The organism is Rhizobium sp. LjRoot30 (assembly GCF_964253915.1).
Classification (GTDB): Bacteria; Pseudomonadota; Alphaproteobacteria; order Rhizobiales; family Rhizobiaceae; genus Metarhizobium.
The window spans coordinates 1-55,166 of the sequence record NZ_CAXUSG020000017.1; the positions used below are offsets into that span (position 1 = coordinate 1).

The 55,166-nt window shown below is 62.9% G+C and carries 56 protein-coding genes (1 of these 56 running past the window's edge); 41 read left to right on the forward strand and 15 right to left on the reverse strand.

What is annotated here, in order from left to right:
- Window positions 1-241 precede the first annotated feature (241 nt).
- Window positions 242-412, forward strand: coding sequence for a hypothetical protein (locus ACSQ3I_RS24225; protein WP_436003218.1), 171 nt, complete (start codon window positions 242-244; stop codon window positions 410-412).
- Window positions 413-532: 120 nt separating this feature from the next.
- Here the strand turns inward: ACSQ3I_RS24225 and ACSQ3I_RS24230 are convergent, their stop codons facing one another.
- The 3 genes from ACSQ3I_RS24230 to ACSQ3I_RS24240 form a co-directional block, all read right to left on the reverse strand.
- Window positions 533-1,081 (reverse strand): DUF1254 domain-containing protein, encoded by a 549-nt coding sequence (locus tag ACSQ3I_RS24230; RefSeq protein WP_436003220.1) that lies wholly within the window; start codon window positions 1,079-1,081, stop codon window positions 533-535.
- A complete protein-coding gene (locus ACSQ3I_RS24235; protein ID WP_436003222.1) occupies window positions 1,074-1,664 on the reverse strand; it encodes a DUF1214 domain-containing protein in 591 nt (196 codons plus the stop codon). The genes ACSQ3I_RS24230 and ACSQ3I_RS24235 overlap by 8 nt, the downstream gene beginning before the upstream one ends.
- A gap of 296 nt (window positions 1,665-1,960) precedes the next feature.
- Window positions 1,961-4,114 carry a transglycosylase domain-containing protein gene (locus tag ACSQ3I_RS24240; protein WP_436003224.1) on the reverse strand — a complete coding sequence of 718 codons (2,154 nt, stop codon included), beginning with the start codon at window positions 4,112-4,114 and terminating at the stop codon, window positions 1,961-1,963.
- Between the two features lie 194 nt (window positions 4,115-4,308).
- Here ACSQ3I_RS24240 and ACSQ3I_RS24245 point away from each other — a divergent pair, with 194 nt between their 5' ends.
- From ACSQ3I_RS24245 to ACSQ3I_RS24260, 4 genes are all read left to right on the forward strand, one after another.
- Complete coding sequence (locus ACSQ3I_RS24245; RefSeq protein WP_436003226.1) at window positions 4,309-4,776, forward strand: YcgN family cysteine cluster protein; 468 nt, start codon at window positions 4,309-4,311, stop codon at window positions 4,774-4,776.
- Window positions 4,773-5,396, forward strand: coding sequence for a LysE family translocator (locus ACSQ3I_RS24250; RefSeq protein ID WP_436003228.1), 624 nt, complete (start codon window positions 4,773-4,775; stop codon window positions 5,394-5,396). The genes ACSQ3I_RS24245 and ACSQ3I_RS24250 overlap by 4 nt, the downstream gene beginning before the upstream one ends.
- Window positions 5,397-5,545: 149 nt before the next feature.
- On the forward strand, window positions 5,546-6,139 hold the full coding sequence (locus tag ACSQ3I_RS24255; protein WP_436003230.1) for a hypothetical protein: 594 nt from the start codon (window positions 5,546-5,548) through the stop codon (window positions 6,137-6,139).
- A complete protein-coding gene (locus ACSQ3I_RS24260) occupies window positions 6,123-7,637 on the forward strand; it encodes a DNA-packaging protein (RefSeq protein WP_436003232.1) in 1,515 nt (504 codons plus the stop codon). The genes ACSQ3I_RS24255 and ACSQ3I_RS24260 overlap by 17 nt, the downstream gene beginning before the upstream one ends.
- 13 nt (window positions 7,638-7,650) lie before the next feature.
- Here ACSQ3I_RS24260 and ACSQ3I_RS24265 read toward each other — a convergent pair whose 3' ends face one another.
- Window positions 7,651-7,773: a hypothetical protein gene (locus tag ACSQ3I_RS24265; protein WP_280954505.1), complete on the reverse strand. Its 123-nt coding sequence runs from the start codon at window positions 7,771-7,773 to the stop codon at window positions 7,651-7,653.
- A 264-nt stretch (window positions 7,774-8,037) separates the two neighbouring features.
- Between ACSQ3I_RS24265 and ACSQ3I_RS24270 the strand changes: the two genes are divergently transcribed.
- The 11 genes from ACSQ3I_RS24270 (at window position 8,038) to ACSQ3I_RS24320 (ending at window position 14,922) form a co-directional block, all read left to right on the forward strand.
- Window positions 8,038-8,661, forward strand: coding sequence for a hypothetical protein (locus tag ACSQ3I_RS24270; protein ID WP_436003372.1), 624 nt, complete (start codon window positions 8,038-8,040; stop codon window positions 8,659-8,661).
- 88 nt (window positions 8,662-8,749) lie between these two features.
- Window positions 8,750-9,061, forward strand: coding sequence for a Dabb family protein (locus ACSQ3I_RS24275; RefSeq protein WP_109456693.1), 312 nt, complete (start codon window positions 8,750-8,752; stop codon window positions 9,059-9,061).
- A gap of 85 nt (window positions 9,062-9,146) precedes the next feature.
- Complete coding sequence (locus ACSQ3I_RS24280; RefSeq protein WP_436003234.1) at window positions 9,147-10,301, forward strand: phage portal protein; 1,155 nt, start codon at window positions 9,147-9,149, stop codon at window positions 10,299-10,301.
- A 51-nt stretch (window positions 10,302-10,352) separates the two neighbouring features.
- Window positions 10,353-10,613: a CopG family ribbon-helix-helix protein gene (locus tag ACSQ3I_RS24285; protein ID WP_436003236.1), complete on the forward strand. Its 261-nt coding sequence runs from the start codon at window positions 10,353-10,355 to the stop codon at window positions 10,611-10,613.
- The gene (locus tag ACSQ3I_RS24290; protein ID WP_436003238.1) at window positions 10,610-10,918 is read left to right on the forward strand and encodes a type II toxin-antitoxin system RelE/ParE family toxin; all 309 of its coding nucleotides are present in this window, start codon (window positions 10,610-10,612) and stop codon (window positions 10,916-10,918) included. Before ACSQ3I_RS24285 ends, ACSQ3I_RS24290 begins: the two co-directional genes overlap by 4 nt.
- Before the next feature lie 215 nt (window positions 10,919-11,133).
- Complete coding sequence (locus tag ACSQ3I_RS24295; RefSeq protein ID WP_436003240.1) at window positions 11,134-11,454, forward strand: DUF6107 family protein; 321 nt, start codon at window positions 11,134-11,136, stop codon at window positions 11,452-11,454.
- Window positions 11,455-11,530: 76 nt separating this feature from the next.
- Window positions 11,531-12,094, forward strand: a complete 564-nt coding sequence (locus ACSQ3I_RS24300; protein ID WP_436003242.1) for an HK97 family phage prohead protease — start codon at window positions 11,531-11,533, stop codon at window positions 12,092-12,094.
- 20 nt (window positions 12,095-12,114) lie between these two features.
- Window positions 12,115-13,368 (forward strand): phage major capsid protein, encoded by a 1,254-nt coding sequence (locus ACSQ3I_RS24305; protein ID WP_436003244.1) that lies wholly within the window; start codon window positions 12,115-12,117, stop codon window positions 13,366-13,368.
- A 251-nt stretch (window positions 13,369-13,619) separates the two neighbouring features.
- Window positions 13,620-14,189 carry a head-tail connector protein gene (locus ACSQ3I_RS24310; RefSeq protein WP_436003246.1) on the forward strand — a complete coding sequence of 190 codons (570 nt, stop codon included), beginning with the start codon at window positions 13,620-13,622 and terminating at the stop codon, window positions 14,187-14,189.
- Window positions 14,190-14,191: 2 nt separating this feature from the next.
- Complete coding sequence (locus tag ACSQ3I_RS24315) at window positions 14,192-14,527, forward strand: phage head closure protein (protein WP_436003248.1); 336 nt, start codon at window positions 14,192-14,194, stop codon at window positions 14,525-14,527.
- Window positions 14,524-14,922 (forward strand): DUF3168 domain-containing protein, encoded by a 399-nt coding sequence (locus ACSQ3I_RS24320; RefSeq protein ID WP_436003250.1) that lies wholly within the window; start codon window positions 14,524-14,526, stop codon window positions 14,920-14,922. The genes ACSQ3I_RS24315 and ACSQ3I_RS24320 overlap by 4 nt, the downstream gene beginning before the upstream one ends.
- Before the next feature lie 3 nt (window positions 14,923-14,925).
- Here the strand turns inward: ACSQ3I_RS24320 and ACSQ3I_RS24325 are convergent, their stop codons facing one another.
- The gene (locus tag ACSQ3I_RS24325) at window positions 14,926-16,125 is read right to left on the reverse strand and encodes an MFS transporter (RefSeq protein ID WP_436003252.1); all 1,200 of its coding nucleotides are present in this window, start codon (window positions 16,123-16,125) and stop codon (window positions 14,926-14,928) included.
- A 117-nt stretch (window positions 16,126-16,242) separates the two neighbouring features.
- On the opposite strand from ACSQ3I_RS24325, the gene ACSQ3I_RS24330 reads away from it, so the two are divergent.
- The 21 genes from ACSQ3I_RS24330 (at window position 16,243) to ACSQ3I_RS24430 (ending at window position 38,475) form a co-directional block, all read left to right on the forward strand.
- Window positions 16,243-16,650, forward strand: coding sequence for a phage major tail protein, TP901-1 family (locus ACSQ3I_RS24330; RefSeq protein ID WP_436003374.1), 408 nt, complete (start codon window positions 16,243-16,245; stop codon window positions 16,648-16,650).
- Complete coding sequence (locus ACSQ3I_RS24335; protein ID WP_436003254.1) at window positions 16,650-17,021, forward strand: gene transfer agent family protein; 372 nt, start codon at window positions 16,650-16,652, stop codon at window positions 17,019-17,021. Before ACSQ3I_RS24330 ends, ACSQ3I_RS24335 begins: the two co-directional genes overlap by 1 nt.
- Window positions 17,018-17,260: a rcc01693 family protein gene (locus ACSQ3I_RS24340; protein WP_436003256.1), complete on the forward strand. Its 243-nt coding sequence runs from the start codon at window positions 17,018-17,020 to the stop codon at window positions 17,258-17,260. Before ACSQ3I_RS24335 ends, ACSQ3I_RS24340 begins: the two co-directional genes overlap by 4 nt.
- Window positions 17,247-17,828 (forward strand): phage tail tape measure protein, encoded by a 582-nt coding sequence (locus ACSQ3I_RS24345; protein WP_436003258.1) that lies wholly within the window; start codon window positions 17,247-17,249, stop codon window positions 17,826-17,828. The genes ACSQ3I_RS24340 and ACSQ3I_RS24345 overlap by 14 nt, the downstream gene beginning before the upstream one ends.
- A 258-nt stretch (window positions 17,829-18,086) precedes the next feature.
- Window positions 18,087-18,716, forward strand: a complete 630-nt coding sequence (locus ACSQ3I_RS24350) for a phage distal tail protein, Rcc01695 family (RefSeq protein WP_436003260.1) — start codon at window positions 18,087-18,089, stop codon at window positions 18,714-18,716.
- Window positions 18,713-19,603: a DUF2163 domain-containing protein gene (locus tag ACSQ3I_RS24355; RefSeq protein WP_436003262.1), complete on the forward strand. Its 891-nt coding sequence runs from the start codon at window positions 18,713-18,715 to the stop codon at window positions 19,601-19,603. Before ACSQ3I_RS24350 ends, ACSQ3I_RS24355 begins: the two co-directional genes overlap by 4 nt.
- Window positions 19,600-20,043, forward strand: a complete 444-nt coding sequence (locus ACSQ3I_RS24360) for an NlpC/P60 family protein (protein WP_436003264.1) — start codon at window positions 19,600-19,602, stop codon at window positions 20,041-20,043. Before ACSQ3I_RS24355 ends, ACSQ3I_RS24360 begins: the two co-directional genes overlap by 4 nt.
- A gap of 134 nt (window positions 20,044-20,177) precedes the next feature.
- The gene (locus ACSQ3I_RS24365; RefSeq protein ID WP_436003266.1) at window positions 20,178-24,026 is read left to right on the forward strand and encodes a baseplate multidomain protein megatron; all 3,849 of its coding nucleotides are present in this window, start codon (window positions 20,178-20,180) and stop codon (window positions 24,024-24,026) included.
- An 18-nt stretch (window positions 24,027-24,044) separates the two neighbouring features.
- A complete protein-coding gene (locus tag ACSQ3I_RS24370) occupies window positions 24,045-24,257 on the forward strand; it encodes a hypothetical protein (RefSeq protein WP_436003268.1) in 213 nt (70 codons plus the stop codon).
- A gap of 117 nt (window positions 24,258-24,374) precedes the next feature.
- Entirely contained in the window at window positions 24,375-24,623 is a 249-nt protein-coding gene (locus ACSQ3I_RS24375; protein ID WP_436003270.1) for a hypothetical protein, read from the forward strand.
- A 58-nt stretch (window positions 24,624-24,681) separates the two neighbouring features.
- Window positions 24,682-25,353: a response regulator transcription factor gene (locus ACSQ3I_RS24380; RefSeq protein ID WP_436003272.1), complete on the forward strand. Its 672-nt coding sequence runs from the start codon at window positions 24,682-24,684 to the stop codon at window positions 25,351-25,353.
- Window positions 25,354-25,382: 29 nt separating this feature from the next.
- Window positions 25,383-26,789: a sensor histidine kinase gene (locus tag ACSQ3I_RS24385; RefSeq protein ID WP_436003376.1), complete on the forward strand. Its 1,407-nt coding sequence runs from the start codon at window positions 25,383-25,385 to the stop codon at window positions 26,787-26,789.
- Window positions 26,790-26,903: 114 nt separating this feature from the next.
- Window positions 26,904-27,335: a hypothetical protein gene (locus tag ACSQ3I_RS24390; RefSeq protein ID WP_436003274.1), complete on the forward strand. Its 432-nt coding sequence runs from the start codon at window positions 26,904-26,906 to the stop codon at window positions 27,333-27,335.
- Between the two features lie 115 nt (window positions 27,336-27,450).
- On the forward strand, window positions 27,451-28,599 hold the full coding sequence (gene ccmI, locus ACSQ3I_RS24395; RefSeq protein ID WP_436003276.1) for a c-type cytochrome biogenesis protein CcmI: 1,149 nt from the start codon (window positions 27,451-27,453) through the stop codon (window positions 28,597-28,599).
- A complete protein-coding gene (gene ccmE / locus ACSQ3I_RS24400) occupies window positions 28,596-29,045 on the forward strand; it encodes a cytochrome c maturation protein CcmE (RefSeq protein WP_436003278.1) in 450 nt (149 codons plus the stop codon). Before ccmI ends, ccmE begins: the two co-directional genes overlap by 4 nt.
- Window positions 29,042-31,030 (forward strand): heme lyase CcmF/NrfE family subunit, encoded by a 1,989-nt coding sequence (locus ACSQ3I_RS24405; RefSeq protein ID WP_436003280.1) that lies wholly within the window; start codon window positions 29,042-29,044, stop codon window positions 31,028-31,030. The genes ccmE and ACSQ3I_RS24405 overlap by 4 nt, the downstream gene beginning before the upstream one ends.
- Window positions 31,027-31,500, forward strand: coding sequence for a cytochrome c-type biogenesis protein (locus ACSQ3I_RS24410; protein ID WP_436003282.1), 474 nt, complete (start codon window positions 31,027-31,029; stop codon window positions 31,498-31,500). The genes ACSQ3I_RS24405 and ACSQ3I_RS24410 overlap by 4 nt, the downstream gene beginning before the upstream one ends.
- Before the next feature lie 136 nt (window positions 31,501-31,636).
- Entirely contained in the window at window positions 31,637-33,190 is a 1,554-nt protein-coding gene (locus tag ACSQ3I_RS24415) for a Do family serine endopeptidase (protein WP_436003284.1), read from the forward strand.
- A 157-nt stretch (window positions 33,191-33,347) separates the two neighbouring features.
- The gene (locus ACSQ3I_RS24420; RefSeq protein WP_436003378.1) at window positions 33,348-34,037 is read left to right on the forward strand and encodes a response regulator transcription factor; all 690 of its coding nucleotides are present in this window, start codon (window positions 33,348-33,350) and stop codon (window positions 34,035-34,037) included.
- 19 nt (window positions 34,038-34,056) lie between these two features.
- Window positions 34,057-35,469 (forward strand): ATP-binding protein, encoded by a 1,413-nt coding sequence (locus tag ACSQ3I_RS24425; protein WP_436003286.1) that lies wholly within the window; start codon window positions 34,057-34,059, stop codon window positions 35,467-35,469.
- Window positions 35,470-35,514: 45 nt separating this feature from the next.
- Complete coding sequence (locus ACSQ3I_RS24430; protein WP_436003288.1) at window positions 35,515-38,475, forward strand: bifunctional [glutamine synthetase] adenylyltransferase/[glutamine synthetase]-adenylyl-L-tyrosine phosphorylase; 2,961 nt, start codon at window positions 35,515-35,517, stop codon at window positions 38,473-38,475.
- 6 nt (window positions 38,476-38,481) lie between these two features.
- Here the strand turns inward: ACSQ3I_RS24430 and ACSQ3I_RS24435 are convergent, their stop codons facing one another.
- Window positions 38,482-40,800: a PAS domain-containing sensor histidine kinase gene (locus ACSQ3I_RS24435; RefSeq protein ID WP_436003290.1), complete on the reverse strand. Its 2,319-nt coding sequence runs from the start codon at window positions 40,798-40,800 to the stop codon at window positions 38,482-38,484.
- 156 nt (window positions 40,801-40,956) lie between these two features.
- Entirely contained in the window at window positions 40,957-43,605 is a 2,649-nt protein-coding gene (gene pepN / locus ACSQ3I_RS24440; RefSeq protein WP_436003292.1) for an aminopeptidase N, read from the reverse strand.
- A 332-nt stretch (window positions 43,606-43,937) separates the two neighbouring features.
- On the opposite strand from pepN, the gene ACSQ3I_RS24445 reads away from it, so the two are divergent.
- Entirely contained in the window at window positions 43,938-44,867 is a 930-nt protein-coding gene (locus ACSQ3I_RS24445) for a DMT family transporter (RefSeq protein ID WP_436003294.1), read from the forward strand.
- A gap of 19 nt (window positions 44,868-44,886) precedes the next feature.
- Here ACSQ3I_RS24445 and ACSQ3I_RS24450 read toward each other — a convergent pair whose 3' ends face one another.
- The gene (locus tag ACSQ3I_RS24450) at window positions 44,887-45,930 is read right to left on the reverse strand and encodes a CPBP family glutamic-type intramembrane protease (protein ID WP_436003296.1); all 1,044 of its coding nucleotides are present in this window, start codon (window positions 45,928-45,930) and stop codon (window positions 44,887-44,889) included.
- 111 nt (window positions 45,931-46,041) lie between these two features.
- Window positions 46,042-47,283, reverse strand: coding sequence for an MFS transporter (locus tag ACSQ3I_RS24455; RefSeq protein WP_436003298.1), 1,242 nt, complete (start codon window positions 47,281-47,283; stop codon window positions 46,042-46,044).
- 205 nt (window positions 47,284-47,488) lie between these two features.
- Between ACSQ3I_RS24455 and ACSQ3I_RS24460 the strand changes: the two genes are divergently transcribed.
- The gene (locus tag ACSQ3I_RS24460) at window positions 47,489-48,424 is read left to right on the forward strand and encodes a hypothetical protein (RefSeq protein WP_436003300.1); all 936 of its coding nucleotides are present in this window, start codon (window positions 47,489-47,491) and stop codon (window positions 48,422-48,424) included.
- Window positions 48,425-48,643: 219 nt separating this feature from the next.
- Here ACSQ3I_RS24460 and ACSQ3I_RS24465 read toward each other — a convergent pair whose 3' ends face one another.
- The 4 genes from ACSQ3I_RS24465 to ACSQ3I_RS24480 all read right to left on the reverse strand — a co-directional run bounded on the left by ACSQ3I_RS24465 (window position 48,644) and on the right by ACSQ3I_RS24480 (window position 52,236).
- Entirely contained in the window at window positions 48,644-48,826 is a 183-nt protein-coding gene (locus tag ACSQ3I_RS24465; protein WP_436003302.1) for a hypothetical protein, read from the reverse strand.
- 139 nt (window positions 48,827-48,965) lie between these two features.
- Window positions 48,966-49,859, reverse strand: a complete 894-nt coding sequence (locus ACSQ3I_RS24470) for a uracil-DNA glycosylase (protein WP_436003304.1) — start codon at window positions 49,857-49,859, stop codon at window positions 48,966-48,968.
- A 64-nt stretch (window positions 49,860-49,923) separates the two neighbouring features.
- Complete coding sequence (locus tag ACSQ3I_RS24475) at window positions 49,924-51,207, reverse strand: Hsp70 family protein (RefSeq protein ID WP_436003306.1); 1,284 nt, start codon at window positions 51,205-51,207, stop codon at window positions 49,924-49,926.
- A 129-nt stretch (window positions 51,208-51,336) separates the two neighbouring features.
- Window positions 51,337-52,236 (reverse strand): LysR family transcriptional regulator, encoded by a 900-nt coding sequence (locus ACSQ3I_RS24480; RefSeq protein WP_436003308.1) that lies wholly within the window; start codon window positions 52,234-52,236, stop codon window positions 51,337-51,339.
- 103 nt (window positions 52,237-52,339) lie between these two features.
- On the opposite strand from ACSQ3I_RS24480, the gene blaOXA reads away from it, so the two are divergent.
- Together blaOXA and ACSQ3I_RS24490 are read left to right on the forward strand one after the other, a co-directional pair.
- Entirely contained in the window at window positions 52,340-53,158 is an 819-nt protein-coding gene (blaOXA, locus tag ACSQ3I_RS24485) for a class D beta-lactamase (RefSeq protein WP_436003310.1), read from the forward strand.
- 205 nt (window positions 53,159-53,363) lie between these two features.
- A complete protein-coding gene (locus tag ACSQ3I_RS24490; protein ID WP_436003312.1) occupies window positions 53,364-53,684 on the forward strand; it encodes a hypothetical protein in 321 nt (106 codons plus the stop codon).
- 56 nt (window positions 53,685-53,740) lie between these two features.
- Here ACSQ3I_RS24490 and ACSQ3I_RS24495 read toward each other — a convergent pair whose 3' ends face one another.
- Entirely contained in the window at window positions 53,741-54,529 is a 789-nt protein-coding gene (locus ACSQ3I_RS24495; RefSeq protein WP_436003314.1) for an SDR family oxidoreductase, read from the reverse strand.
- Window positions 54,530-54,555: 26 nt separating this feature from the next.
- Window positions 54,556-55,166 carry the final stretch of an FAD-binding oxidoreductase gene (locus tag ACSQ3I_RS24500; protein WP_436003316.1) on the reverse strand. It continues 787 nt past the right edge of the window, so 611 of the gene's 1,398 nt are visible here — the last part of the coding sequence; its start codon lies off the right edge, out of view; the stop codon is at window positions 54,556-54,558.

A 55,166-nucleotide genomic window follows, 5' to 3' on the forward strand; every position in this document is an offset into this window, starting at 1 on the left:
AAGGCTTCGTTAACCGGCCGCATAGATCAATGGTATTGCAAGCGACAGGCATCGGTCCGCGAACCTGTCCCGTGCGAAACAGCAGATCCGCCGCGTTCATGAGAAAACATGAGCAGACCGGATGTGTGAGAAAGGTGCTGATGGCTTCGGGATTTGCCGGAGATGCACTGGCCCGCTTAAGGGCAGGGTGAAATCTATACCCTCTTCATCCGTCTCAGACTTCGAACCTTTGGAGATGAGAATGGCAGATGTAGTACGCATATGGGACAGGCTCGAACGCCTGCCGCGACAACCGCAGACGAAAAAATTCGACGCGCAGATCCTGCTGTTTACCGGTGTCCGGTATGAGCGTCGCGATTTCGCCGTCACCACGCCGGACGCAAAGAGCGCACAACCGGTGAACCAGCACTGAGGTCGTGCCGGCGCATGCCGGTGGCGACGGGGCATTTCCGTTTTCTGCTGAATACGGCAAGGCTCTGACTGTTCTGAAATTCCGGACGCAAAACCGCTCCGCACTTTTGCTGGAATTGCTCTAGCGGCCGGTGAAATCCTGGCAGCTTGCCTCTTGCAGGAAGGCCTGGGCGGCCTGATCGAAGCTCTTGCGCGGTGCGAGCGTGCGCACCACGGCGTAACCGTCCGGTCTCGACATTTCGACCAGGATCGATTGTGCCAATTGCTCCGGCAGCGCCTTGCGCAGCGCCGTGAGCTGGATCGGCGAGGCGATGACGACATCCAGCCCGCCGCCGACCGACGTCCGGTCGTTCATGCTGAAAATCTCGTTCGAGGCACTGTCGAAGATGGCGAGCGACCAGAAGGGTACGCTGCCGCGCGCCTGGAGCCTGAGCGGTACGGTGTCGACATCGAAGCTGCAGACCGCGACATGCATGAACGGATCGGCGACCGACAGGCCGGCCTTGTCCGGCTGCGCCGCGAGCAGGTGGAAACGATTGAGGTCCCCGCGCGCCAAAATGCGCGTATAGGCATCGAGGCCGGTGAAATGCGGCAGAGACAGGATGATGATCAGGTGCAGCAGCACTGCGCCCACCAATCCGACGACGATGGCGAGCAGGATCTTAAGCATCGCCGCATCCGAGCAGGCTGACCCGGGGCATGGACAGGTCGATGAGGCCGGAGCTGCCGGCGGTCGGTGTGTCGAGCAGCGTCAGCGTCAGGCGGAAAGGCACGTTGCCGGAGGGCAGCGGCAGCCAGTTTCCGGCCTGCGCCCTGGCGGAGACGGTGATCGTAAAACTGCTGTCGGTTTCGCGCACCACCGTCCAGGAATTCAGGCCGGCGGGCAGTTCGGGGTTGACGCCAAAAGGCTGGCCGGCGGTATTGCCGGCATAAAGCGTCCACAGGCGCGCATGCGGCGTCTGGCCGGACACGGCATAGCTGCAGCCGCTGACAAGCCTGCCGCCGACATCGTCCACAGACGCGGTGAAGGCGAGGCCCTCGGCATTGCCGTAGAGAAGGTTGCCGGCGCGGGCGCGGTGGGATTTGGCGTAGGGATCGGCCGCATCCGTTTGTGCATCCGGAAAGGCTTCCCACGCGCCAAGCCGGATCGCCCCGAAGCCGGTCGTCACGTTCAGCGCGTAAAGCGTTGAAACGATGCCGCCGCCGAAAGCAATGCTGAGTGCGAGCGCAATGAGGAGGGGAACCCGGAACACGTCTATGGCAAGCCTTTGATCACATGGGTTCGAGGGTTAGCATTGATTCTGCCGGGGGGAAATGGGCAGGGTGTGCCAGAATGGGGCTTTCGCATATGGCGCGACGTCGCCTCTTCCCCCTTCTCCCCTTGGGGAGAAGGTGCCGGCAGGCGGATGAGGGGGCGAGACACGGCGAAACCTTCACTTGTGGCACCCCCTCATCCCGCTGCCGCGACCTTCTCCCCGGGGGGAGAAGGGGGCAGGCGGCGCCCTCTCGTTACAGGACGGTATCGGCGGCGCTTGCGCCGGCCGTCGCCTCACTCGGCGCTTGCCACCTTCTGGATGCCGAGCGGCGGGGCCTTTTTCAGCTTGTCGCCGACGTCGCGCAGCAGGCGGGTGACGTCGATGGAGAGCGAGCGGGGGCGGATGAGCGGTGGCAGGCCGGTTTCGGAGCCTTTTTCGGTGGTTTTCGCCACCAGGGCCGGGCCGACATGGTCGCCGCTCGGGAAGGGGTTTTCGATGCCGGGAATGGCTTTCAGTTCGATGCCCTGGTGGGCGTAGTCCATCAGTCGCTTGAAGGTCATCGCCGGCAGCGAGCCGCCGGTCATGTTGTTCGTCGAGGTATAATCGTCGTTGCCGAACCAGACGGCGCAGGTGTAGTTGCCGGTAAAGCCGACGAACCAGGCGTCGCGATAGGCCTGTGTCGTGCCGGTCTTGCCGGCGGTGACGATGCCGCCGTCGAGCGCCGCCTTGCGGGCGGTGCCGGAAACCGGGATCTGCGCCAGCATGTAGTTCATCGATGCGGTGGCCTGCTCCGACAGGACGCGGCGCGGCGCCGGCTCGTCGCGGTCGAAATCGTAGAGGATGCGGCCGTCATAGCTGATGATCTGGCTGAGGCCGTGGCGGCGCGATTGCAGGCCGCCGGCGGGGAAGACGGAGTAGCCGGTCGCCTGGTCGAGCACGGTGAGTTCGGATGTACCGAGCGGAATGGTCTTGTCGGATCGGATCGGTGTTTCGACGCCGAAATCCTTGGTGGTCTTGACGATGGTGTCGATGCCGAGCACGTCCTTGGCAAGCCGGACGGGGACGGTGTTGATCGATTTCGCCAGCGCTACCGCCAGGGTGACCCGGCCGGCATAGGAGCGGCCGTAATTCTGCGGCGACCAGCCGCGCCAGGAGATCGGTCCGTCCGAGACGACCGTCTGCGGCGTCATGCCTTTTTCCATCGCCGCCGCGTAGGTATAGACCTTGAAGGAGGAGCCCGGCTGGCGTAGCGCCTTGGTGGCGCGGTTGAACTGGCTTTCGCCATAGTCGCGGCCGCCGACCATGGCGCGCACGGCGCCGCCGTTCTCGATCATGACGAGGGCGCCCTGCTTGACGCGGTAGGGTTCGCCGAACTCGCGCAGGCTGGTCTCGACCGAATCTTCCGCCGCCTTCTGTAAGCCCATGTCGATGGTGGTGCGCACCACGAGGGAATGTTCGGGGAAGCGGGTGGACAGACGCTGCACCTCGTCGAAGGCCCAGTCGAGGAAGAAATCCGGTGCCTCGATCTCGTTGCGGTCGATGACGGTGGCCGGGTTGCGGCGGGCGGCGATCACCTGGCCTTCGGTCATCATGCCGCTCTGCACCAGGTTGCTCAGGACCTCGTTGGCGCGGGCGCGGGCGGCCGGCAGGTTGACGTGCGGGGCGTATTTCGCCGGTGCCTTGAACAGGCCGGCGAGGATGGCCGCTTCGGCGAGATCGACCTCGGTAATCGATTTGCCGAAATAGAACTGCGCCGCCGCTGCCGCGCCAAAAGTGCCGCCGCCCATATAGGCGCGGTCGAGATAGGTGCGCAGGATTTCCGTCTTGGAGAGGTTGGCTTCCAGCCACAGGGCGAGGAAGGCCTCCTTGATCTTGCGCTCGAGCGAACGTTCGTTGGTGAGGAACAGGTTCTTGGCAAGCTGCTGCGTCAGGGTCGAGCCGCCCTGCACGACGCCGCCGGCGCGGGCATTCTCGCTCATGGCGCGGGCGAGACCGAAGAAATCGATGCCGAAATGATCGAAGAAACGGCGGTCCTCGGTGGCCAGCACCGCCTTGACGAAATAGTCCGGCAGGTCGGCGACGGCGACGGAATCCTCGTGGATGATGCCGCGGTGGCCGATGACGTTGCCGTAACGATCGAGGAAGGTGACGGCGAAATCGCCGTGGTTGCGCCAGTCGTCCTTGGTTTCCTCGAAGGCGGGCTGGGCAAGCGTCAGCATCACCACGGCGCCGGCGGTGCCGAGGGTGGCGGCCTCGCCGACGATTTCGAACACCGCTCGTTTCCAGCCGCGGACGCGAAAACGGCGGAAGAAGATGGTGACGTCTTCCCAGATCTCGGCAAAGCGGAAACCGGCGTTCCAGACGGTCGAATCGATCCAGGAATCGATGCGCAACAGGAGATGGCGCTTCCTGCGGGGGCGGTTTTCGGGGGAGAAAGGGTCCTGCACCTGAATTCAAATTCCCGCTGAATGGCGCTTCAGCCTTGACGTGGCCACATCGAGCCGCCAGAGCATGAAGCCGTACCGATACGCTCGTTTGGTTAAAGAACCGATATGGGGCAATTTTTGGTCGATTTGCTGGAAAAGAACAAGGCGGTGCCGGCGGAATTTCAAACCGCGGTCGACCGGTATGGAAAGATACGATGACGGACGGCGAGCCCTTCTGGAAAAACAAGAGCCTGGACCAGATGAACCAGGCGGAATGGGAAAGCCTCTGCGACGGCTGCGGGCTCTGTTGTCTCAACAAGCTGGAGGACTGGGACACCGGCGAAGTGGTGTTCACCTCGGTTGCCTGCCGGCTGCTCGACGGCGAGAGCTGTCGGTGCTCGGACTACCCGAACCGCCAGGCGACTGTGCCTGATTGCATCCAGCTGACGCCGAAAAGCGTGCGCGAGATCACCTGGCTGCCGCCGACCTGCGGCTACCGGCTGGTGCGCGACGGCGAGGACCTCTACTGGTGGCACCCGCTGGTGTCGGGCGATCCGGAGACGGTGCACCAGGCGGGCATTTCCGCCCAGGGGCGGACGGTGAGCGAAGACGAGGTGGATGTCGAGGATTTCGAGGATTATGTCGTCGAATGGCCGCTGACGGTGGGTGAGGGTCGGGGATGATCGAGGGGCTGCCGCCCGAGCTCTGGGCCTTCGTGCTGGCATCCTTTCTCATCGAACTGACGCCGGGGCCGAACATGACCTGGCTGGCGATGCTGGCCGTCGTGGAAGGGCGACTGCGGGGGTATGCCGCCGTTGCCGGCATCGGCTTGGGGCTGGGATTACTGGGGGCGGCTGCCGCCATCGGCCTTGCCGAACTGGTGCAGGCGTCCGCCGTGCTATACCAGACGCTGCGCTGGGCGGGCGTCGCCTTTCTGCTCTACCTTGCTTATGACGGGTGGCGCGGGGAGCCGGCAGTCGGGCCGCAGGATCTTACGGTCAATCTGCGCCGCGCCTTTCTGCGCGGGCTGACGACCAATCTGCTCAATCCCAAGGCGGCGATCTTCTACATCGCCGTGCTGCCGACCTTCGTCGCCCCCGGGCCGCCGCCGGGTGGGCAGATCGCGACGCTGACGGCGGCCTATGTCGTGGTCGCGACGCTGGTGCATGCCGCCATCGTCACCCTGTGCGGCACCTTCACCAGCCTTGTCGACAAGGGTGGGCGTGAGACGATGGTGCGACGGGTGCTTTCCATCTGTCTGGCGCTGGTGGCGCTGTGGTTTGCCTGGACGACGGCAAAATGAGAAAATAGGAAAATAATCCTTGACGCCGTGACGGTGGTTTGATAGGGTTCAGGCATAGTCGGAAAGTTGCGGCCGGATGGGGCGCAGCGGACCGGGAACGAAGCGGCGGCGCGAAAGCGCGGGCCGCTTTTTTGTTGCGGGTGGGTGGCATGGCGACGGTTGCGGAATTCGATGCCGGTCTGTTCGGGGCCTGGGCGGCGGTGGCGGTTTATGACGGCCGGTCGGCGGCGGAGCGCGAGGCGGGCGACAGCCTGCAGGCGGCGGCGCAGCGGGTGGTTCTGGAGGTGAAATCGCGCGAGGATGTCGGCGAAGACCTGCGGCTGCTGCTCAACGACATGACCCGCGAGATGCGGGCGCAGTTCGATTATTTTCGCGAGCTTCGCGGTGCTGCCGAACGGCTGACGGACGGTGCGGCCGACGAGGCGGCGGCGAAGGCGGCGCGGGCGGATGTCAAGGCAGCGACGGATGCGATGTCGCTGATCGTGCGCACGCTGGAAAAGATCGATGCGCTGCAGCGGCAGCTTGCGCAGGATCGGGCGATGGAGGCGGAGCGCCATGTCGATGCGGCCGGGCTGGCGGATGCCAGGACTTATTTCCTGTCTCTCATCGACAGCCGCGCCGCCGAGGAAGCCGGACGGCGTTTTGAACAGTTCAAGCGCGACTGGCTTGCAGCGCGTGCTCCGCCCGGAACCATTGACCGCGGCGGGCAACCGCAAGAGCCGGCGGATGCTGGAGGCGGTTGAGCGTCGGGCTGGCGAGGCGTTGCAACGGCATGCGGGCGAGATGGCGGTGATCGGCGACAGACGCAAGGTTTTGAAGCCGCTGGCCACGGCTGCCGCAACGGCGGTTTTGGCTGGACGGCAGGTGATGGCAGAGACGGAGCGCGAGAACCTGGTGCAGGACGATCGTTCGGCAGTCGGTGCTTTGTTGGAAATGCCGGGTGACGGGCTGGAGGGGCATGGCGGTCGGGCCGGTCCCGGGTTTCCCGCCGTGCTTTCCGGCTTCCGGCCCGACCTTGCTCTCCAGCTGTCGCATGAATGGTGTTTTCAGGGGCGCCGCGAGCAGCAGGCGCCGGGAGGCGACTGGCGCAATTGGCTGATCCTTGGCGGACGCGGTTCCGGCAAGACGCGGGCAGGGGCCGAATGGGTGCATGGGTTGGCGACGGGCCATCCCCTGGCGGGTGAATTGCGGATTGCGCTGGTGGCGGAAACGCTGGGCGATGCCCGCGAGGTGATGATCGACGGGGTTTCCGGCATCTGCCGGATTGCGCGGCGGCTGCGGCCGGCCTTTGAGGCGTCGCGGCGGCGGCTCGTCTGGCCGAACGGGGCGATGGCGCAGATTTTTTCTTCCGAGGACCCGGAGAGCTTGCGTGGGCCGCAATTTCATTTCGCCTGGTGCGATGAACTGGCCAAGTGGAAATACGGGCAGGAAACCTGGGACATGCTGCAGTTCGGCCTCAGGCTCGGCGACCGGCCGCGGCAGCTGATCACCACCACGCCGCGGCCGGTGCCGCTGTTGAAGGCGCTGATGGGCGATGCCGAGACGGTGCTGACGCGGATGAGCACGCTTGCCAACCGCGACAACCTGGCGCCGGGTTTCATGCAGGCGCTGGAAAGCCGTTATGGCGGCACACGGCTCGGGCGGCAGGAACTCGACGGGGAACTGATCGAGGACCGCGAGGACGGCTTGTGGAAACGCGAGGCGATCGAGGCGGTGACCATCCGGTTTGCCGGGATGTTGCGGCGCATCGTCGTGGCGGTGGACCCGCCGGCTTCGGCAGGGCCGCAGTCCTGCTGCGGTATCGTTGTGGCCGGCCTCGACGCTTCCGGGCGGGCGGTGGTGCTGGCGGATTGTTCGGTGGAGGGGGCGAGCCCGGCGGGCTGGGCGCAGGCGGTGGTGAAGGCCTATCGCCGTTTTGATGCCGACCGGGTGGTCGCGGAAATTAACCAAGGCGGCGACATGGTGGCGGCGATGCTGAAAAGCATCGATGCCGGCCTGCCGGTGACATCCGTGCGGGCGACGCGCGGCAAATTTTTGCGGGCGGAGCCGGTTGCGGCACTCTATGAGCAGGGGCGGGTTGCCCATGCCGGGCGGTTTTCGGCGCTCGAGGACCAGATGTGCGATTTCGGTCCGGAAGGGCTATCTTCGGGACGTTCGCCTGACCGGCTGGATGCTTTGGTCTGGGCGTTGACGGCCTTGATGCTGGAAGGACAGGGCGAGCCACGGGTTCGCCCTGTTTGAGGACAGAAGGAAATCAGCGATTGCCGGTCGGCTGGGGCGCATTGTCGCGCATCTGCCGCCATTCGGATTCGAGACGGTCGAGCACATGCTGCGGGATTGGCTGCGGGGCCTTGCTGATCGGGGCGGGGGTCTGCATGATTTCTGATCTCCTCGTGGGCAAAAGAGCATTTCCGCTTTCTCCAAATCGCGAAAATGCTCCATTGTTTTCACGCAATTCCGGATACAAAACCGCTGCGCAGTTTTGCTGGAATTGCATTGGCGCGGTAACAACGCCGGCTGCGGCTCTTGGTTCCACAGGGTTCACGAAAAGTAAATTACCCCTCTAACTGGTTAAAACGATTTAGTTTTCTAAAATCGATTGAATTTCACAGAAGCTTTGGCGGCCCTGGCAAGGAGGGGTATCAGGATGGCGATCGACCGGCGTTTTTTCTTCGATAAAGTTCGTGCAGCACCGTTTGGCGGAGCGCTGAAACAGCCGCAGGTGGACGGCATGACGGCGATTCTCGACCGGTGGGAACGGACCATGGCGGCGGACGACGAGCGCTGGCTCGCCTATGTGCTGGCGACGGTTTATCACGAGACGGCGCGGACGATGCAGCCGGTGCGCGAGACGCTGGCCGACAGCGATGGAAAGGCGGTGGCGATCCTGGAGGATGCTTTTGCCAAGGGGCGGCTTTCCTGGGTGAAGACGCCTTACTGGCGGCCGGACGAGGACGGCAAGAGCTGGCTGGGGCGCGGTTTCGTGCAGCTGACCCATCGGCGGAACTATGCGGCGATGGCAGAAATCACCGGTATCGACCTGGTGGCCGCGCCGGAGCGGGCGATGGAGATGGAGGCGGCGCTGACCATCCTGTTCGAAGGCATGCGGCGTGGCTCCTTCACCGGGCACAAGCTTGCGGATTATTTCAACACGGCGACGGAAGACTGGGCCGGGGCGCGCAGAATCGTCAACGGCATGGACCGGGCGGAGCAGATCGGCGGCTACGGCACCCTGTTCTACACGGCGTTGCGTGGTGATCGATGATACGCGACCGGGCATGAGGCAGTGCGACGCGTTGAACGACGGGCGCGGGCATGGTAACCGCGGCGCATCACATCGCAAGGAGCCTGCCATGATCCGTCACATCGTCTTCTTCACCGCTCGCAGCGACGAAGACCGCGCGGCGATAGAGGCGGGGCTTTCCCTGCTGACGGTCATTCCGCATGCGCTGACGCTGGAGGTCGGCACCAATGTGAAGAAGGACCAGCTCGGCAACGAGGTGGACTTCGTCGTCTACGGCGAGTTCGCCGACGAGGCGGCGCTGGCGGCCTACAAGGCGCATCCCAACTACCAGATTTCCATCGACCGGGTGCGGCCGATCCGCGAACTGCGCATGGCGGCGGATTACGACGCCGACAAGGCGGTGCGGCGGGTGATTGGTTGATGGTCTTTCGTCGCTGAGCGGCAATACAGGCTCGCTTTCGGGCGGTTTGTGCCAATAGACGTTTAACCGAACGGGATATCCGAACATGAACATCCGATCTTTCCTGCCGTGGCGGCGCCCGGCGGGCCGTGAGCGCGTGGGTGAAAGCAAGGCGACGGCATTGGCGGCGTTTGCGGCCGAGGGGCGGGCGCAGTGGACGGGGCGGTCTTATGGCGCCTTGGCGCGTGAGGGGTTCATGAAGAACCCTGTGGCGCATCGGGCGGTGCGGATGATCGCCGAGGCGGCGGCGGCCGTGCCGTGGTTGTTGTATGAGGGCGAGGCGGAGGTCTTGGGGCATCCGATGCGCGATCTCGTCGCCAGGCCGAACGGGCGGATGGGCGGGCCGGATTTTTTCGAGGCGCTGTATGGGCACCTGCTTTTGTCCGGCAATGCCTATGTGGCGCCTTCGGTGGTGGGGGAGGCGGTGCGGGAACTGCATCTGCTGCGGCCGGACCGGGTGAGCCTTGTCGAAGGGGTGGATGGCTGGCCGGTCGCTTATGATTACCGGGCAGGCGGGCGGGGGCGGCGGTTTGCCGTCGATGGCGATGGGGTGTCGCTGCTGCACCTGAAATTGTTTCATCCGCTCGACGATCATCTCGGTTTTCCGCCGCTGGCGGCGGCGCAGGTGGCGCTCGACCTGCACAATGCGGCAGCAACCTGGAACAAGGCGCTGCTCGACAACTCCGCCCGGCCTTCCGGGGCGCTGGTCTACCAGCCGAAGGAGGGCGGCAATCTTTCCGCCGACCAATATGAGCGGCTGAAGCTGGAGCTGGAGGAGGGATATACCGGCGCGGTACGCGCCGGGCGGCCGATGCTGCTGGAAGGTGGGCTCGACTGGAAATCGATGGGGCTTTCGCCGAAGGACATGGATTTCATCGAGGCGCGCAACGGCGCGGCCCGCGATATCGCGCTCGCCTTCGGGGTGCCGCCGATGTTGCTCGGCATTCCGGGCGACAATACTTATGCCAACTACCAGGAGGCCAACCGGGCTTTTTATCGGTTGACGGTGTTGCCGCTGATCCAGCGCACGGCGGCGAGTTTTTCCGGATGGCTGGCGCCGGTCTTTGGGGATGGTCTGCGTTTCGAGCCGGATCTCGACCGGATCGCCGGGCTTGCGGTGGAGCGCGATGCGCTGTGGAGCCGCATCGGGGCGGCGGCGTTCTTGACCGAGGAGGAGAAGCGGCAGGCGGTGGGATATTGAGGTAGCGCGCAATTTGTAATACGGTGTATTACAAAGATGGAGTGCCCAAAAATGTCCAAGCCTGTTCTTTCCGATCCGATCACCCTGCGGCTGCCGGTGGATATTCTCGCCGATATCGAGACGATTGCCGAGGCGAGCGAGCGGACGCGCAGCTGGGTGATCGTGCGGGCGTTGAAGTATTATCTGATGGCGGAGGGGGCCGAAGTTCTGAGTATCCGGCGTGGTCAGGAGGACATCGAAGCTGGCCGCAGCATGGATGCGGAGGACCTAATAGCCGAGCTTGTCGATCGCGACCGTGAGGACGCTGCTTGAAAAAGGTTCGCATTTCGGATGAGGCGGTACGCTATATCCGAAAGGAGAAGGATTATCTTGTGCTGCTCAATCCTCGTGCTTCCCTGGCTTTTACAATTCAGGTACGCAAGGCGCTCCGGCTGCTGGCCGAACATCCGTTTGCCGGCTCCACCGTCGCTCCAGTAAAGGGTGTGCGACGACTGGTTTCGGCGCCCTATCATTTTGACTATGTCGTTGAAGGCGATACGGTTTTTATCGTCTCCGTGCTGCATGCGCGGCAGGGACCTGCGGAGTTGGAGAAGGATGACGACGACAGCTTTGACTAAGCTGTTGTCTGGACAGCCCCCAAGGTGGGCTATAGCCGGAATCGGAATGTGAAGCCGCTCACTCAACCTGTGAAGTCGATGACTCAACCTTTGAAGATTTTGCCGCAAGGGATTCGGAAGATTCCGAAAAACGGTATTCTTCAAGTGGTTTGAGAAGACGCCGGGCCTCTCCTGGAGGCGGGATTTCCATCACTCTATCCGAAAGTGCTTAACAAATGGCTGAGTTCGGGAACGATCCGGGGCTCTGGGCGGCGCGGGCCGTCGGGGCGTCCGCCGGGGCGGCGGTGTCGCTTGTCTATCTGCTGCCGAAAAGCCGGCGGGAGGCTGCGGGGCGGTTCTTTACCGGGCTGGCCTGCGGGATGATCTTCGGCGGGCCGGCGGGTGTCTGGCTTGCCGACCGGCTGGAGGTGGCGACAAGCCTCTCGGCTTTCGAGACGATGCTGGCAGGTTCGGCGGCGGCCAGCCTGATGGCCTGGTGGGCACTCGGCATTCTGGCACGCTTGGCGGAACGCTACGGCGCGCCGCGGGAGCCGTAAGGCAACCCCGCCTGACGTGAGGCCCGCCGGCGCGAAGCTGGCCGGCGAAAAATTTCCGATCATTCAGGAGACTTCCATGAGGAACGTTTTTCGCGGGCCGCGACCCGTGACGACCCGTTTTGCCAATCTGGCGCTGAAAGGCGTCAGCGGCGACGGGGTCTTTTCCGGTTATGCCAGCATCTTCGGCGAGATCGATCTCGGTAAGGATGCGATCGAGCGCGGAGCTTTTGCCCGTTCGCTCGTCGAGCGCGGCGCCAAGGGGGTGCGCATGCTGTTCCAGCATGATCCTGCCGAGCCGATCGGCACGTGGACTGTCATCCGCGAGGATACGCGCGGGCTTTATGTCGAGGGGATGCTGTCAGGCGGTGTGGCGCGTGCCCGCGAGGTGCACCAGCTGATGAAGAACGGCGCGCTCGACGGGCTGTCGATCGGCTTCCAGACGGTGAAGGCGCGCACCGATGCCAAGACTGGCGTGCGCCGCATTCTCGAAGCCGATCTCTGGGAAATCTCGGTCGTCACCTTTCCGATGCTGCCATCGGCGCGGGTGTCGAACGTGAAGAATGCGCGGTGGTTCCGCGACAAGGAAACGGAACTCGTCCGCAGCATGCGGCGGGCGGCCCGGATGATGTTCAACATTTAACGCAAGACAAGGATGGGTTCATGACCGACATGGCAAAGACCGCGGCGCCGGAAATCAAGGCGGTGCCCGAAAACCTCGACGCCGCCTTCGACGATTTCATGGAGGCGTTCGAGGCCTTCAAGGATGTCAACGACCGGCGTCTCGACGAGATCGAGCGCAAGCTGACCGCCGACGTGGTGACGCGCGACAAGATGGACCGCATCAACCGCGCCATGGACGAGCAGAAGAAAGCGCTCGACCAACTGGTGCTGAAAAAGGCGCGGCCGGCGCTGGGGCGTCCGGACGGTCATGGGCCGGAGGCGGCCGAACACAAGGCGGCCTTCGATGCCTATATCCGCCGCGGCGACGAAGCAGGCTTGCGCGAACTGGAGGCCAAGGCCTTTTCCGCCGGCACGGGTGCGGATGGCGGATATCTGGTGCCGCCGGAAACCGATACGGAGATCGGCCGCAGGCTTTCCGTTGCCTCGCCGATCCGGTCGCTGGCGACGGTGCGGCAGGTCTCTGGCGCGGTGCTGAAGAAGCCGTTCTCGCTGACCGGGCTGACGTCGGGCTGGGTGGCGGAGACGGCCTCGCGGCCGCAGACGGCGACGCCGCAGCTTTCCGAACTCTCCTTCCCGACCATGGAGCTTTACGCCATGCCGGCGGCGACGCAGGCGCTGCTCGACGATGCGGCGGTCGATATCGAGGCGTGGATTTCGGGCGAAGTGGACATTGTCTTCGCCGAGCAGGAGGGCACGGCCTTTACCACCGGCGACGGCACCAACAAGCCGAAGGGTATCCTGTCCTATACGACGGTTGCCGAGGCGAGCTGGAGCTGGGGCAATATTGGTTACATCGCCTCCGGTGCGGCGGGTGCTTTCAAATCCACCGGGCCGTCCGATGCGCTGATCGATACGATCTATGCGGTGAAGGCGGGGCATCGGCAGAACGCCCACTTCTTGATGAACCGCAAGACGCAGGGCGAGATCCGCAAGTTCAAGGATGCCGACGGCAACTATCTGTGGCGCCCGCCGGCATCGGCCGGTCAGCCTGCGTCGCTGATGGGCTTTCCCATCGCTGAGGCCGAGGACATGCCGGATATCGGGGCGAATTCGTTCTCGATCGCTTTCGGCGATTTCCGCGCGGGGTATCTGGTCGTCGATCGGACCGGGGTGCGGGTGTTGCGCGATCCTTATTCAGCAAAACCCTATGTACTGTTCTACACCACCAAGCGCGTCGGCGGCGGGGTGCAGAATTTCGAGGCGATCAAGCTGGTGAAGTTTGCGGTGAGCTGAGGCGGGGCCTGACCTCGCCTCAGCCCTGCCAGGCGCGCAGCGGCAGATATGAAATAAGAGGTTGCCATTTGCTTCCTTCTCCCCGGCGGGGAGAAGGTCGCGGCAGCGGGATGAGGGGGGGCACGAGGGAAGGCCCTGCCGTGCCTCGCCCCCTCATCCGACCCTTCGGGCCACCTTCTCCCCGCGGGGGAGAAGGGGAGAGGCGATGTTGCGCATGCCTCGGAAAATCATCTCGTCGATTGGAGATATCTATGACCTATGCCCTGATTGCTCCGCCGCTGGCGGAGCCGGTGACGCTTGCTGAGGTCAAGGCGCATCTGCGTCTTGATGGCGATGACGAGGACGGGTTGCTGGCAGCGCTGGTTAAAGTGGCGCGCGAGCATCTGGAGCGTTGCACCGGGCTTTTGATGCTGAGCCAGACATGGCGGCTTTATCTTGACGCGTGGCCGGCCTGCGGGGTGATTCAGATTGCCAGGGGGCCGGTGCAATCGATTGAAACCGTTGTGGTTTATGACGAGGGTGGCGCTACGGTGGATGTGCCGCTCGACGGGCATGTGCTGGATGGCGGGGGGCGGCCGGCGCGGCTTTTGTTGAATCAGTTTGTGAAGACGGCGCGGGCGGTGAACGGCATCGAGATCGATTTCGTTGCCGGTTTCGGCGATGCGGCGGTGGCGGTGCCGGATACGTTGCGGCGGGCGATGCTGCTGCATGTGGCGCATATGTTTGCCTATCGCGGCGTGGTGCCGCCGGATAACCAGCCGGCTTCGGTGCCGGCGGGGTATGATTTGCTGGTGGCGCCTTATCTGCTGCGGAGGCTTTGACCATGCCGGTGAGTTTTCTCGATCCGGGTCAATTTTCGGCACGGCTGGAACTGGAGGCGCCGGTGACGGTGGCCGATGGTCAAGGCGGTGCGGAGGTGAGTTATCAGGGCGTGGCTGCCTTCTGGGCGTTGATCGAACCAGCAGGCCATGTGGTGCGCGAGGCGGCGGGTGCAGAAACGGCGACGTTGACGCATCGCGTCTGGATGCGTTTTCGCACAGGTGTGGCGGCGGGTATGCGGCTTCGCAAGGGAGCGCGGTTTTTTGCCGTCAGGGCGGTGATCGATCCCGACGAGACGCGGCGTTATCTCGTCTGTCATTGCGAGGAGGAAGGATTATGACGGCGGCCAATGCCTTGCTGCAGGCGGTGACGGCGCGGCTTCTGGGGGATGCGGATCTGGTGGAGCTGATCGGTGCGGATGGCATTCATGACCGGCTGCTGACGCGTATTCCGATGCCCTATGTGGTGATCGCCGGCTTGCAGAGCGATGATTTTTCCACCTCGACGGAGGCCGGCGAAGAGCATCTGCTGACCTTGGAGATCTGGTCGTCGGGACAGGGGCAGCGGGAGGCGCAGGTGATTGCCGGCCACGTGCACCGGCTGTTGCATGATGCGGCGCTTTCGCTTGTCGGGGCGGTGCTGGTGAGCCTGCTGCACCGTTCGACGCGGGCGCGGCGGGTGCAGAAAACCCGGGCGCATGGGGTCGAGATGGTGTTTCGGGCGGTCACCGAATGAGGGTCACGCCTTGCGGCCGCGGATGAAAATGGCGAGCAGGATCACGAAGAACAGCGAGAGCGCCGCGAGCAGCGAGGCGGTGACGAGCAAAGTGGACAGGCCGGCGCGGTCGAGGATGCTGGTGAAGATCACCGGGGCGGCGGCGCTGGCCAGATTCTGCGGCAGCGACAGGCGGGCGGATTGCAGGCCGAAATCGCGCGGGCTGAATACGGCGAGCGGCAGCAGCGCGCGGGCGACGGTGACGACGCCGGAGCCGAAACCGTAGAGCACCACGAAGGCAAGTAACATGGAGCCGGAGCCATTGGCGACCAGTAGCAGCATGAAACTTGTCAGGATGAGGCCGATGCCGAGGGTGGCGCTGATCAGCGGGCTGCCGCGGGGGCCGAGCAGCATGTCGACGAAGCGGGCGGATATGCCCATGACGCCCCGCAACGAGCCGAGTTGCAGGGCGAGCGCGGGTGCCGCGCCCGAAAGGGCAAAGATATGCAAGAGCGACGGCGACAGGCCGTAGGTGACCAGGGTGGCGAGCATGGTCGAGGCGGCGATCAGCGAGAAGGCGTAGATCCGGCCGCGGGGTGTCAGCACCAGCGGGGCACGCTCGGTGGTTTCCGTGCGCTCAGTGGAAACGACCGGACGCGGCAGGGCGAAAAGATGCAGCGGCAGGCACACCAGCAGATGCACCGATGCCGTCAGCACGAAGGTGGACCGCCAGCCGATCAGCGATTGCAACCAGTCGAGCAGTGGCCAGAACGTCGCGCTCGACAGGCCGGTGAACAGCATGAGGATGGCGATGACGCGGCCGGAACGCAGGCCTTCGCGTTCGACGACGGCGGTGTAGGCCGGCGCCGAAAGCCCGAGTGCGCCGCCGAGGCCGATGACGCACCAGGCGGCGATGTAGAGAACCAGGCCGTGCGACGCTGCGAGCAGCAGCAGGCCGGCGGCAAACACCACGGAGCCGGCGGCCAGCACTTTTGAGGCGCCGTAGCGATCGAGCAGGCGGCCGGTCTTCGGGCCGGCGAGCGCGCTGATCAGCATCATGATCGACAGGCCGAGAAAGACGACTTCGTTGGCCAGGCCAAGTTCGGGGGCGATGACGCGGCCGAGTACGCCGAGCATGTCGAAGGTCGTGCCCCAGCCGACAAGCTGGGTGACGGCGAGGACGGCGACGGTTTGGGCCGCGCGGCGGGTTTCGGGTTTCGACATCGGGGAGCGGTTCGCGGAGGGCTGACCGGCGCTCCTAGCATGGATTGGCGGTTTGGGGGAATGCGCGGCCGGGCGATTTGCCTGTGCTGCGGTGGGAATTTGCGCAAGGAGCGGATGATGGTGGCACAGAAGGGCAAGGACCTGCTTTTGAAGGTCCACAACGGCAGCGGTTATGTGACGGTTGCCGGACTGCGGTCGAAGCGGCTGGGTTTTAATGCGGAGACGGTCGATATCACCGATGCGGAAAGCGCCGGGCGCTGGCGGGAACTGCTGGCCGGGGCGGGTGTGCAGCGCGCCGCGCTTTCCGGTGGCGGGATTTTCAAGGACCAGGCGTCCGATGCGGTGGTGCGGACGGCATTTTTCGATGGGACGATCCTGACCTGGCAGGTGGTCATTCCCGATTTCGGCACCGTGACCGGGCCGTTCCAGATCGCCGCATTGGAATATGCCGGGCAGCACAATGGCGAGGTGCAGTTCGAATTGGCGCTGGAATCGGCCGGCGCGCTCGCTTTCGGGGTGGCTTGATGATGGGGCGCGGCACGGACGGGCGAGCGAACCGCCATCGCGGCGAAGTCGAGGCGGTCATCGATGGGGAGCGGCGGATTCTCTGCCTGACGCTGGGGGCGCTGGCGGAGCTGGAGACCGCATTTGCCGCCGACGATCTCGGGGCGCTTGGGGCGCGGTTTGCCAATGGGCGGCTCAGGGCGGCGGACATGATCCGCATTATCGGGGCGGGTCTACGTGGTGGCGGCAACGTGTTTTCGGACGAGGACGTGGCAGGGGCCGGCATCGAGGGGGGCATCACCGGTTCGGCGACCATTGTTCGTGATCTGTTGGCGGCGACGTTTTTGGGAAGCGAGGGTGGTACGCGCCCTCCGGTGCCGCAGCAGGCGTGAGCGCGGGTGCGGCGGCGCGTCCCTTTCCCTGGGACGAGGCGCTGCATGCAGGGTTTTGCCTGTTGCGGCTGGAGCCGCGGGTTTTCTGGACGATGACGCCGCGCGAATTCCATGCCGCCCTCGGCGGCTTGCGGGGGCGTGGGCAGGGGCTGCGGCGGGAAACGCTTGAGGCGTTGATGGAGGCGTTTCCGGATGGTGACGGGGCAGGAAGCGAGAGGCGGGATCATGGAAGAGGATGAAGACACCCTGGCCGGCATGACGGAGCAGGCGGCGGCGCTCAAAGAGGTGCTGACCGATCTCGAAGGGCGGTCGCGGGCCTTCGGCTCGGTGTTGACGGGCGCCTTGCGTTCGGCGGCAAGCGGTAGCCGTAGCTTGGAAGATGTGCTGCGCACGGTGGGCACGCGGCTTGCCGATATCGCGCTTTCCGTCGGCATGAAGCCACTGGAAGGGTTGATCGGGCAGGCGGTGGGCGGGCTGGCGGGACAGCTGGGTTCGGTTTTCGCTTTTGCCGATGGCGGCGTGCCGGGGCGGGTGACGGCGTTTGCCGATGGCGGGGTGGTGGCGGAGCCGACCTACTTTGCCATGGGCGGCGGACGCGGGCTGATGGGCGAGGCAGGCGCCGAGGCGATCCTGCCGCTGAAGCGCGGCAGCGATGGCGCTTTGGGCGTGGCGATGCAGGGCGGGGCTGGGGCGCCGCAGGTGGTGTTCAACGTGACGACGCCGGATGCGGCGAGCTTTCGCAAGAGTGAGGGGCAGCTTTCGGCGATGCTGGCGCGGACGGTGGGGCGCGGGCAGCGGGGGCTTTGAGGGGTGGGTGAGCAGGGCGGGATGAAGGGGGCCGCCTGCCTCCTTTTCCCTATGGGGAGGAGGTCGTGGCAGCAGGATGAGGGGGTGCCACGAGGGAAAGTTCTGCCGTGTTTCACCCCCTCATCCGACCCTTCGGGCCACCTTCTCCCCGCCGGGGAGAAGGGGAAACGGCACGCTTGCCGTTTCTTGTCCGATCGCCCTCAGGGCGGGCGACATGTTTTCGGGCGCGGGCGGCTGGTTTTGAACAAGGAGACGGCCATGGGGTTTCATGAGGTGCGATTTCCGTTGCGGCTGTCGCTGACGACCGGCGGCGGGCCGGTGCGGCGGACCGATATCGTCAATCTTTCCAACGGGCGCGAGAGCCGCAATCGTCGATGGCGGGAGGCACGGCGTAGTTATGATGCCGGTTCGGGGGTGCGCTCGATTGCCGATCTCTATGAGGTGCTGGCTTTTTTCGAGGCGCGGGGCGGGGAGTTGAACGGGTTCCGTTTTCGCGATCCGTTCGACCATGGTTCGGCGCCGCCGGGAATGACGCTGGATGCGTTGGACCAGGTGATCGGCACGGGGGACGGGGCCACAGTGGTCTTCCAGCTTGCCAAGACTTATGGCGATGCCGGCGGGGCCTTTCGCCGGGTGATCACCAAGCCGGTGGCTGGCAGTGTGCTGGTTGCGGTCGATGGTGTGGCGGCGGGTGGTGTGAGTTGCGATTATACGACCGGGGCCGTGAGTTTTGCGCCGGGCAGCGTGCCGGCGAGCGGAGCGGTGGTGACGGCGGGGTTTTCCTTCGATGTGCCGGTGCGGTTTGCCACCGACCGGATCGATATCAATCTGCAGGCTTTTGATGCCGGCCGGATCCCGACCATTCCGCTGATCGAGGTGATGCCATGAGGGCGATTCCGGCGGGATTGAAGGCGCATCTCGACAGTGAGACGACAACCGTTTGCCACGCCTGGCGGGTGACGCGGCGCGACGGGACGGTGCTTGGTTTTACCGAGCATGATCACGATCTCGTTTTTGCAGATACGCTGTTTGCTGCGGCAACGGGGTTTGCCGCCAGCGAGACGCAGCAGGCTGCCGGGCTTTCGGCCGAGGCAAGCGATGTTTCGGGCGGTTTTTCCAGCGCGGCCATTCGCGAGGAAGACCTGATCGACGGGCGCTACGACGGGGCGCGGGTGGAGGTTTTCCTCGTCAACTGGGCGACGCCGGCGGAGCACATGCTTTTGAGGGTGCAGGAGATCGGGGAGGTGACGCGTACGGCGGGGGATTTTCGCGCCGAGTTGCGCAGTTTCACCCACCGGCTCGGGCGTGACCAGGGGCGGCTCTTCGGGCGGCGCTGCGACGCAACGTTGGGGGACGGACGCTGCGGCGTGAACCTTGCCTTGAGTCAGTACCGCGGCACCGGGGAAATCCTGGCGGTGGTGGATGCCACGCATCTGCGTGTCAGCGGGCTTTCCGAGTTTGCCGCGGGCTTTTTTCGCTATGGGGTGCTGACATTTGCGAGCGGCAGGCATGCCGGGATCTCCGTCGATATCGATGGGCATGCGATCGAGGGAAGCGCGGTGGAGCTGGTGCTCTGGTTGCCGATGGCGCGGTTGCCGGAGGTGGGGGATACGTTTGCCATCGTTGCCGGCTGCGACAAGGCGTTTTCGACCTGCAGGATGAAGTTTTCGAACAGCCTCAATTTCCAGGGGTTTCCGCATATTCCGGGGTCCGACTTTGCCTATTCTTATGCGGATGGCGAGACGGTGCATGACGGGCGGGCGTTGTTCGAATGACGGCCGGGATAGGGAAGCGGGTGGTCGCCTTGGCCGAAGAATGGGTCGGCACGCCCTATCGGCACCAGGCGTCTCTGAAGGGTGTCGGCTGCGATTGCCTTGGGTTGATCCGCGGTATCTGGCGGGAAATTTACGGCTGCGAGCCGGAGGCGCCGCCGGCCTATGCGCCGGATTGGGCCGAGCGTGGCGGCGAGGAGCGGCTGCTATCCGCGGCAGGGCGGCATTTTCTGTCGGTGGTTTCGATGGATGCGGCCTTGCCGGGGGATGTGCTGGTGTTCCGCTGGCGGACAGGCTGTGCGGCGAAACATGTCGGCATCCTGTGCAGGGGCGGGCGGTTCACCCATGCCTATGAGCAGGCGGCGGTGATCCGTTCGCCGCTGGTGCCGGCGTGGCGGCGGAAGGTGGTGGCGGTGTTCCGGTTTCCAGCGGTGGGTGGATGAGGTGGGAAGGATGAGCGGTAAGGTTTTTCCGCGTGGCCCCCTCATCCGGCCCTTCGGGCCACCTTCTCCCCGAGGGGAGAAGGGGAAAGCGGCGGCTTTCGCCGGGTGATTTCGAAAAAAATGCGGGGTGGGTGATGGCGACGATCTTGTTTCAGGCGGCGGGTGCGGCTTTGGGCGGGGTGTTCGGGCCGGTGGGTGCGATCATCGGCCGGGCGGCGGGGGCGCTGGCGGGCAATGTTGTCGACCGGGCGCTGATCAACGGGACGCGGACGATTTCGGGGGCGCGATTGTCGACGGCGCGGATTCCCGGCGCCGATGACGGCACGGCGATCAATCGGCTCTATGGCACGGCGCGGATCGGCGGCACGCTGATCTGGGCGACGCGCTTCGAAGAGGACGTGACCGTCGAGCGGGCAGGCGGCAAGGCGAGCGGGCCGAAGGTCGAGACGTTCAGCTACTTTGGCAATCTGGCCGTGGGGTTGTGTGAGGGGCCGATTGCGGGGGTGCGGCGGGTCTGGGCCGATGGGCGGGAGATCGACCTGACGCAGGTCGAGATGCGTGTCTATCCGGGAACGGCGACGCAGATGCCCGATCCGCTGATCGAGGCGAAACAGGGTGCGGGCAAGGCGCCGGCCTATCGTGGGCTCGCTTATGTGGTTTTCGAGCGGTTGCCGCTCGACGATTTCGGCAATCGCATTCCGCTCTTGCAATTCGAGGTGTTGCGCACTGTCGGGCGGCTGGAGGCGCAGGTGCGGGCGGTGACCGTCATTCCCGGTTCGACGGAACATGGCTACAGCACCGTGCCAGTGACGGAAAAGACCGGAGAAGGCAGTGCGCGGATCATGAACCGGCATGTGCTGTCGCAGGGCACCGACTGGGCGGCATCTATCGACGAGCTGACGGCGGTTTGCCCGAACCTCGAGAGCGTGGCGCTAGTGGTTTCGTGGTTCGGCACGGATCTGCGGGCCGGCGAGTGCCGGATCGTGCCCGGTGTCGAGACGCTGGGGCGCGAGGAGGAGAGCGTGCCGTGGGTGGTCTCGGGCATTGCGCGGGCGGATGCGCATTTGATCAGCACCAGCAATGGCGGTCCGGCCTATGGCGGTACGCCGAACGATGCCGGCGTGGTGGCGGCTATCGCCGACCTCAAGGCGAGGGGGCTGAAGGTGTTTCTTTATCCTTTCCTGATGATGGATGTGCCTGTTGGCAACGGACTGCCGGACCCGCACGGGGGGGCGGAGCAGGCGGTCTATCCCTGGCGCGGGCGGATCACCTGCCATCCGGGACCGGGGCAAACCGGCAGTCCCGATAGGACGGCGGCGGCGCGGACGGCGATCGACGGGTTTTGCGGCGCGGCTGCAGCCGGGGACTTTGTCGTCGACGGTACGACGGTGACCTATGCAGGCGAAGAGGACGAGGGATATCGGCGGCTGGTGCTGCATTATGCCCATCTGGCTGCTGCTGCCGGTGGTGTCGACGGTTTCATCATCGGCTCCGAGTTGCGGGGGTTGACGCAACTGCGCGACGAGACGGGCGCCTTTCCTTTTGTCGGAAAACTGGTGGATATTGCCGCTGCGGTTCGCGGGATGCTGGGGGCAGAGACCAGGATTACCTATGGCGCCGACTGGAGCGAATATTTCGGCTATCATCCGCAGGATGGATCGGGCGACGTCTATTTCCATCTCGATCCGCTGTGGGCGTCGCCCGATATCGATGCGGTGGGCATCGACAATTACATGCCGCTCTCCGACTGGCGTGACGAGGATCTTTCGGCGGACAATCCGGATGGGTTCCTGACGCCGGACGATCATGCCGGGATGATGGCGGCGGTTGCCGGTGGCGAGGGGTTCGACTGGTATTATGCCAGCGATGCGGACCGCCGGGCGCGGCTGCGTTCGCCGATCACCGACGGGCTGGCCGGCAAGCCCTGGGTTTTCCGTTACAAGGATATCGAGAACTGGTGGTCGCGGCGGCATCACGAGCGTATCGGCGGGGCGGAGCTTGCCGCGCCGACAGCGTGGACGGCGAAGATGAAGCCGATCTGGTTTACCGAACTCGGCTGCCCGGCGATCGACAAGGGGGCGAACCAGCCGAACGTCTTCGTCGATCCGAAATCGTCGGAATCGGCGGCGCCCTACTTTTCCAATCGCACGCGGGCCGACAGCATGCAGCGGCGGTTTCTCGAAGCGCATCACGATTGGTGGTGCGGGCCGGCGGCGCCGGATGACATGGTCGATCCGGCGCATATGTTTCTGTGGACCTGGGATGCGCGGCCGTTTCCGGCCTTTCCGAAGGATCTCAGGGTCTGGAGCGACGGGCCGAACTGGCAGACCGGGCACTGGCTGACCGGCCGGCTCGGGGCCGGGACGCTGGCTGACGTGATTGCGGCGATCCTTCGGGATCACGGTTTTGTGGACTTCGATGTTTCGGAGGTGAGTGGTGACCTGCCGGGATACGTGCAGGGCGAGATCATTTCGGCGCGGGGGCTGCTGGAGCCGCTGCTTTCCGTCTTTCAGGTGGATGCGGTCGAGGATGGGGCGGTTCTGCGTTTTCGTTCCCGCGCCCGGGCGAGCCGGCCGGCTTCGCCGCGGAGCGTGCTGGCTGATTTCGACGGCGAGCCATTGTGGGTGGAAGAGCGCGGCCATGATAGCGATTATGCCGGCGAGGCGATCGTCGGGTTCTACAATCCGTTCCTCGACTATGAGCAGGCGAGCGCGCGTTCGCGGCGGGTCGCGGCCAGCAACGACCGGGTGCTGCGTTACGATCTTGCGGCGGTGCTGCCGGAGGAGACGGCGCTGATCGGGGCGGAAGGCCTGTTGCGGGATCATCTGGTGTCGCGGCGGTCGGTGATGCTGTCGCTGCCGCCGTTCGATCTGGACGTGCAGCCGGGTGATGTGATTTCGCTGCCGGACGGGCCGGAGGGGAGTTTTCTTGTATCGAGGATTACCGATGGCGCAGCGCGGCGGATCGAGGCGCGGGCTGTTTCGCCCGCCGCCGGTATCCGTCCGCCGGCCATGAGCGAGGTGCCGGTGCCGGACGACGGTGCTGCAGCCGCCTTTGCGCCGGTGGTAATGCTGATGGATTTGCCGCGTTACGAGAGTGGTGTCGAGGCAGGTTTTGCCCGTGGCGCGGTGCTGACGCGGCCCTTTCGGCGCACGGCGCTGTCCTCCTCCTCGACGCTGGAGGGGTATCGGTTGCGGACGGTCTTCGAGCGGCCGGCGCGGATCGGTACGCTTGCTCACCCCATGATGCCGGGCGTTTGCGGGCGTTTCGACCGGGTGAATGCCGTCGTGGTCGATCTGGCTTATGGCGGGCTGGAATCTCGGCCGGTGGCGGCGGTGCTCAATGGGGAGAATCGGCTGGCGGTATCCTGCTCAAACGGCGTCTGGGAAATCGTCGGATTTTGCCATGCGGAAGAAGTATCGGCCGGCCGGTGGCGGCTGACGAATTTGCTGCGCGGCCTGGCGGGGAGCGAGGATGCGATGGCGGCGGGTGCTGTGATCGGTGCGCGTGCGATCGTACTCGATGCGGCGGTGAAGCCGGTCGGGTTGACGGCTGATGAGGCGGGGTTGGCGCTCAACTGGATCGTCGAGCCGCTCGGCGCGGCGGCCGGGGCGGTTGCACCGGTTTCTTTCTCCGGCGGAATGCGGGCGGAAACGCCTCTGGCGCCGGTGCATCTGCGGGCTTTGCGGATGGCGGACGGCGATGTGCGGTTCGGCTGGGTGCGGTGCGGGCGGATCGACGCCGACGACTGGCAGGCGGTTGATATCCCTCTCGACGAACCGGAGGAGCGCTACCGGCTGGAAATCCTCTCCGGCGGCACGGTGGTGCGCCAGGTGGAGACGACGGCTGCGGCCTATCTCTACGGCGCTGCGACGGAGATGGGGGATTTCGGTACTGCGCAGTCCGGCTTTTCCATCCGTGTCCGGCAGATGGGGCGCAAGGTGGCGCAGGGACTGGCGGCAACGGCCTATGTTTCACTTTAAATTGAAGGAGAAAACGGCATGACGGATCTGAAGGAATGGTATCGTTCGAAGGCGGTGTGGGGTGCGCTGGTCGCCATTTTCGCGTCCTTGACACAGTTTCTTGGTATCGAGCTTGGGGCCGAGGACCAGCAGGCGCTGGCCGATACGCTGGTGACGCTGGCGGGCGCCGTGGGTGGTCTGCTGGCGCTGTACGGGCGGCTTTCGGCGCGCAATGTGATCGGCAAGCGTTGAGGCCTGGCGGGCGTCTTGGTAAAACTCCGGTTAAGGCGAGGCGCCCATTCATTTGCCATTCAGGCGGGTTGCGTTAAGTATATAGCCTAGAGTGCGTTTATTGATGGAAGTATGAGGATGGCATCTCCGGCGATCTTGGCGACCTTGGTGGCCGGCCTGACGGTTTCCGCTCCGGGCGTGGACGGGCGCAACCAACTCGTGCTGTCCGACGGGGATTGCTCCGCCGCCGCCGCCCAGGTGGTTGCCGAAACCGGCGGTCAATTGCTTTCCGCACAGCCTTCCGGCGATTCCTGCGTGATTACCGTGCTTGTTCAGGGCAATGGTAGCGAGCGGCCGCGCAAGGTCCGCGTCAAGGTGCCGATGTAGGCGCCGCCGGCATCGCGACCGGACATTCAATCGCAAGCAACAGGGGATAGACGGCACGATGCGCATTCTGGTGGTCGAGGACGACATCAATCTCAATCGGCAGCTTTCGGATGCGCTGAAGGAAGCCGGTTACGTCGTCGACCAGGCGTTCGACGGCGAGGAAGGCCACTATCTCGGCGATGCCGAACCTTATGATGCGGTTATCCTCGATATCGGCTTGCCGGAGATGGACGGCATCACCGTGCTCGAAAAGTGGCGGGCGAACCGCAAGACGATGCCGGTGTTGATCCTGACGGCCCGCGACCGCTGGAGCGACAAGGTGGCCGGCATCGATGCCGGGGCGGACGATTATGTCGCCAAGCCGTTTCATGTCGAGGAAGTCCTGGCGCGCATCCGGGCTTTGATTCGCCGGGCTGCGGGGCATGCTTCGTCGGAAATCGTCTGCGGGCCGGTGCGGCTGGATACCAAGAGTTCGAAGGCGAGTGTCAATGGCGTGCAGCTGAAACTGACCTCGCACGAATTCCGGCTCTTGTCCTATCTCATGCATCACATGGGTGAGGTCGTGTCGCGCACGGAACTGGTCGAGCATATGTACGATCAGGATTTCGACCGTGATTCCAACACCATCGAGGTTTTCGTCGGGCGGCTGCGCAAGAAGATGGGCGTCGACATGATCGAGACGGTGCGCGGACTCGGCTATCGCATGCATGCGCCGGAAAGCGCCAAGTAAACCTCTCGCGAGAAGGGGCCTTTGCCTTGATGTCTTTCGGCCCGAAATCGCTGACTGCCCGCGTGTTGCTTCTGGCGACGCTATGGTCGGCGGCGGCGCTTGTCGCCATTGCGGTGGTCATTTCGACACTCTATCGGGAGAGTGCCGACCGCGGTTTCCAGGATTTGTTGCGGGCACAGCTCTACAACGTCATCAACTCGATCTCCATCGGTGAAAACAGTACGATCGCCGGCAATCCGGCGTTGGGTGACCTGCGTTTCTCCCAGCCGAAAAGCGGATGGTACTGGATCGTCGAGCCGCTGGGGACGTTTTCGGCCGGGCCGCTGGTGTCGTCGTCGCTCGGCCTGTCCAATCTGGCGGTGCCTTCGGTGGCCGATGTGCCGTTCGATACCAACTATGAGCGCTTCTACGTGCTCGACGACGGCAGCGGCAACAAGATCCAGGTGGCAGAGACGGAAGTGGTGCTCGACCAGGAGGGGCGCGCGGCACGGTTTCGTGTCAGCGGTAACCTGGCGGTGGTCGAGACCGACGTGCGGGCTTTTTCCAACAGCCTTTATCTGGCGCTGGCGGTGTTCGGCGTCGGCAGTCTGATCGTCAATGCTCTGGCCATTCTTTACGGTTTGAAGCCGCTCGATCATGCGCGCGGCGCGTTGGAAAAGATCCGGGCCGGCGAGGCGGAGAGGCTGCGGGGCGACTTTCCGCGGGAAATCCAGCCGCTGGCGAGCGAAATCAATGCGCTGATCGATAGCAACCAGCGTATCGTCGAGCGGGCGCGCATGCAGGTCGGCAACCTCGCGCATTCGTTGAAGACGCCGATTGCGGTGCTGCTCAACGAATCACGGTTGCTGGAAAAGCAGCAGGGCGAACTGGTACGCAACCAGGCCGAGGTGATGCAGGGGCAGGTGCAGTCCTACCTCAACCGCGCCCGCATTGCCGCGCAGCGTGATTCGGTGCTGTCGCGCACCGAGGCTGAGCCGGCTTTGGAGCGGTTGCTGCGCGTCATGCGCCGACTGAACGGCGAGAAGGAATTCGAGCTTTCCATCCTGCCCGCCAATCTGGTTTTTGCGATGGAACAGCAGGATGTCGAGGAAACCGTCGGCAATCTGCTTGAGAATGCGGCGCGATTTGCCGAACAACGCGTCAAAGTGTCGGTCGCGCCAGCGCCGGCCGATATCCGCGGCGGCGATCCCTTGCGCCGCTCCTGGCTGGAACTGGTGGTGGAGGACGACGGCCCAGGGCTCGATGCCGACCAGATCCGGGAAGCGATGAAACGCGGCAGGCGACTCGATGAAAGCAAGCCGGGCACCGGCCTCGGCCTTTCGATCGTTCGCGAGATTACATCCGAGTATCAGGGCCTTTTCGATCTCTCCCGCGGCGAACAGGGCGGGCTTAAAGCGCGATTGATCCTGCCCGGTGTGGTAAAGGAGGTTGCATGAGGGGGCCGAGGATGTCAAAAATAGCTAACGGCCATAATGATGCCCCACGGAACTCTCACTGGTGCGAGGACGTAATAATTGACGAATGCCTCTGGCAAAAACTGGTTTGATTCCATGTATTTTTATGCCCGCCGCCTGACCATTCCGGCCGTCCTGTCGCTGAGCGCCCTGATGGCAGGCTGCAGCACCACCGGCAGCACCTCGTCGGGAGGGTTGTTGTCTTCGAACAGGTCGTCGACGTCCGCGCCCTACATTTCGGCCCTGCAGGGCGGTATCGTCAGCCGCAGCGGTGTCGAGATCGGCAGCGCCGACCGCCAGCGCGCGCTCGAAGCCGAATACCGGGCGCTGGAAGCGGCTCCTGGCGGGCAGCCGGTTGCCTGGAGCGGGCGCGGTATCAGCGGTCAGGTGGTTGCGGCGGCACCCTATCAAGTGGGATCGCAGAACTGCCGCCAGTACACGCACACGGTGACCGTAGGCGGCACGCAGTCGGTGGCGCGTGGTGCGGCGTGCCGCAACACCAACGGCAGCTGGTCGCCGCTGACCTGACGGAATCGGCATTGATTTGCGTCAAGTCTGGCGGTCTTGCGGCTAAAAGCCTCAAAACACAGTTGTGAGCCGTTTGACTGTTGGAATATCGGGCTGCTTGACGTAATTGGTCGCTATGTTGTTCTGGATCATCGTGGCTATACTGACGGCGGCCGTCGCCATTGTCCTGCTCCTGCCGCTGCTGCGCGGGGCAAGGGACAGAATATCCGATCGCGCCGGCGAGGCTGCAGTCTATCGCGACCAATTGAAAGAGCTGGAGCGCGACCAGGCGCAAGGCCTGATTTCCGCGGATGAAGCCGAATATGCCAGGGCCGAGGTCGGACGGCGCCTGATCGCCGTCAGTTCCGATGCGGAGAAGCAGGTCGGGCAGGGCTCCGGACTCAGGCGCGTGCGGCTGGCGGAACTCGTCGTCATCGTGACGCTGCCCGCCGTCGGGCTCTGTCTTTACTCCATAACCGGCAGCCCGGAGCTGCCGTCGCAGCCGCTCGAGGCGCGGCTTGCCAATCCCGGCGACGATATGGGCATCCTCGTCACCAAGGCGGAACGTCATCTGGCGCAGAATCCGGATGATGGCGCAGGCTGGGATCTCTTGGCGCCGATCTATTATCGCAGCCTCCGTCTCGGCGATGCCGAACTCGCCTATCGCAATGCCATCCGACTGCTCGGCGGCAATGCCGAACGCTGGAACGGCCTCGGCGAAACGCTGATCGCTGCGTCTGACGGCATCGTCACCGACGCTGCGCGGGCTGCCTTCGAAGAGGCGCTGAAGCTCGACAGCGGTAATTTCCGCACGAAATTTTATCTGGCGCTGGCGCTGGAACAGACCGGCAAGCAGACGGAAGCCAAGGTGGCTTTCGAGACGCTGGCGAAAGAATCGCCTGCGGATGCGCCTTGGATCCCGCTCGTCAACGAACATATCGCCAAGAACGGCGGCGCGCCGCTGGCGACTGCCGGTGCCGAAAAACCTCTCGGCAACCCGACCGCAGAGGATGTGGCTGCGGCCGAAAACCTTGAGGCGGGCGACCGCCAGCAGATGATCGAGGGCATGGTGGCGAGCCTCGATGCCAAATTGCAGGAAGATCCTAAAAATTTCGAAGGATGGATGCGGCTGATCCGTTCCTATGGCGTGCTCAAGCAGCCGGAAAAGGCGGCGGACGCGCTGAAGCGTGGCCTCGCGGTGTTTCCGGCCGATAGCGCGGAGGGCAAGCAGTTGCTGGCCCTGGCGCAAAGCATGGGCCTCGCGACGGAGGGTAACGAGCAATGACCCGGAAACAGAAACGGCTGGCGATCATCGGCGGCGGCATGAGCTTCATCCTGGCGGCGGCGCTGCTGGTGATGTTCGCCTTCGGCCAGTCCATCGCCTATTTCTACATGCCGGCGGATCTTGTGAAGACGCAGGTGCCGCCGGAAACGCGCATCCGGCTGGGTGGCCTCGTCGAGAAGGGTTCTGTAGCGCGCGGCGACGGATCGACGGTGAGTTTTACCGTGACCGACAACGAAAATACCGTCAAGGTGACTTATACGGGCATTCTTCCGGATCTTTTCCGCGAGGGGCAGGGCGTTGTCACCGAGGGCAAGTTCGTCGCCGGCAGCGAGGTGTTCGTCGCCGACAGCGTGCTTGCGAAGCATGACGAGAATTACATGCCGAAAGAGGTTGCCGATCGCCTGAAGGAACAGGGCGTCTGGGAGGGGCAGGAGCAGACCCAATGAGTGTCGAGCTTGGTCATTACGCACTGGTGCTGGCGCTTGCCACGGCGATCGTCCTGTCCATACTGCCGATCTGGGGGGCGTGGCGCGGCGACCGGCCGATGATGGAACTGGCAACGTCGGGTTCGCTGGCATTGTTCGGCCTCGTTGCATTCTCCTTCGCCGTGCTGACGCAGGCGCATCTGACATCGGACTTTTCGGTGAAGAATGTCTGGGAGAATTCCCATTCGCTGGTACCGTTCATCTTCAAGTTTTCCGGCGTCTGGGGCAACCACGAAGGCTCGATGCTGCTATGGCTGTTGATTCTGGTGTTTTTCAGCGCGCTGGTGGCGCTGTTCGGCCGAAACCTGCCGGATACGCTGCGGGCCAACGTGTTGGGGGTGCAAGCCTGGGTCACCACGGCCTTCACGCTGTTCATCCTTTTGACCTCCAATCCTTTTGCCCGGCTAAGCCCAGCGCCGCCGGAGGGACAGGACCTCAATCCGGTGTTGCAGGATGTCGGTCTCGCCATTCATCCGCCGCTGCTCTATCTCGGCTATGTCGGCTTTTCCGTCTGCTTCTCCTTTGCCATCGCGGCGTTGATGGAAGGTCGTATCGACGCCGCCTGGGCGCGCTGGGTGCGACCATGGACGCTGGCGGCATGGACCTTCCTGACGGCGGGCATCGCCATGGGGTCCTACTGGGCCTATTACGAACTCGGCTGGGGTGGCTGGTGGTTCTGGGATCCGGTCGAGAATGCGTCTTTCATGCCGTGGCTTGCCGGCACTGCGCTGCTGCATTCCGCCATCGTCATGGAGAAGCGCGAAGCCTTGAAGATCTGGACGATCCTGCTGGCGATCCTGACGTTTTCGCTGTCGCTGCTGGGGACGTTCCTGGTTCGCTCCGGGGTGCTGACCTCGGTGCATGCTTTTGCTACCGATCCGAGTCGCGGTATCTTTATCCTCTGTATTCTCGTGCTGTTCATCGGCGGGGCGTTGGCGCTGTTTGCCTTCCGTGCGCCGCAGCTCAATTCCGGTGGCCTGTTCGCGCCGATCTCGCGCGAGGGCGCGCTGGTGCTGAACAACCTGATCCTGACGGTGTCGACGGCGACGGTGCTGATCGGTACGCTTTATCCACTGCTGCTGGAATCGCTGACGGGGGAGAAGATCTCGGTCGGTCCGCCCTTCTTCAACATGACCTTCGGGCTGCTGATGATCCCGCTGCTGCTGGCCGTGCCGTTCGGACCGCTATTGGCATGGAAGCGCGGTGATCTTCTCGGCGTGCTGCAGCGGCTGTATGTGGCGGCGGGTCTGGCCTTTTCCGTGGCGCTGGTTTTTTATTACGTCGAGAACGGCGGCCCGGTGATGGCGGTGCTGGGTCTCGCGGCCGGGCTTTTCCTGGTGTTCGGCGCGGTGACGGATCTCTGGATGCGCGCCGGTGTCGGCAAGCTGGCGACGGGTGTGGCCTGGCGCCGGCTGATGGGCCTGCCGCGATCGGCCTTTGGTACGGCGCTTGCCCATATGGGGCTCGGTATCACCGTGCTTGGCATCGTGGCCGTGACGACGTTCGAGACCGAACATGTGGTGGAGATGAAGCCGGGCATGACGGCAGAGGCGGGCGGTTACACGCTTGCTTTCGACGGGATGCGTTCGGCGGTCGGGCCGAACTATACCGAGGATCGCGGGCATTTCACCGTCAGCCGTGGTGGCGCGACGGTTGCCGATGTCTGGTCGTCGAAGCGGCTTTACACCGCGCGGCGCATGCCGACGACGGAGGCGGGCATCCTGACTTTCGGGCTGAGCCAGCTTTATGTATCCCTGGGTGATCCGATGACGGATGGCGGCATTGTCGTCCGCATCTGGTGGAAGCCCTATATTCTCTGCATCTGGGGTGGTGCGCTGGTGATGATGTTCGGCGGTTTCGTATCGCTGAGCGACAGGCGGCTGCGTGTCGGCGCGCCGAGCCGGCGGGCGAAGCCGGTCAAGGCGGCGCTGGAGGCGGGCGAGTGAGGGCTGTTCTTCTCAGCCTGCGGCGGGCGTTTGTGGTTGTCCTGCTGTTTCTTGCTGCTGCTCCGGCCTTTGCGGTCAATCCGGACGAGATTATTGCCGATCCGGCGCTCGAAGCGCGGGCGCGAAACCTTTCGGCGCAGCTGCGCTGCATGGTCTGCCAGAACCAGTCGATCGACGATTCCAATGCCGAACTGGCGCGCGACCTGCGGCTTCTGGTGCGCGAGCGCATTCGTGACGGCGACAGCGACGAGCAGGTCATCGAATATGTCGTTTCGCGTTACGGGGAGTTCGTGCTGCTGAAACCACGCTTCAGCGCCAAGACCTATATTCTCTGGGCAACGCCATTGATCCTGCTGGCAATCGGGGCGACGGCGATGATCGTTTATGCGCGGGGCCGGACAGCAAAGCCGACAGGGCGAAAATTGTCCGAGGAAGAACAGGCGGCGCTCGACCGGTTGCTTGGAAAATAACTGTCGCGACTGGCGGCGAATATTACGAAAATTTCATTCGCCGGACAGTTCCTAGTAAGGTGCGCACCCCTATATCTTCGTCATCAACTCATGGCCACGACGGGTGGTCAGCCAGATGAACAGAAGGTCTCAGCGCATGCTCAAAGGCAAGATTCCCTCCTACAAAACCCTCCTGAAGGCATCGACGATTGCCGGTCTGGCAGCCGTCATGCTGTCGACGGGTGTTCCCTCCTACGTCCAAAGCTCCTTCGCCGAGGCCGTGAAGATCGATGCGCCGCAGGTGGCGAGCTTTGCCAACGTCGTGGATGCCGTTTCTCCGGCTGTGGTTTCGGTCAGCGTGCAGTCCAACGTCCAGGACGCCTCGCAAGACGAGAATGCCTTCAGCTTCAACTTTGGTGGCCGCGGCTTCGACGAGCTTCCCGACGATCATCCGCTGAAGCGTTTCTTCCGCGAATTCGGCGGTCCTGATGGCGAGCGTCACGGCGAGCGTTTCCGCAGCGGTCCGGGTGGCAAGCATCATCTGCGGCCCACGGCGCAGGGTTCCGGTTTCTTCATTTCGGAAGACGGTTACCTCGTCACTAACAACCACGTCGTTTCCGATGGCGAAGCTTTCACCATCGTCATGAATGACGGCACCGAACTTGATGCCAAGCTGGTCGGCAAGGACAGCCGTACGGACCTCGCCGTTCTCAAGGTCGATGCCGGCAATCGCAAGTTCACCTACGTGCAGTTTGCCGATGACAGCAAGGTGCGCGTCGGTGATTGGGTGGTCGCTGTCGGCAATCCCTTCGGTCTCGGCGGCACGGTGACGGCGGGCATCATTTCGGCCCGTGGTCGCGATATCGGCTCCGGCCCTTATGACGACTACCTGCAGGTGGATGCGGCGGTGAACCGCGGCAACTCCGGCGGCCCGACCTTCAACCTCAGCGGCGAAGTCGTGGGCATCAACACGGCGATCTTCTCGCCCTCGGGCGGCAACGTCGGCATTGCCTTCGCGATCCCGGCATCGGTTGCCAAGGATGTCGTCGCCGACCTAATGAAGGACGGCCAGGTGAGCCGCGGCTGGCTGGGCGTCGAAATCCAGCAGGTCAACAAGGATATCGCCGAATCGCTCGGTCTCTCCGAGGCAAGTGGTGCTCTTGTCACCCGACCGCAGGAAGACTCTCCGGGCCTGAAGGCCGGCATCCAGAAGGGTGACGTGATCACCGCTGTTAACGGCGAGACGGTCAAGGATCCGCGTGATCTCGCACGCCGCATCGGTGCCATTGCGCCGGGCGCCAAGGTGGAAATCTCGCTGTGGCGTGAAGGCAAGGCGCAGTCGGTCACCGTCGAACTCGGCAGCCTGCCGAACGACCAGAAGCAGGCTTCCGCCGAAGACGCACAGAAGCCGGCGGAAGATGACGCCACCTCGGCCGAAAAATCGCTGGCGGCACTCGGCCTGACGGTTGCTCCTGCGGAAGACGGCAAGGGCGTGACGATCGTCTCCGTCGACCCCGACTCCGACGCAGCCGACAAGGGCCTGAAGCAGGGTGAGAAGATCACCTCCGTCAACAACAAGGAGGTTACCTCCGCCGATGACGTGACGAAGATCATCAACCAGGCCGCCAAGGACGGACGCAAGAAGGCGCTCTTCCAGATCGAGACCCAGAACGGCAATCGCTTTACGGCGCTGTCGATCGACAAGGGCTGATCTGCGCGGCAGATCCTGCCTATGAGACAGTGGGCTGCGCGGTCGCGAGGTCGCGCAGCTTTTGTTTGTTCCGCATTGTGGGAGCGTCATCATGAACCATGTTGATCAAACTGTTGGCGGCGCGGATTCCGGTTGTTCGCCGAGCGCTCGGGACGGTATGGTCGCCTCCATGAAGATTCTGCTGATCGAAGACGACCTGGAGGCTGCTGCCTACCTGACCAAGGCCTTCCGTGAGGCCGGGATCGTCGTCGATCACGCCAGCGACGGTGAGAGCGGCCTCTTCATGGGCACCGAAAACAGCTACGACGTGATGATCATCGATCGCATGCTGCCGCGCCGTGACGGTTTGTCGGTGATCAGCGAATTACGGCGCAAGGGCGTTCATACGCCCGTCCTGATCCTCTCGGCGCTGGGCCAGGTCGACGACCGGGTGACGGGTCTGCGCGCCGGCGGTGACGATTACCTGCCGAAGCCTTATGCCTTCAGCGAGCTCCTGGCTCGTGTCGAGGTGCTGGGCCGGCGCAAGGGCACGCCGGAGCAGGATATGGTCTACCGAGTCGCTGACCTGGAACTCGACCGCCTGTCGCATGAGGTACGCCGCGGTGGTAAGGAAATCCTGCTGCAGCCGCGGGAATTCCGCCTACTCGAATATCTGATGCGCAATGCCGGCCAGGTGGTGACCCGTACGATGCTTTTGGAAAACGTCTGGGATTATCACTTCGATCCGCAGACGAATGTGATCGACGTGCATGTCTCGCGGCTGCGTTCGAAGATCGAGAAGGATTTCGACCAGCCGCTGCTGAAGACCGTTCGCGGCGCCGGCTACATGATCAAAGATGAGGGCTAAGCTGTCTAGCTCCCCTGGCATGACGACGTTTCGCGTTCTCTACAAGTCGACGGCCGTGCGGCTGTCGGCGCTCTATATTATTCTCTTTGCCATCTGCGCTGCCTTCCTGGTGTTCTACGTCACGGCGCTCTCCGAACGCATTCTCGGTCAGCAGACGCGGGATACGCTGCAGCAGGAAGTGAGCGACATTCAGCGTGCCTACGGTCGCGGTGGCATGAATGCCATGCTGCGGATGATGGAACGCCGCGCCCGGCAGCCAGGCGCCAATCTTTACATCATCGCCAGCCCGACGGGGGAAATCCTGACGGGCAATGTTGCTTCCGTCGAACCCGGCGTGTTCGAAACGGAAGGTTGGACGCTGATCCCGTTCCGCTACGAGCGCTATTCCGAAAGCGGTGCGACGAAGGACAAGCATCAGGCAAATGGCCACGTCTTCGTGCTCGACAACGGTCTGCGGATTCTCGTTGGCCGGGATTTGGGCGAGCCGCAGAAATTGCGCTTCCTGGTGCGGCGTGCCCTGATGGTGGCGCTTGGCGTCATGGGATTGGGGGCATTGGTGATCTGGTTCGGCATCGGGCGCAATGCCTTGAAACGCATCGACCGGATGTCGGCGGCAAGCACGAAGATCATGGCTGGCGATCTGTCGCAACGTTTGCCGGTCGGCGGTTCCGGCGATGAGTTCGACCGCATGTCGGAATCGCTGAACGCCATGCTCGGGCGCATCGAAAAGCTGAACGAAGGGCTGCGTCAGGTTTCCGACAATATCGCCCACGACCTCAAGACACCGCTGACCCGCCTGCGCAACAAGGCGGCGGATGCGATCGGCCGCAAGGACGAGGATGGGCGGAAGGCGGCACTCGAAGGCATCATTGCCGAATCAGACCAATTGATCCGCACCTTCGACGCGCTGTTGATGATTTCGCGGGTGGAGGCCGGGTCGGTGGCCGCGGAGATGTCGTTCGTCGATCTTTCCGCCATCGTCGCGGACAGTGTCGAGCTTTACGAGCCGGTGGCGGAGGAGGCGGGGCTGTCGCTTGTCGCCGATATCCAGCCTGAAGTCGGTGTTCAGGGAAACAGGGAACTGATCGGCCAGGCGATCTTCAACCTCATCGACAATGCCATCAAATACGGTGTCGGCACTGAGGCTGGCGCCAGTATCCGCATGCGTCTCGTCAAGGGAGAGCGCGACATCCGGATCTGTGTCGCGGACAATGGGCCGGGTGTGCCGGCCGATCGGCGGGACGAGGTGACGAAACGTTTTGTCCGTCTCGACGAAAGCCGTTCGAAACCGGGAACAGGACTCGGCCTTTCGCTGGTGGAGGCGGTGATGGAACTGCACAGCGGCCGGCTGGAGCTTTCCGATACCGACCCGGACAATGCAGCCGCACGCGGCTTGACCGCGACGATGGTCTTTCCTGCGCCAGAACAGTGAGATAGATCTGAACGGCAAGGCAATCAGCGGGGAGACGAGCGGGAGATGGCCGAAACGGGAGCGCATGGTTTTTCGGGGGTAACAGCCGGCGTCATACGCCCGCTGAACCAAACCGAGCTGAAATCCGTCCTGGCAGAGTTGAAGGATATCGGCAAAGGCGAACCGGCGCTGGCAGGCAAGCTGGCTGATAACGATACCCTCAAGGACTTTCTGGCTGCAGCACTGAGCCTTTCCCCATATCTGCGTGACACAGCCGCCGCCCATCCCGACCTGCTCGCCGCGGCGATCGAGGGTGAAATCGAACCGCAACTGGAAGCGGCGATTTCCGATGCGCGCACCGCCTGGCGCCCGGTTGGCGACGGAACCGTGCCGAGCGAAGCGGAGGTGATGACGCGGCTCAGGGTCGCCAAGCGGAAAGCGGCGTTTCTGACGGCGCTGGCAGATCTCGCGCGGATCTTCGATGGCCGGCAGACGACGGCATGGCTGAGCCGTCTTGCCGAGGCGGCGGTGATGGCGGCTGTCGATCACCTGCTGCTGGCGGCGCATCACTCCGGCAAAGTCGCGCTGCATTCCGTCGAGGAGCCGAGCAAGGGCTCCGGTCTGATCGTGCTCGGCATGGGCAAACTCGGAGCGCGTGAGCTGAATTATTCTTCCGATATCGATCTTGTCGTGTTCTTCGATATCGCCGCCGGCATCGTTCGCGATGCGGATGACGCGACGGATACGTTTGCGCGGATGATGCGCCGGTTGGTGCGCATTCTGCAGGAGCGCACGGCAGACGGGTACGTTTTCCGCACGGACTTGCGGTTGCGGCCGGACCCGGGTTCGACGCCGCTGGCCATCCCCGTCGAGGCGGCGATGATCTATTACGAAGGACGCGGGCAGAACTGGGAACGGGCCGCCTACATCAAGGCGCGGCCGGTGGGCGGGGATATCGTCGCCGGCGAGGCTTTCATGCGCGAGTTGACGCCCTTCGTCTTCCGCAAGTATCTCGACTATGCGGCGATCGCCGACATTCATTCGATCAAGCGGCAGATCCATGCTCACAAGGGCCATGGCGCGATTGCCGTGAAGGGGCATAACGTCAAGCTGGGGCGGGGCGGTATCCGCGAAATCGAGTTTTTCGTGCAGACGCAACAGCTGATCGCCGGCGGGCGCATGCCGTCGCTGCGCTGCAAATCCACGGAAGAAACGCTGCGGGAACTGACCGCCGCGAAGTGGATCGATCAGGCAACCTGCGATGAGCTGACGGAATGCTACTGGTTCCTGCGCAATGTCGAACATCGCATCCAGATGGTGCGGGACGAGCAGACCCACCTCCTGCCGGAGACCGATGTCGAGCTGAAACGCATCGCCTACATGAACGGCTCTCCCGATCTTGCCGATTTCACCGAAAAGCTGTCGGCGACTCTGAAAACGGTGGAGAGCCGTTATGCCAAGCTGTTCGAGCAGGAAACCAAGCTGTCGACCGAGACCGGCAATCTGGTGTTTACCGGGCAGAACGACGATCCCGACACGCTGAAGACACTGGCCAAGCTCGGTTTCGAGCGGCCGGCGGATATTTCCCGTACCGTGCGGACCTGGCACTACGGGCGCTACAAGGCGACGCAATCGGTGGAGGCTCGGGAGCGGTTGACGGAACTGATGCCGGAACTGTTGCGTGTCTTCGGCGAAAACAAGCGGGCGGACGAGGCGTTCCTGCGGTTCGATGCCTTCATTGCCGGGCTGCCGGCGGGCATCCAGCTTTTTTCGCTGCTCGGCAACAATCCCGCGCTTCTGTCGCTGATCGTCAACATCATGTCCTCGGCGCCGCGCCTGGCGGATATCATCGCGGCGCGGCCGCATGTCTTCGATGGCATGCTCGATCCGGGCCTGCTCGCCGAACTGCCGACGCGGGATTATCTCGAAGGGCGGATCCGGCAGTTCCTGAGTTCGGCACGGCACTATGAGGAGGTGCTGGACAGGCTGCGCATCTTTGCGGCGGAACAGCGTTTCCTCATCGGTATTCGCCTGCTGACCGGCGCGATTTCCGGGGTTGTTGCCGGGCGCGCATTTACGCATCTGGCCGATCTGGTGATCAGCGCGGCGCTCGACGCGGTCATGGCGGAGATCGTGGCGGTGCACGGTCGTTTTCCGGGGGGGCGTGTTGCCGTGCTTGGGCTGGGCAAGCTCGGCAGTTTCGAACTCACGGCAGGCTCGGATGTCGATCTGATCCTGCTTTACGACTACGACGAAGATGCGGCGGAATCGGACGGAACGAAGCCGCTCGATCCGGTTCGTTATTTTACTCGGGTGACCCAGCGGTTGATCGCGGCGCTTTCGGCGCCGACGGCCGAAGGCGTTCTCTTCGAAGTGGACATGCGGTTGCGTCCTTCCGGGAACAAGGGTCCGGTTGCGACGCGGATCACGGCTTTCGAGAAGTACCAGAAGGAGGAGGCCTGGACCTGGGAGCATATGGCGCTCTCCCGCGCCCGCCTGATCTGCGGCGACGATGATCTGATAAAGCGGGCGGAAGCGATTGTTACGGACGTGCTCCGGACGAAACGTGAAGTTGGCAAAATCGCCAAGGACGTGGCGGAGATGCGGGCGCTGATCGAACAGGAAAAGCCGGCGCAGGATATCTGGGACTTCAAGATGATCGCCGGCGGACTGGTCGATATCGAGTTCATCGAGCAGTATCTGGCCCTGACCGCTCCTTCGAGTGATGGCGACGCTGCGTTGGGGAAAAGCACCTTCGAGGGGTTGAAGGCTTATAGTCCGGGAAGGATGGATGCCAACGATGTCGATCTTTGCCTCGAGGCGCTGACGCTCTTCACCGAGATTTCACAGATCGTTCGCCTGTGCATCGACGGCACCTTCGATCCCAAGGAGGCGCCGTCAGGCCTTGTCGATCTTGTTTGCCGCGCAGGCGATTGCCCCGACATCAAGACACTGGAGGGCGAGATCAAGCGGCTTTCCAAGGATGTGCGCAAGGTATTCCAGGCGACGGTGAAAAACTCCGCCTGAAATCCATCAGGCCCGCCGGTCGGGTATCTGCAGCGAAATGACGGTGCCGATGTTCTCGCGTGAACGGATGGTCATGTTGCCGCCGTGCAGCAGGGTCAACGAGCGCGAGATTGCCAGCCCGAGGCCGGAGCCGCCCTTGCTTTTGGCATATTGGCTCTGAACCTGCTCGAAAGGCTGGCCGATCTTGCTAAGCGCGGCTTTCGGGATGCCGATGCCGGTGTCGGCGATGGTGAGCATGATGCAATCGGGCAATCGCCGGGCGCGCACAGCGACGCGCCCGCCTTCGTTGGTGAATTTGACCGCATTGGACAGGATGTTGAGCAGGATCTGCTTCATCGCGCGACGATCGGCCGGCATTGTCAGACCGGCGGAAAAACGCTGGTCGATGGTGATGTTTTTCTGCGCAGCCGGGATGGCGGTGAAGCGCAGGCTTTCCTCGATCAGCGGCACGAGATCGATCATCTCGCATTGCAGCTTCATATGGCCGGCTTCGATCTTCGACATGTCGAGAATGTCATTGATGACGTTGAGCAGATGCTGGCCGCTTTCGTGGATATCCTTGGCGTATTCGCCGTATTTCGGCGAGCCGACCGGGCCGAACATCTGGTTGAGCAGGATCTCGGAAAAGCCCAGGATGGCGTTGAGAGGCGTGCGCAACTCGTGGCTCATATTGGCCAGGAATTCGGATTTCGCCTTGTTGGCTGCCTCGGCTCGTTCCTTTTCGGCCTGGTAATTGGCATTGGCCGTCGAAAGCTCCGTCTTCTGGCGCTCCAGTGTCTGACGCGATGCCGACAGGTCGTTGATGGTCGCCATCAGGCGGCGCTCGGACTCGCGCAGGCGTTCCTGGTTGCGCTTCAAAAGGGTGATATCGGTTCCTACCGATACCATGCCGCCGTCGCGCGTGCGCCGCTCGTTGATCTGCAGCCAGCGTTCGTCGGCAAGCTGGACCTCGGTCGTTTGCGAGTAGCCGGAGCGATCAGGGTCGGCAATGCGACGCTCGATGACCGGGCGGGCTGCGGCGGAGTTGACGGAGACACGTTCGGTACCGGGCACGAGGACGCGGTCCGGCAGGCCGTGAGCCTGCTGGTAGTGGGCGTTGCACATCACCAGCCGGTCATTTTTATCCCAGAGCACGAAGGCTTCCGAGGTGGATTCGATGGCGTCCGCAAGGCGCTGGTCCGCTTCCGCATACCGTTGCGCGAGGCGATGCTGTTCGGTCACGTCCATGGCGATCCCGATCATATGCACGCGGCCGGAGGAGATGCGAATGACCTGGGCGCGGGCGCGCATCCAGACATAATGACCATCCGCATGGCGCATGCGGAAAACCTGGTCGACCTGGCGGGACTGGCCCTTGGCGACCGAACGGGCGAGCGAATAGAGATTGCCGTCGGCTGGGTGCATCATCCGTGCCGCCTCGGCGAAGGAGAGGTAGTTGTCGGATGGCGGCATTCCGAGCATTTCGTACATCGAGCGCGACCAGTAGAGGCGGCGATTGGTGAAGTCGAAATCCCAAAGGCCACACCGGCCGCGCGACAGCGCCGTCTCGACCCGCACGTTCGATTCGAGGAAGATCTCGTCGGCATCGCGGGCGCGCTTGACCTGATTGTAGTAGGCGTAAAGCACCACGAGCAGGATCGACGAGATCCCGGCGAAGAGCGTGACGTTGAGGGCGATTTCTTCGCGCCAGAGCGCGTTGATGCGGTATTGCGATCCGACGGCCAGCACGAGATCGCCCTGGTTGCCGACCAGCATCAGCGAGGCATAGTGGGGAATGTCGTTGAGCGCGGTTTCGATGACGCCGGCGCGGTTGCCGAAACGCTGCAGGGTGGCAACCTCGGGCAGGATGCCGGCGAGGTCGCTGCCGACATAGGCGGCACCAGCCGCCGAAGCGCCGATGACCTTGCCGTCGGCACGGACGAGGAGGACGAAATTGCCCGGCGCAAGGCGATCCTGCGGCAATGCTTTCGCAAGACGGTTTTCGGACGCCAGGCGGTTATTGTCGGCAAAGCCGGTGAAATCGGTGAAGAACGCGGCGGCTGCGGCTGCGGCCGATAGCGAGACGGATTGCCGTGCCGCTTCCTGCAGCCTCGATTGTTCCGAAAGCATTCCGGCGATGCGGGCGATGGCCACCACCGCCAGAAAGGCGACGATCAGGATCGGGATGGAGCGCTTCAGAAATGGTTCGATGCGGGAAAGCTTGCGAGCGATCGGCTCCGCAAACAGCCTGCTCCGATTTGCGAGGCCGTCGTCCCAGTTTTCCTGCCTCGGAAATTGTAGTCGCAACCGTCCATCGGCTGCGGTTGCCCGCCGCGCGTCCGTCATCGTATCCGCTGATCCCTCGTGCGATTCGAGGCGCCGCTCGCCCGAATCTACCCTAATGAATCAAAGGTGATTCGCCTTGTCCAGCGGAAAAGTTAAAAGACTTTAACCTGTTTACGGGGGAGAGGGTGCCGGAGATCATCCGGCACCATATCGATGTCAGGCTTTCAACGTCCGTTCGACGATGTCGCGGACATCGGTGGAGAGACCGGAAGCGCGTTCGATCTGCAGGAGTGCTTCCCGCGCCAGATCGGCCCGGACAGGCTCCAGCAGGCGCCAGGAGCGCATCGCCGTCAAGATGCGGGCGGCAAGTTGCGGGTTGCGCTTGTCGATATCGAGGATTTCGCTTGCCAGGAACGCGTAGCCGGCACCATCGGCCCGGTTGAAGCCCGTTGGGTTGGAAAAGGCGAAGGTGCCGACCAGCGCCCTGACACGGTTCGGATTCTTGGCGTTGAACAGCGGGCTGCCCTGCAGTTCCTTCACCCGGTCGAGTGTTGCCGCGCCGGGAATGGTCGCCTGAATGGCGAGCCATTTGTCGATGACCAGGGCATTCTCACGGAAGCGCTGCTCGAACGCCGCCAGTGCCTTGGCTGTTTCCGGAGCGTCGGGGAAGCGGTGGGCGAGAATGGTCAGCGCATAGCTGAGGTCGGTCATGTTGTCGGCGCCGGCAAAAGCAGCGGCGGCGCGTGCCGGGTTGTTCTCGGCGTAGGAGAGGTAGGTCAGTGCGGTGTTGCGCAGCGCACGCTTTCCGGCACTGGCCGCATCCGGGCTGAAGGCGCCTGGCGGGACCATCGCCTCGTAGAGGGCCGCAAAGGTTTCAACGCCGGCTTGGGCGATTTGCGACAGAATGGCCTGGCGTCCGGCATGGATGGCGTCCGGATCGTTGTTGCTGCCGAGTTCACGGGCGATGTCGGCTTCGCTCGGCAAGGTCAGCGCCTGCGCCCGGAAGGCCGGTTCGAGATTGTGATCCGCCGCAGCCCACAACAGGGCGTCGATGAGGACCGGATCGCAGGTGACAGGCTTGCCTTCCCGGGCGTCGCGGGCTGCCTGCGTCAGGTTGGGCAATGCCAGATCGGTCAGCGCCTGCCAGCGGGCGAAGAGATCCGTTTCGTGGCGGGCGACATGGGCGAGGTCCGCAGGGCTTTGGCTGAAATGCAGGTTGATGGGGGCCGAAAAGTCGCGGTTGAGCGACAGCACCGGCCGGGACGACACGCCCTCAAACGTAACGGTGTGGGCGCGGTCCGTAAGATGCAGCACATCGCCGGTGAATTCGGCGCCGGAGACGGAGGTCGGCTCGACTTCCGAGCCGTTGTCGAGGATCAGGCCGAGCCGCAGCGGAATATGCATCGGTTCCTTTGCCGTCTGGCCGGGCGTTGCCGGAACCATCTGCTCCAGCGACAGCGTGAAGCTGGCGTTGGCAGGATCGTAGGTGCCAGAGGCGGTAACGAGCGGCGTGCCTGCCTGGTGATACCAGAGCGAGAACTGCGACAGGTCCCGGCCGCTGGCATCCTCGAAGCACTTCACGAAATCTTCTACGGTGGCGGCTTGGCCGTCATGCCGTTCGAAATAGAGATCCATGCCCTTCTTGAACGTCTCGCGGCCGAGCAGGGTGGCGATCATGCGCGTCACCTCACTGCCCTTTTCGTAGACAGTCGTCGTGTAGAAGTTGTTGATCTCGCGATATTTTGTCGGACGGACGGGATGGGCGAGGGGGCCGGCATCCTCCGGGAACTGTTCCGCCTTCAGGTGCCGGACTTCGGCGATGCGCCGAACGGCGCGCGAACGCATGTCGGCGGAAAACTCGTGGTCGCGGAAGACCGTCAGGCCTTCCTTGAGGCAAAGCTGGAACCAGTCGCGGCAGGTGATGCGGTTGCCCGTCCAGTTGTGGAAATATTCGTGCGCGATGATCGCTTCGATATTGGCATAGTCCGTATCGGTGGCGGTCTCGGGGTCGGCAAGAACATACTTGTCGTTGAAGATGTTCAGGCCCTTGTTTTCCATCGCCCCCATGTTGAAATCGGAGACGGCGACGACCATGAAGATGTCGAGGTCGTATTCACGGCCGAAGACATCCTCGTCCCATTTCATCGAGCGCTTGAGCGCATCCATGGCATAGGCGGCGCGCGGCTCCTTGCCGTGCTCGACATAGATCTTCAGCGCGACTTCGCGACCCGACATGGTGACGAAGGTATCTTCGACAATGCCGAGGTCACCGGCAACCAGCGCGAAGAGATAGCTGGGCTTCGGATGCGGGTCGAACCAGGCGGCGAAATGTTTCCCAGGCCCGTAGCCGGCGCCACCGAGAAAATTGCCGTTCGACAGCAAGAGCGGGTTGGCTTCCTTGTCGGCGATGATGTTGACGGTATAGACCGCGAGCACATCCGGACGATCAGGGAAATAGGTGATGCGCCGGAAGCCTTCTGCCTCGCATTGCGTGCAATAGATGCCGCCGGTGCGATAAAGGCCCATCAGCTGCGTATTGGCTTCCGGATTGATGATGGTGGTGACGGTGATTTCGAACGGAACCGACGCCGGCAGATCGGGGATCGTCAGCGTTTCCGGCGTGATCGTATACTTCTCCGGAGGAAGTTCGTTCTGGTCGAGCAACAGGCTATACAGCGACAGTTCGTCACCATCGAGCACCAGCGGTGCAGCGGTATCGGCACCTTCGCGGCGGTGGAATATCAGCCGAGCCTCGACCTTCGTTTCCGTCGGATCGAGTTCAAATGTCAGATCCACACGTTCGAGCACGAAGTCGGTCGGACGGTAATCTGCCAGATTGATCACCTGGCCTGTATCTGTTCGCATGGTGCTTCCTGATTGAGCTTCCCCATAAAAGCGATGCCGCGCTCCGCCGTCACGGCCACCGCTTTGGAGCGTGATAATATTTTCGACCGAAATATTCCCATCAAAATCTGAATGATTATTAAAATTATCTCATGTTTTTATCATATTTCACAACTTCTGACTTATGCGGGATCTCTGCAGGGAAATAGCTGTTTCTCAAGGTTCGGTGCCATTTCGACTCGCCGTAACGATATTTTGAGATAGAGTGACGGCTTCTCCCCGGCTGATTTGAGAAATGCGTCGTCTTTTCCCGTCATTGCCAAAGCCGAAATCCTTGCCGCCCAGAGTGATCGATGAACAGCCGTGCCACGGACCCCTTGAAGGGGATTCTCCTGAAGATTGCTTCCGTTATGGTGTTCGTCGGCATGCAGACATTCATCAAAATGGCAGGCCCGGGCATCAATCCGGGGCAAATCACGTTTCATCGCTCCGCCTTTGCCATCGTTCCGATCGTTCTCTTCCTTGCCTATCGCGGACAATTGCGAGACGCGTTGTACACCCGCAATCCCGTCGGCCACCTGAAACGGGGATCCATCGGCATCCTGGCGATGGGATGCGGCTTTTACGGCCTCGTGCATCTGCCGATGCCGGAGGCGATCGCCATCGGTTATGCGATGCCGCTGTTTGCCGTGGCCTTCGCAGCGATCTTTCTCGGTGAGACGGTGCGGGTCTACCGCTGGACCGCGGTCTTGTTCGGCCTGGCAGGCGTGATGATCATCAGCTGGCCCAATCTGACCCTGTTTCTCGATGGCGGCTTCAGCTCCGAGGCGACGACGGGCGCACTGGCTGTACTGTTTTCGGCAGGGTTGGGCGCAGCCGCGATGATCCAGGTCCGGCAATTGGTACGGGAAGAGAAGACGACCACCATCGTTCTCTATTTCTCGCTGATCGCCTCTTTGTTTTCCCTGGCGACGCTACCTTTCGGCTGGGATTGGCTGGATTTTCGGGCGACGATGTATCTGGTGCTGTGCGGCTTCTGCGGCGGAGTCGCCCAGATCCTGCTGACCTCGAGCTATCGCTACGCCGAGGTTTCGATCATTGCGCCGTTCGAATATACGTCGATCCTGTTGGGCATCGCCATATCCTACATTCTATTCGACGATGTGCCGACCACGACCATGCTGTTCGGCACGGCTATCGTCGTCTCGGCCGGCATCTTCATCATCTATCGCGAGCGGCGGCTGGGACTGTCGCACAAATCGTCGGATACGGCGTCGAAGTAAATCCGCCCGCCTGGTTCAGTCAGACGAAATGAAGGGCGAAAGCGGCGGTGCCGCCCACCACATGCACCATGGTCGCGCCGATGAGGTTGCCGTGGCGCAGGAAAAGCCAGCCGAACAACATGCCGGAAATCGCCGTCACCGCGACGGCAGGCAGTCCGAAATGTGCATGGAAGAGCCCGAAGATCAGAGAGGCGACCAGAACCGAGCGAATGCCGCTACGATCGTTGGTCAGCCGGGCGAGTGAACTCTGCAGGACGCCGCGGGCCAGCAGTTCCTGCAGGAAGCTGTGCGGCGCATAGAGGATGATCACCAGCAGAAGGCCCACGGGCGAACTATAGTCGACCGTTCCGGTCACCGGCTGCGGGGTGCCGACCATATACGACAACCCTACGAGGGCGCCGAGCGCCAGAAGCGAGGCGATGACGCCTTCCCGCGTGGCCTGCCGCCAGTTGTGGAAGGTAAGCCCGATCGACGCAGCCGGAAGACGTAGCCAGTAGGCCGTCACGAAGACCGGCCCGGCGACAATGACCAGATAGGCCCAGGCAAAGGCTGGTGAATAGACGTCCACGTCCAGATACTGGTCGACGATCAGCGTCAGGATGTTGGCGAGGCCGAGCATCGACAGGAACAACACTGCGAGGTGGCCGAATTCGGCGCGTTCGCGCAGAGCCTGCACCTTCTCCGACACGTCGCTGATGATGGCGACGACGCCCAGCGCCTTTTCGCTTCCGGTCTCCTGCATCATGCTGGTGCGGATGGTCAGATGGCGTTCGCTGCCGCTCTGGTGACGAATGACAAGGTCGCGGGTCAGAACGTTGTTGGGAGCATAGATGGCATCGAGCATGGAATCGATGACATCTGCGAGATCGCTCCTGTGCAGCAGGGCTTCCGCAAAATTTTCACCGACGATGTCCGCTTCTCCGAGCGACAGGATGGCGCGCGCCGGTCCGTTCATGGTGATGATCGTCCCGGTCCCGTCGAGCGCGACGACGCCGTCGCGCATGTTCTGGACAATGACCGGAAAGATCACGTCGCCCCCATCGCGGCTTTCCGCAATGGTCATCGTTTGGGTATCGTCTGCTTGCACGCCATTCCTGCCTGTCACATTGTCCTTTTCGGGATATATGGCACGGCAAAATCTGTCGATGGCGGGCGATCGATTATTTTTGGTGGCCTAGAGGTTGTTTTCCACAGCGGGCGGCACGGACTGGGCGGCGCCCTCGGTTCCCTGCATCGGCAGTGCTTTCGACTGGAAGTCGGTCTTGCCCTCCGTGTCAGCGCCCCTCCGGTTCATGCGCCAGGCCGCGTATCCGCTATAGACGGCAAAGCCCACGGCCAGGAACCACAGCAGGCCTTTCGGCCCGATGGTTTCCATCAGCGTTCCCCCCATCACCGGTCCGGTCACCGTACCCAGCCCATAAAGGATCATGATCCCGCTCGAGATCATGACGTATTCGTGCGGCGCGGCACGGTCATTGGCGTGGGCCGAATTCAGCGCATAGATCGGATAAAGGACGGTGCCGACGAAAAAGGCGGCGATGTAGAGCGGATAGAGATGCGTGACGTCGACAAACGTCATGATGACGCAGGCGACGACGCCGATGGCGCCACAAACGATCATCACCAGCCGGCGGTCGACCTGGTCGGAGATCCGCCCGATCGGCATCTGCGACAGGGCGCCGCCCGCAAGGACTGCCGCGAGCAGGGTCGCGCCTTCGCCGGTGCTGAGGCCGATATTCTGGCCGTAGACGCCGCCGAGGCTGCCCCAGGTGCCGGCGAGCGCACCGGCCACCAGCGCGCCGACGAAAGCGATGGGGGAGAGGCTGTAGAGTTTCGCCAGGTTGAAACTCGCTTCGGCGATCGGCGCGGGTGATTGGGCCGTGGACAGTGCCGTCGGCAGCAGCGCCAGTGAAAAGATCACGCCGCACAGGATGAACAGCTCCGTCGTCTTGGGATCGCCGAGCGGCACCAGATATTGTCCGCCGATCGATCCGACGAGGCAGGTGATCATGTAGACGGAAAACAGCGTGCCGCGGTTTTCATTGGTGACGCGTTCGTTCAGCCAGCTCTCGATGATCAGATAGCTGCCGGCCATGGCAAAACCGGCAAGCGCGCGGAAAACCACCCAGGCGCGCCACTCGATCACCAGGGCGCACAGCAGGATGGCCACGGTCAAGAGCGTGATCAACGCACCGAAAACCCGCACATGGCCGACGCGGCGCACCAGCATCGGCGTGATGATGCACGATAGGGTAAAGCCGAGCGTATAGCCGGTGGCGATGATCGAAATGGTGAGCGTCGACCAGCCTTCCGCAATGGCGCGGATGGGAAGCATGTAATTCATCAACCCGAAACCGATCATCATCAGCAGGGTCGATAACATCAGGCTGGCGATCGAAATCAGGCTGCCGAGCATGGTCTTCCTTTCGGTTTGTCCACTGTGAGGCTTGCCATGCCGAATGTGACAGGGAGCACTGCGAACGGCGCTACATGGCTTAACCCTGTTGCCCTTTGATTTCCAAGTGTATACTGCGGTCCCATAAAGGACATGGTTGGCTTTCGACGCAAGAATGCTTGAATGTTGGCTTCGAGCCGGCTGAATACCCTTTTATAGGCAAGGCATGGCTTTTACATCCGATGAACTCAAGCGCAATCCGGACTTTATCCGTGCGCTCATATATCTGGCAGTCAATCTGGGGGATTTCCACCGGGAAAACCCGAGGCTTTGCCGTACGCTTGTCTCCCATCAGCGGTGGCTGATGGGGCAGGCGGCCTACATGTTGTTTCTGGAGGCCGATCCGGCACAGCCTGGAACCGGCCTCACGTCGGCGCGCCTCAAGGATCTCATTCTGCAGACCGGCTGCGCCAGCCGCAACACGGTGCTCGCTTTCGTCGAGGAGATGCTCAGCTACCGCTTCGTGCGATACTACCCGGAGGACGAAGGGCGGCGCTCCCGGCGGCTGGAGCCTACGGAAGTCGTTCGTGCGGGGATGTTTCACTGGCTGCTGGCCAATCTCGCCGCTCTCGATCAACTCGATGGCGGAAACAGGGCGCAGACGATGATGATGGACCGCGACCTTGCCGATCCGACGCATCGGCGCGCTGTGCGCATGTGCCTGGAAAGCCAGGCATGGTGCGAGCCGCCCCGCCGTGTCGCAATGTTCCTGTGGACAGAAGCCGGCGGGTTGGTCATGGACGAGCTCATCTCGCGCATCGAGTTGTCCAAGCAGATCGATGGCCGGATGAATATCGGGCGCGTGGATGCGCGCGCGCTGGCCGAAAAATTCATGATGTCGCGCACGCATTTGCAGCGCCTGCTGAAGAAGGCGGCTTCCGATGGATGCATCGGCTGGTATGATGCCAAGCGTGGCGGGGATATGTGGTTTTCCAGCGAATTCCTGACGGAGTATTCCGCCTGGCAGGCGATCAAGTTTGCCGCCATCGATCAGGCGTTCAAGGCCGCACTGACCGGCGTCGAGCCGGAATACACCGATGAAGAGGCCGATTCCATGCCTGAAAATGCCACCAGGCTTTTCCAGGCTTGCGGCTTGACCTGACAGATCAAAGCGGGATAGCGGCCGACGACGGGTCGATAGAGGTTTCTCTTCGTTGCCTGCCGGCAGGTTCGTCCGCGATTTGGCTGCAACGCCCGAATTCCTCCGCGGCGCGAACCGCGGATGCGATATAGCCGCAGCTTTCGGAAACCGCATGCAGAAACTGGAAAGGGAAGAGGCGAGGCATCTGCGTTGCGCCTGCACTCGAAGACGGGCAGTCGATCAACGTTCGCGAAAATCTGCGAAGATCGCCGTCTGCCGCGTGGCATGGCGATAACCGGTTGCAGTCAGCTGCTCGTTCGTCGCGGAGCCGAAATGATGGTAGTCGCGGCTGGAGCGACCGAAAGTGCCGGCGAGACGGAGGGTCTCGAAGCCGGAATGAATGGGGCGAAAACGCGGGGTCATTGCCTTGGTTCCTAGTCTGAATTTCCTCCCAAGACATGCATAATATATTGCAATGCAACATGATTCTGCAATGCGGCAAAGCGGGCGGCTGTTATGCGCGAATTGCATGGCTTTTTTCATATATTTTTAATGTTGGTAATTATTTAAGCAGTTCGCCGGCGCGAGCGCGGAATGCCAGGAGATCCGCCCACGCCAGCCGTTTGTTGATCGGCGCCGTCAGCAACTCTTGCGGATGCAGGCTGGCAATGGCCGGGACGGTGAGCGAACCGGCTGAAATTTCTCGCCATTGACCGCGTACGGAGTGTATTGTCTCACTGCCGCCAAAGAAGAACCGGGCGCTGAAATTGCCGAGCAGGAGCACGGCCCGAGGTTTGGCGAGAGCGAGTTGCTGCTCGATGAACGGGCGGCAGATATCCATCTCCGGCTGCGAAGGCATGCGATTGCCGGGAGGGCGCCACGGCAGGATATTGGTGAGAAACACCTTGTCCCTTTCCAGGCCGATCGATGCCAGCATGCGATCGAGCAGCTGGCCGGTGCGGCCGGCAAACGGTTCGCCTTCACGGTCGTCGTCAGCATTCGGCATCGGCCCGACGATGGCAAGGCCGCTCGAGGCGTCACCCTTTGCGAAAATCGTGCTGCGGGCGGTGCTCTTGAGGTTGCAGCTGTTGAAGTTTTCCAATGCCGTGCGCAACGCATCCAGCGACTGGGCGCTTTCAGCCGCGAACCTAGCCTGGGCGATGGCCTGGTCGTCCGGGATTGCCGGCGGCGCAGATAGCGGGCGCTCCCGGATAGCCGGCTGGGCCGTCTTCTCGCGGCTTGCGGCGGTGGGACGGTTTTCGGTCCGGTTTGCAGACGACGTCTGCGGCGACCCCTGCGCCACAGGGGTGTTTGCCCGGCGTGCCTCCCGGGCTGCCGCGAATTCCTGAAAACGATCGACGGCCTGCTCCTCCAGCATCCAGTCGACACCGGCGTCGGCATGGAAATGCAGCAGGGCGGCAAGCTCGGCGGCGGTCAGGTCTTGGGCGGCGATCATGATCCGTGTCTATCGCATCCCGACCCGCCGGGAAAGGCCGGGATGTGTTGATGAGCGCGGCTGCTCAGGCCGTCCACTGCTCGATATCGTTGCGCTCGCCGATCAGGGCGAGGCCGTGGGCGATCGACAGCAGTTCGCCACCGCTTTCGATACGGCTGGTCTCGAAGCGTTCGGTGAACAGTCGCCTGACGGCCGGCACGAAGGAGGTGCCGCCGGTCAGGAAGACCTTGTCGATGTCGCCGGCCCGAGTGTTGGTCTTGGCCAGCACTTCATCCAGTGCGTCCTCGATGCGCGCCAGGTCGGCGGCAATCCAGCTTTCGAAATCAGCACGGTGCACCGTGGACTTTCCGTCCCGGCCGAGCGGCGGAAAGTTGAACTCCGCTTCGTCGTTTTGCGACAGCGCCATTTTGGTCGCCGAAACGGCCTGATAGAGCGGATATCCCTCATCATGCTCGATCAGGTCGATGAAGGTCTCGAGTTTTTCCGGTTCAAGGCTGGAGCGCACCAGCTTTTTCAGATCGGCAAATTCCTTCGAGGTCTTGAACACCGAAAGCTGGTTCCAGCGGCTGAAATTGGCGTAGTAGCCGCTCGGCACTTCCAGCACCTTGTCGAAGCTCTTGAAGTGGCTGCCCTTGCCGATGCGCGGCGCGACGATGTTGTCGACGATGCGCGAATCGAACTGGTCGCCGGCAACGCCGACGCCGGAATGGCCGACCGGCGTGGCGGTCAGGCGGCCGGCATGCGTCTCGAAGCGGATCAGCGAATAGTCGGTGGTGCCGCCGCCGAAATCGGCAACAAGAACGGTGGCATCGGCCTTGAGGTTCTGGGCGAAATAGAAGGCGGCGGCCACCGGTTCGTAGACATAGTGGATTTCTGGAAAGCCGAGCCGCACCAGTGCATCGTTGTAGCGCGTCATCGCCAGTTCTTCGTCCGGGCTGGCGCCGGCAAAGCTCACCGGGCGGCCGACGACGAGGCGGGAGACATCGCTGCGCCATTCCGGTCCGGCATAAGATTTCAGCCGCTGCAGGAACACCTCCATCAGGTCTTCGAAGCTGTAGCGCTTGGCGAAGACCAGTGTGCCCTGGAACAGGGCGCTGGCGGCAAAGGTCTTGATCGACTGCAGGAAACGACAGTCACCGGGATTGTCGATGAACTGCTGGATTGCTGCCCGCCCCGCTTCCGTCTTCACGACGGTTGCCTTGTCCTTGAGGAACGACAGGGCCGTCCGCATGCTGTCGCTGACGCCGGCATTGCTGGTGAAGGTCATGGAACGGGTGCCTGGCCCGCCGTCACCGAGCGCCAGTACGGTGTTGGTCGTTCCAAAATCGAGACCCAGTGCGCCAGTCATGTCTGCGCCCTTTCAAACTATCATTTTTGTTGGTGGTGGCCCGAAGGCGCCGGCCGGAGTTTTCCTGACCGGGGTGAAGAGCCGGCGTCTTTGGCATGAAGTGGCCGCGATGGCAAGCGTTGCCGGCGGTCAGGTGGATATTGTCTTGTCGATCCCGCGCGTCTCATCGGCCATGGCGGCAATCCAGGTGCGGAAGGCTTCCATCGCCGTCGTCACATGCCGGGATTTGAGCCGGGTGAGCCAGTATTGGCCTTTCGAGACATAGATCGGGAAAGGCTGCTCGATCCATCCGGCGGCCAGGTGTCGTGAAAACATCAGGGGTGGGGCGAGTGCAACGCCTGCGCCCTGCAGCGCCGCCTCCATCATGATCACGGAGGAATCGAACACCAGGCCGCGGATCGCCGGCGGCTCGACGTGGGCGGCTTCGAACCAGCTCGGCCACTCATCGGCGCGATAGGAGCGCAGCAGCGTCTGGCGGGCCAGATCTTCGGGCGTTCGCATTTGGGCGGCGAGCGCCGGGATGCACAGCACCGAAAGCGGCGCCTCGAACAGGGCCTCCGCATCCGTATCGTGCCATGCGCCGCTGCCGAACCGAATGGCATAATCGAGCCCTTCGGCGGCGATATCGACGCGGTTGTTGTTGGTCGAAAGCCGGATGTCGATGAACGGATATTTTTCACGGAAATCGGCAAGCCGCGGCAGCAGCCAGCCGACCGCCAACGTGCCCACGGCGCCAACCGTCAGGACGTCGCGCAGATGGCCGCCCTCGAAGCGGTCGAGCATGTCGGCCATGCGGTCGAAGGAATCCTGCAGTGTCGGCAGCAGCGCCATGCCTTCGTCGGTGATCATCAGCCCACGCGGCAATCGGCGGAAAAGCAGGGTGCCGAGCCGTTGCTCCAGGAGCTTCACCTGATGGCTGACAGCTGCCTGCGTGACGCATAGCTCGATGGCTGCACGGGTGAAACTCAGATGCCGCGCCGATGCCTCGAAAGCACGCAGCGCGTTGAGTGGCAAATATGGTCGAACCATGGCAAAGCCCAAATTAAATTCATGCCTCCCCGCAGATATCATCGTTTGTCGCCCGGCTGCAAGAGACGCTAGAAAGCGGTCATCCAACTGAACGGAGATCGCCATGACCGGGAAATTTCGCCTCTTCACCGCTTTGTTCCTCGCAGGATCAACCCTTTATGCCACCGAATTGTCAGCGAAGGAGCCGGGCAGGATTGAGTGCACACTGATCGTCGACGAGGTGAGCGGTGACGTTCTCCATCGTGACGGCATTTGCGACAAGGCGTTCAGCCCGATGTCCAGCTTCAAATTGCCTTTGGCCATCATGGGGTACGACGCAGGCATTCTCGTCGATGCGCAGAACCCGCAATGGGACTACAAGCCGGAGTTCGCCGGATCGAAACGCGAGCAGAAGGCGACCAATCCAACGATCTGGGAAAAGGATTCCATCGTCTGGTATTCCCAGGAACTGACGCGGCGCCTCGGCGAAAACAAGTTCGGGGACTATGTGCAGCGTTTCAACTACGGCAACCGCGATGTCTCCGGCGACGCCGGCAAGAAAAACGGCCTGACGCATGCCTGGCTGATGTCGTCGCTAAAAATCTCGCCGGAAGAGCAGGTGGCATTCCTGCGCCGTTTTCTACGGGGCGAACTGCCGGTCTCCGAACACGCGATGGATATGACGCAAGCGATCCTGCCGCATTTTTCCGCCTCTGACTGGGATGTGCAGGGCAAGACCGGCAGCGGCTGGATGAAGACCAAAAGTGGCAAGGTGGACAGGAGCCGCCCGATCGGCTGGTTCGTCGGCTGGGCCATGCGGGATGAGCGCCGCGTGATCTTCGCCCGACTCGAGGTCAATGCGAAAGATACCGATGGCTATGCAGGCCTGGAAGCCCGAGGCGAATTTCTCAAGGCACTGCCGCAGATCTCCGAGAAATTCTAGTCGTTCGGTCTTCCGGAACATCGATGCCAGACTATTTTTAAGCCTATCCGGTAACGGCCTCCCCATTTGCAACGGCGGCATTATAAGTGCGGCATCGTCAGCCACATTGGGGAGTGCCACTATGAAGCTTATTGCTATCGCTGCTGTTGCTTGCTTCTTTTCATCCGTTGCCCTGGCTCAGGAATCTCCCGTTGGGAGTTGGGCGATGGACAAGGATGCCACGCTGGCTGTTCTCGCCGAGAACGGCAAGGATGATGAAAAAGTGAAGCAGATGGTCGAGATGCTCGCTGCATCGACCGTCGATTTCACCGAAGACACCATCCAGTTCATGGCCTCGCCGGAAGTCTTCCTGGCCAAATGTGGTTGGGAAGCCGACGATCAGGGCGCCATCAAGATCCAGAACTGCGTCGACAAGGACGGCAAACCGGATGCCAAGAACGGCCCGACCAGCGCAAACTGGATGGAAGACGACAGCCTGCGGCTTCTGGGCGGCCACGACATGGTTCTTGTCTATCGCCGCAAGTAATTGATCCAAAACATCAACCTGCGCGGCTTCGTCACCGCGCAGGCTTGGCCATCTCTTTACAAGGACTGCGCTGCGCCGCCGTCGCAACGGATCATGCTGCCGGTGACATAGCTTGCCGGCGCGCTGCAAAGGAAAGCCGCGACGGCGGCAAATTCCTCGACACGGCCATACCGACCGGCCGGAATCTCTTTTGCCGAGGATATACGAATATCCTCGACGCTGCGGCCGGTTCTTTTTGCCGCGGCATTGTCCAACTCGTCCAGGCGGTCGGTATGAATGCTGCCCGGCAACAGCATGTTCGACGTGATGCCGTATCCCGCAACTTCTGTGGCGAGTGTCTTCGACCAGCCTGCCAGTGCCGGCCGCAGCGTGTTGGAGAGCGCCAGCCCGCCGATCGGCTCGATCACGCCGGAGGAGGCTACGGTGAGAATGCGGCCCCAGCCTTGCTCCTTCATGCCCGGCAGAAGCCGGTTGGTCAGGTTGATGATCTGCAGCACCATTGAATGAAAATAGGTAATGAGCTTGTCTTCGCTCATGTCCTCGGTGGTGCCGGGTGTCGGCCCGCCACTGTTGTTGACCAGGATATCGATGCCGCCGAGCTTGTCTTCAATGGCTTTTTCCATGGTCGGCACGAATTCCGTGTCGCTGAGATCGGCCCAGACCCAGTCCGCCTTGCCTTGGCCCTGCCGATTGATCTCCTTGCAGTTTTCCGCCAGGCGATCGCCGTTACGGCCGCACAAGAGGACGTTGGCGCCTTCGCTGGCAAGTGCCATGGCGATGCCGCGTCCGAGGCCGCGGGAGGAGGCGAGCACGACGGCCTGCTTGCCCTGGATGCCGAGATTCATGATAAAATCCTCTGTCGCTGGAAGTGTCAGAACGGTACTTTGCCCGGATTGAACAGGCTTTTGGGGTCGAGCAGCGCCTTGATCTGCCGCGCCAGGGCCTGTTTTTCCGGATGGCAGAAGGTCTGGTAGGCATGGCGTTTTTCGATGCCGACGCCATGTTCCGCCGAAAAGCTGCCGCCTGCCTCCGTCACGCCGGTGTAGACCGCATCTTCGATCGGCAGCAGATGATCGGCGGCCGAGGTATCGACGTTGGCGATCGACAGATGCAGGTTACCGTCGGCGATGTGGCCGTAGACATACGCGTCATAGGCCGGATCGACCGCTTTCAACCGCGCCCGCAGTCCGGCGACATAATCGTCGAGATGGCGCGGTGGCACCGAAACGTCGAAAGACGGGGCGGCGGGATGGAAACGGTAGATGAAATGCGACTCCTCCCGCAGCTGCCAGAAGCGCCGCGCTTGATCGAGTGACTGCGCGACGATGCCGCCCGTCAGGCCGGTCGGTCCCCAAAGTTCCTCCAGGCCGCTTTCGAGCGCTTGGGTCGCAACGTCGACGCTCTCGGCGGAAATCTCGATCAGCAGGACAGCTGCTGTCTCAGGCTCAACCCAGCTTAGGTCGAAACCGAAGGTTTCGGCGC

What these genes read in the sequence shown, in the direction of transcription:
- ACSQ3I_RS24335 (WP_436003254.1), top strand. Translation starts at nt 16,650, where the DNA reads ATGATGGGGCGCGGCACGGACGGGCGAGCGAACCGCCATCGCGGCGAA.
- blaOXA (WP_436003310.1), top strand. Translation starts at nt 52,340, where the DNA reads ATGACCGGGAAATTTCGCCTCTTCACCGCTTTGTTCCTCGCAGGATCA.
- ACSQ3I_RS24265 (WP_280954505.1), bottom strand. Translation starts at nt 7,773, where the DNA reads ATGCAGACCCCCGCCCCGATCAGCAAGGCCCCGCAGCCAATCCCGCAG.
- ACSQ3I_RS24455 (WP_436003298.1), bottom strand. Translation starts at nt 47,283, where the DNA reads ATGCTCGGCAGCCTGATTTCGATCGCCAGCCTGATGTTATCGACCCTG.
- ACSQ3I_RS24260 (WP_436003232.1), top strand. Translation starts at nt 6,123, where the DNA reads ATGCTGGAGGCGGTTGAGCGTCGGGCTGGCGAGGCGTTGCAACGGCAT.
- ACSQ3I_RS24355 (WP_436003262.1), top strand. Translation starts at nt 18,713, where the DNA reads ATGAGGGCGATTCCGGCGGGATTGAAGGCGCATCTCGACAGTGAGACG.
- ACSQ3I_RS24460 (WP_436003300.1), top strand. Translation starts at nt 47,489, where the DNA reads ATGGCTTTTACATCCGATGAACTCAAGCGCAATCCGGACTTTATCCGT.
- ACSQ3I_RS24230 (WP_436003220.1), bottom strand. Translation starts at nt 1,081, where the DNA reads ATGCTTAAGATCCTGCTCGCCATCGTCGTCGGATTGGTGGGCGCAGTG.
- ACSQ3I_RS24435 (WP_436003290.1), bottom strand. Translation starts at nt 40,800, where the DNA reads ATGACGGACGCGCGGCGGGCAACCGCAGCCGATGGACGGTTGCGACTA.
- ccmE (WP_436003278.1), top strand. Translation starts at nt 28,596, where the DNA reads ATGACCCGGAAACAGAAACGGCTGGCGATCATCGGCGGCGGCATGAGC.
- ACSQ3I_RS24365 (WP_436003266.1), top strand. Translation starts at nt 20,178, where the DNA reads ATGGCGACGATCTTGTTTCAGGCGGCGGGTGCGGCTTTGGGCGGGGTG.
- ACSQ3I_RS24390 (WP_436003274.1), top strand. Translation starts at nt 26,904, where the DNA reads ATGTATTTTTATGCCCGCCGCCTGACCATTCCGGCCGTCCTGTCGCTG.
- ACSQ3I_RS24310 (WP_436003246.1), top strand. Translation starts at nt 13,620, where the DNA reads ATGACCTATGCCCTGATTGCTCCGCCGCTGGCGGAGCCGGTGACGCTT.
- ACSQ3I_RS24450 (WP_436003296.1), bottom strand. Translation starts at nt 45,930, where the DNA reads ATGACCATTGCGGAAAGCCGCGATGGGGGCGACGTGATCTTTCCGGTC.
- ACSQ3I_RS24420 (WP_436003378.1), top strand. Translation starts at nt 33,348, where the DNA reads ATGGTCGCCTCCATGAAGATTCTGCTGATCGAAGACGACCTGGAGGCT.
- ACSQ3I_RS24325 (WP_436003252.1), bottom strand. Translation starts at nt 16,125, where the DNA reads ATGTCGAAACCCGAAACCCGCCGCGCGGCCCAAACCGTCGCCGTCCTC.
- ACSQ3I_RS24250 (WP_436003228.1), top strand. Translation starts at nt 4,773, where the DNA reads ATGATCGAGGGGCTGCCGCCCGAGCTCTGGGCCTTCGTGCTGGCATCC.
- ACSQ3I_RS24425 (WP_436003286.1), top strand. Translation starts at nt 34,057, where the DNA reads ATGACGACGTTTCGCGTTCTCTACAAGTCGACGGCCGTGCGGCTGTCG.
- ACSQ3I_RS24405 (WP_436003280.1), top strand. Translation starts at nt 29,042, where the DNA reads ATGAGTGTCGAGCTTGGTCATTACGCACTGGTGCTGGCGCTTGCCACG.
- ACSQ3I_RS24295 (WP_436003240.1), top strand. Translation starts at nt 11,134, where the DNA reads ATGGCTGAGTTCGGGAACGATCCGGGGCTCTGGGCGGCGCGGGCCGTC.
- ACSQ3I_RS24255 (WP_436003230.1), top strand. Translation starts at nt 5,546, where the DNA reads ATGGCGACGGTTGCGGAATTCGATGCCGGTCTGTTCGGGGCCTGGGCG.
- ACSQ3I_RS24415 (WP_436003284.1), top strand. Translation starts at nt 31,637, where the DNA reads ATGCTCAAAGGCAAGATTCCCTCCTACAAAACCCTCCTGAAGGCATCG.
- ACSQ3I_RS24280 (WP_436003234.1), top strand. Translation starts at nt 9,147, where the DNA reads ATGAACATCCGATCTTTCCTGCCGTGGCGGCGCCCGGCGGGCCGTGAG.
- ACSQ3I_RS24370 (WP_436003268.1), top strand. Translation starts at nt 24,045, where the DNA reads ATGACGGATCTGAAGGAATGGTATCGTTCGAAGGCGGTGTGGGGTGCG.
- ACSQ3I_RS24375 (WP_436003270.1), top strand. Translation starts at nt 24,375, where the DNA reads ATGGCATCTCCGGCGATCTTGGCGACCTTGGTGGCCGGCCTGACGGTT.
- ACSQ3I_RS24275 (WP_109456693.1), top strand. Translation starts at nt 8,750, where the DNA reads ATGATCCGTCACATCGTCTTCTTCACCGCTCGCAGCGACGAAGACCGC.
- ACSQ3I_RS24360 (WP_436003264.1), top strand. Translation starts at nt 19,600, where the DNA reads ATGACGGCCGGGATAGGGAAGCGGGTGGTCGCCTTGGCCGAAGAATGG.
- ACSQ3I_RS24225 (WP_436003218.1), top strand. Translation starts at nt 242, where the DNA reads ATGGCAGATGTAGTACGCATATGGGACAGGCTCGAACGCCTGCCGCGA.
- ACSQ3I_RS24470 (WP_436003304.1), bottom strand. Translation starts at nt 49,859, where the DNA reads ATGATCGCCGCCCAAGACCTGACCGCCGCCGAGCTTGCCGCCCTGCTG.
- ACSQ3I_RS24385 (WP_436003376.1), top strand. Translation starts at nt 25,383, where the DNA reads ATGTCTTTCGGCCCGAAATCGCTGACTGCCCGCGTGTTGCTTCTGGCG.
- ACSQ3I_RS24245 (WP_436003226.1), top strand. Translation starts at nt 4,309, where the DNA reads ATGACGGACGGCGAGCCCTTCTGGAAAAACAAGAGCCTGGACCAGATG.
- pepN (WP_436003292.1), bottom strand. Translation starts at nt 43,605, where the DNA reads ATGCGAACAGATACAGGCCAGGTGATCAATCTGGCAGATTACCGTCCG.
- ACSQ3I_RS24330 (WP_436003374.1), top strand. Translation starts at nt 16,243, where the DNA reads ATGGTGGCACAGAAGGGCAAGGACCTGCTTTTGAAGGTCCACAACGGC.
- ACSQ3I_RS24285 (WP_436003236.1), top strand. Translation starts at nt 10,353, where the DNA reads ATGTCCAAGCCTGTTCTTTCCGATCCGATCACCCTGCGGCTGCCGGTG.
- ccmI (WP_436003276.1), top strand. Translation starts at nt 27,451, where the DNA reads ATGTTGTTCTGGATCATCGTGGCTATACTGACGGCGGCCGTCGCCATT.
- ACSQ3I_RS24475 (WP_436003306.1), bottom strand. Translation starts at nt 51,207, where the DNA reads ATGACTGGCGCACTGGGTCTCGATTTTGGAACGACCAACACCGTACTG.
- ACSQ3I_RS24495 (WP_436003314.1), bottom strand. Translation starts at nt 54,529, where the DNA reads ATGAATCTCGGCATCCAGGGCAAGCAGGCCGTCGTGCTCGCCTCCTCC.
- ACSQ3I_RS24300 (WP_436003242.1), top strand. Translation starts at nt 11,531, where the DNA reads ATGAGGAACGTTTTTCGCGGGCCGCGACCCGTGACGACCCGTTTTGCC.
- ACSQ3I_RS24490 (WP_436003312.1), top strand. Translation starts at nt 53,364, where the DNA reads ATGGACAAGGATGCCACGCTGGCTGTTCTCGCCGAGAACGGCAAGGAT.
- ACSQ3I_RS24380 (WP_436003272.1), top strand. Translation starts at nt 24,682, where the DNA reads ATGCGCATTCTGGTGGTCGAGGACGACATCAATCTCAATCGGCAGCTT.
- ACSQ3I_RS24350 (WP_436003260.1), top strand. Translation starts at nt 18,087, where the DNA reads ATGGGGTTTCATGAGGTGCGATTTCCGTTGCGGCTGTCGCTGACGACC.
- ACSQ3I_RS24480 (WP_436003308.1), bottom strand. Translation starts at nt 52,236, where the DNA reads ATGGTTCGACCATATTTGCCACTCAACGCGCTGCGTGCTTTCGAGGCA.
- ACSQ3I_RS24430 (WP_436003288.1), top strand. Translation starts at nt 35,515, where the DNA reads ATGGCCGAAACGGGAGCGCATGGTTTTTCGGGGGTAACAGCCGGCGTC.
- ACSQ3I_RS24320 (WP_436003250.1), top strand. Translation starts at nt 14,524, where the DNA reads ATGACGGCGGCCAATGCCTTGCTGCAGGCGGTGACGGCGCGGCTTCTG.
- ACSQ3I_RS24345 (WP_436003258.1), top strand. Translation starts at nt 17,247, where the DNA reads ATGGAAGAGGATGAAGACACCCTGGCCGGCATGACGGAGCAGGCGGCG.
- ACSQ3I_RS24445 (WP_436003294.1), top strand. Translation starts at nt 43,938, where the DNA reads ATGAACAGCCGTGCCACGGACCCCTTGAAGGGGATTCTCCTGAAGATT.
- ACSQ3I_RS24465 (WP_436003302.1), bottom strand. Translation starts at nt 48,826, where the DNA reads ATGACCCCGCGTTTTCGCCCCATTCATTCCGGCTTCGAGACCCTCCGT.
- ACSQ3I_RS24315 (WP_436003248.1), top strand. Translation starts at nt 14,192, where the DNA reads ATGCCGGTGAGTTTTCTCGATCCGGGTCAATTTTCGGCACGGCTGGAA.
- ACSQ3I_RS24305 (WP_436003244.1), top strand. Translation starts at nt 12,115, where the DNA reads ATGACCGACATGGCAAAGACCGCGGCGCCGGAAATCAAGGCGGTGCCC.